At 46.1% G+C, this 57,671-nt stretch carries 49 protein-coding genes (2 of these 49 cut by a window edge); 15 read left to right on the top strand and 34 right to left on the bottom strand.

Going from position 1 to position 57,671, the window contains the following annotated elements; all coding sequences use genetic code 11:
• The 3 genes from acs to CWO27_RS15920 form a co-directional block, all read right to left on the bottom strand.
• Positions 1-1,300 carry the 5' portion of an acetate--CoA ligase gene (gene acs / locus CWO27_RS15930; RefSeq protein WP_009844693.1) on the bottom strand. The gene continues 650 nt to the left of window position 1, outside the view, so only the first 1,300 of its 1,950 coding nucleotides appear in the window; its start codon is at positions 1,298-1,300; its stop codon lies off the left edge, out of view.
• A gap of 218 nt (positions 1,301-1,518) precedes the next feature.
• The gene (locus CWO27_RS15925) at positions 1,519-2,151 is read right to left on the bottom strand and encodes a 3'-5' exonuclease (protein WP_048663023.1); all 633 of its coding nucleotides are present in this window, start codon (positions 2,149-2,151) and stop codon (positions 1,519-1,521) included.
• Positions 2,152-2,162: 11 nt separating this feature from the next.
• Complete coding sequence (locus CWO27_RS15920; RefSeq protein ID WP_107899211.1) at positions 2,163-3,995, bottom strand: DUF294 nucleotidyltransferase-like domain-containing protein; 1,833 nt, start codon at positions 3,993-3,995, stop codon at positions 2,163-2,165.
• Positions 3,996-4,225: 230 nt separating this feature from the next.
• Here CWO27_RS15920 and CWO27_RS15915 point away from each other — a divergent pair, with 230 nt between their 5' ends.
• Together CWO27_RS15915 and CWO27_RS15910 are read left to right on the top strand one after the other, a co-directional pair.
• Positions 4,226-5,416: a 3-phenylpropionate MFS transporter gene (locus tag CWO27_RS15915; protein WP_099165046.1), complete on the top strand. Its 1,191-nt coding sequence runs from the start codon at positions 4,226-4,228 to the stop codon at positions 5,414-5,416.
• Between the two features lie 111 nt (positions 5,417-5,527).
• Complete coding sequence (locus tag CWO27_RS15910; protein WP_107899214.1) at positions 5,528-8,959, top strand: hybrid sensor histidine kinase/response regulator; 3,432 nt, start codon at positions 5,528-5,530, stop codon at positions 8,957-8,959.
• Between the two features lie 93 nt (positions 8,960-9,052).
• Here CWO27_RS15910 and CWO27_RS15905 read toward each other — a convergent pair whose 3' ends face one another.
• From CWO27_RS15905 to CWO27_RS15890, 4 genes are all read right to left on the bottom strand, one after another.
• The gene (locus CWO27_RS15905) at positions 9,053-10,438 is read right to left on the bottom strand and encodes a class II fumarate hydratase (RefSeq protein ID WP_102530071.1); all 1,386 of its coding nucleotides are present in this window, start codon (positions 10,436-10,438) and stop codon (positions 9,053-9,055) included.
• Positions 10,439-10,450: 12 nt separating this feature from the next.
• Positions 10,451-10,834, bottom strand: coding sequence for a hypothetical protein (locus tag CWO27_RS15900; RefSeq protein ID WP_026084247.1), 384 nt, complete (start codon positions 10,832-10,834; stop codon positions 10,451-10,453).
• 192 nt (positions 10,835-11,026) lie between these two features.
• Positions 11,027-12,730 carry a sodium:solute symporter family protein gene (locus CWO27_RS15895; RefSeq protein WP_017062715.1) on the bottom strand — a complete coding sequence of 568 codons (1,704 nt, stop codon included), beginning with the start codon at positions 12,728-12,730 and terminating at the stop codon, positions 11,027-11,029.
• 10 nt (positions 12,731-12,740) lie between these two features.
• A complete protein-coding gene (locus CWO27_RS15890) occupies positions 12,741-13,007 on the bottom strand; it encodes a DUF4212 domain-containing protein (RefSeq protein ID WP_010435433.1) in 267 nt (88 codons plus the stop codon).
• 416 nt (positions 13,008-13,423) lie between these two features.
• On the opposite strand from CWO27_RS15890, the gene CWO27_RS15885 reads away from it, so the two are divergent.
• Positions 13,424-15,175, top strand: coding sequence for a potassium/proton antiporter (locus CWO27_RS15885; protein WP_048659201.1), 1,752 nt, complete (start codon positions 13,424-13,426; stop codon positions 15,173-15,175).
• Here the strand turns inward: CWO27_RS15885 and CWO27_RS15880 are convergent.
• The 11 genes from CWO27_RS15880 to aspA form a co-directional block, all read right to left on the bottom strand.
• Complete coding sequence (locus CWO27_RS15880) at positions 15,172-15,801, bottom strand: response regulator (protein WP_019821543.1); 630 nt, start codon at positions 15,799-15,801, stop codon at positions 15,172-15,174. The two genes, CWO27_RS15885 and CWO27_RS15880, sit on opposite strands and share 4 nt — an antisense overlap.
• A gap of 211 nt (positions 15,802-16,012) precedes the next feature.
• Positions 16,013-17,878 carry a protein-disulfide reductase DsbD gene (locus CWO27_RS15875; protein WP_107899210.1) on the bottom strand — a complete coding sequence of 622 codons (1,866 nt, stop codon included), beginning with the start codon at positions 17,876-17,878 and terminating at the stop codon, positions 16,013-16,015.
• A gap of 175 nt (positions 17,879-18,053) precedes the next feature.
• Positions 18,054-18,542, bottom strand: coding sequence for an arginine repressor (locus CWO27_RS15870; RefSeq protein ID WP_048659199.1), 489 nt, complete (start codon positions 18,540-18,542; stop codon positions 18,054-18,056).
• A 326-nt stretch (positions 18,543-18,868) separates the two neighbouring features.
• Positions 18,869-19,333 carry an aspartate carbamoyltransferase regulatory subunit gene (pyrI, locus tag CWO27_RS15860; RefSeq protein ID WP_004729721.1) on the bottom strand — a complete coding sequence of 155 codons (465 nt, stop codon included), beginning with the start codon at positions 19,331-19,333 and terminating at the stop codon, positions 18,869-18,871.
• A gap of 15 nt (positions 19,334-19,348) precedes the next feature.
• Positions 19,349-20,278, bottom strand: coding sequence for an aspartate carbamoyltransferase (gene pyrB, locus CWO27_RS15855; RefSeq protein WP_017062721.1), 930 nt, complete (start codon positions 20,276-20,278; stop codon positions 19,349-19,351).
• A gap of 473 nt (positions 20,279-20,751) precedes the next feature.
• Entirely contained in the window at positions 20,752-21,762 is a 1,011-nt protein-coding gene (locus tag CWO27_RS15845; protein WP_048663019.1) for an ornithine carbamoyltransferase, read from the bottom strand.
• 132 nt (positions 21,763-21,894) lie between these two features.
• Positions 21,895-22,806 carry a carbamate kinase gene (arcC, locus tag CWO27_RS15840; protein WP_048659197.1) on the bottom strand — a complete coding sequence of 304 codons (912 nt, stop codon included), beginning with the start codon at positions 22,804-22,806 and terminating at the stop codon, positions 21,895-21,897.
• A 72-nt stretch (positions 22,807-22,878) separates the two neighbouring features.
• Positions 22,879-24,102 carry an arginine deiminase gene (gene arcA / locus CWO27_RS15835; protein ID WP_017062724.1) on the bottom strand — a complete coding sequence of 408 codons (1,224 nt, stop codon included), beginning with the start codon at positions 24,100-24,102 and terminating at the stop codon, positions 22,879-22,881.
• 817 nt (positions 24,103-24,919) lie between these two features.
• Positions 24,920-26,368, bottom strand: coding sequence for a YfcC family protein (locus CWO27_RS15825; protein ID WP_048659196.1), 1,449 nt, complete (start codon positions 26,366-26,368; stop codon positions 24,920-24,922).
• A gap of 510 nt (positions 26,369-26,878) precedes the next feature.
• Positions 26,879-28,186: an anaerobic C4-dicarboxylate transporter gene (locus tag CWO27_RS15820; protein WP_048659195.1), complete on the bottom strand. Its 1,308-nt coding sequence runs from the start codon at positions 28,184-28,186 to the stop codon at positions 26,879-26,881.
• Positions 28,187-28,366: 180 nt separating this feature from the next.
• Positions 28,367-29,818, bottom strand: a complete 1,452-nt coding sequence (gene aspA, locus CWO27_RS15815; RefSeq protein ID WP_102433322.1) for an aspartate ammonia-lyase — start codon at positions 29,816-29,818, stop codon at positions 28,367-28,369.
• 284 nt (positions 29,819-30,102) lie between these two features.
• On the opposite strand from aspA, the gene CWO27_RS15810 reads away from it, so the two are divergent.
• Positions 30,103-30,627 (top strand): FxsA family protein, encoded by a 525-nt coding sequence (locus tag CWO27_RS15810; RefSeq protein ID WP_017077583.1) that lies wholly within the window; start codon positions 30,103-30,105, stop codon positions 30,625-30,627.
• A gap of 145 nt (positions 30,628-30,772) precedes the next feature.
• Here CWO27_RS15810 and trmL read toward each other — a convergent pair whose 3' ends face one another.
• The 4 genes from trmL to CWO27_RS15790 form a co-directional block, all read right to left on the bottom strand.
• Complete coding sequence (trmL, locus tag CWO27_RS15805) at positions 30,773-31,252, bottom strand: tRNA (uridine(34)/cytosine(34)/5-carboxymethylaminomethyluridine(34)-2'-O)-methyltransferase TrmL (RefSeq protein ID WP_009844716.1); 480 nt, start codon at positions 31,250-31,252, stop codon at positions 30,773-30,775.
• 77 nt (positions 31,253-31,329) lie between these two features.
• Positions 31,330-31,947, bottom strand: a complete 618-nt coding sequence (locus CWO27_RS15800; RefSeq protein WP_102530070.1) for a superoxide dismutase — start codon at positions 31,945-31,947, stop codon at positions 31,330-31,332.
• A gap of 76 nt (positions 31,948-32,023) precedes the next feature.
• Positions 32,024-33,403 carry an envelope stress sensor histidine kinase CpxA gene (cpxA, locus tag CWO27_RS15795; RefSeq protein ID WP_102530069.1) on the bottom strand — a complete coding sequence of 460 codons (1,380 nt, stop codon included), beginning with the start codon at positions 33,401-33,403 and terminating at the stop codon, positions 32,024-32,026.
• Entirely contained in the window at positions 33,403-34,092 is a 690-nt protein-coding gene (locus tag CWO27_RS15790; RefSeq protein ID WP_048659190.1) for a response regulator, read from the bottom strand. The genes cpxA and CWO27_RS15790 overlap by 1 nt, the downstream gene beginning before the upstream one ends.
• Positions 34,093-34,279: 187 nt before the next feature.
• Between CWO27_RS15790 and CWO27_RS15785 the strand changes: the two genes are divergently transcribed.
• The 3 genes from CWO27_RS15785 to pfkA all read left to right on the top strand — a co-directional run bounded on the left by CWO27_RS15785 (position 34,280) and on the right by pfkA (position 37,142).
• Positions 34,280-34,789: a CpxP family protein gene (locus CWO27_RS15785; RefSeq protein ID WP_048663014.1), complete on the top strand. Its 510-nt coding sequence runs from the start codon at positions 34,280-34,282 to the stop codon at positions 34,787-34,789.
• Positions 34,790-34,953: 164 nt separating this feature from the next.
• The gene (gene fieF, locus CWO27_RS15780) at positions 34,954-35,862 is read left to right on the top strand and encodes a CDF family cation-efflux transporter FieF (protein WP_048659217.1); all 909 of its coding nucleotides are present in this window, start codon (positions 34,954-34,956) and stop codon (positions 35,860-35,862) included.
• A 317-nt stretch (positions 35,863-36,179) separates the two neighbouring features.
• Complete coding sequence (gene pfkA, locus CWO27_RS15775; protein ID WP_017061160.1) at positions 36,180-37,142, top strand: 6-phosphofructokinase; 963 nt, start codon at positions 36,180-36,182, stop codon at positions 37,140-37,142.
• 150 nt (positions 37,143-37,292) lie between these two features.
• Here the strand turns inward: pfkA and tpiA are convergent, their stop codons facing one another.
• The gene (tpiA, locus tag CWO27_RS15770; RefSeq protein WP_017061158.1) at positions 37,293-38,063 is read right to left on the bottom strand and encodes a triose-phosphate isomerase; all 771 of its coding nucleotides are present in this window, start codon (positions 38,061-38,063) and stop codon (positions 37,293-37,295) included.
• A 249-nt stretch (positions 38,064-38,312) separates the two neighbouring features.
• Between tpiA and CWO27_RS15765 the strand changes: the two genes are divergently transcribed.
• Positions 38,313-38,660, top strand: coding sequence for a 5-carboxymethyl-2-hydroxymuconate Delta-isomerase (locus CWO27_RS15765; protein WP_017061157.1), 348 nt, complete (start codon positions 38,313-38,315; stop codon positions 38,658-38,660).
• 45 nt (positions 38,661-38,705) lie between these two features.
• Positions 38,706-39,134, top strand: a complete 429-nt coding sequence (locus CWO27_RS15760) for a DUF805 domain-containing protein (protein WP_048659188.1) — start codon at positions 38,706-38,708, stop codon at positions 39,132-39,134.
• A 54-nt stretch (positions 39,135-39,188) separates the two neighbouring features.
• Here CWO27_RS15760 and CWO27_RS15755 read toward each other — a convergent pair whose 3' ends face one another.
• The 3 genes from CWO27_RS15755 to glpX all read right to left on the bottom strand — a co-directional run bounded on the left by CWO27_RS15755 (position 39,189) and on the right by glpX (position 41,486).
• Positions 39,189-39,536 (bottom strand): DUF3135 domain-containing protein, encoded by a 348-nt coding sequence (locus CWO27_RS15755; RefSeq protein ID WP_102433318.1) that lies wholly within the window; start codon positions 39,534-39,536, stop codon positions 39,189-39,191.
• 122 nt (positions 39,537-39,658) lie between these two features.
• Positions 39,659-40,279 (bottom strand): helix-turn-helix transcriptional regulator, encoded by a 621-nt coding sequence (locus tag CWO27_RS15750; RefSeq protein WP_102433317.1) that lies wholly within the window; start codon positions 40,277-40,279, stop codon positions 39,659-39,661.
• A 199-nt stretch (positions 40,280-40,478) separates the two neighbouring features.
• The gene (gene glpX / locus CWO27_RS15745; protein WP_048659185.1) at positions 40,479-41,486 is read right to left on the bottom strand and encodes a class II fructose-bisphosphatase; all 1,008 of its coding nucleotides are present in this window, start codon (positions 41,484-41,486) and stop codon (positions 40,479-40,481) included.
• 324 nt (positions 41,487-41,810) lie between these two features.
• Between glpX and zapB the strand changes: the two genes are divergently transcribed.
• A complete protein-coding gene (zapB, locus tag CWO27_RS15740) occupies positions 41,811-42,053 on the top strand; it encodes a cell division protein ZapB (RefSeq protein WP_008219652.1) in 243 nt (80 codons plus the stop codon).
• 110 nt (positions 42,054-42,163) lie between these two features.
• Here the strand turns inward: zapB and rraA are convergent, their stop codons facing one another.
• From rraA to priA, 7 genes are all read right to left on the bottom strand, one after another.
• Positions 42,164-42,682 (bottom strand): ribonuclease E activity regulator RraA, encoded by a 519-nt coding sequence (gene rraA, locus CWO27_RS15735; protein ID WP_102433316.1) that lies wholly within the window; start codon positions 42,680-42,682, stop codon positions 42,164-42,166.
• Between the two features lie 73 nt (positions 42,683-42,755).
• Positions 42,756-43,673, bottom strand: coding sequence for a 1,4-dihydroxy-2-naphthoate polyprenyltransferase (locus CWO27_RS15730; protein WP_048659183.1), 918 nt, complete (start codon positions 43,671-43,673; stop codon positions 42,756-42,758).
• A 155-nt stretch (positions 43,674-43,828) separates the two neighbouring features.
• Positions 43,829-45,169 carry an HslU--HslV peptidase ATPase subunit gene (gene hslU / locus CWO27_RS15725; protein WP_048605412.1) on the bottom strand — a complete coding sequence of 447 codons (1,341 nt, stop codon included), beginning with the start codon at positions 45,167-45,169 and terminating at the stop codon, positions 43,829-43,831.
• A gap of 58 nt (positions 45,170-45,227) precedes the next feature.
• Complete coding sequence (gene hslV, locus CWO27_RS15720) at positions 45,228-45,776, bottom strand: ATP-dependent protease subunit HslV (RefSeq protein WP_004729692.1); 549 nt, start codon at positions 45,774-45,776, stop codon at positions 45,228-45,230.
• A gap of 223 nt (positions 45,777-45,999) precedes the next feature.
• Positions 46,000-46,539 carry an SPOR domain-containing protein gene (locus CWO27_RS15715; protein ID WP_029405385.1) on the bottom strand — a complete coding sequence of 180 codons (540 nt, stop codon included), beginning with the start codon at positions 46,537-46,539 and terminating at the stop codon, positions 46,000-46,002.
• Positions 46,540-46,661: 122 nt separating this feature from the next.
• Positions 46,662-47,666, bottom strand: a complete 1,005-nt coding sequence (gene cytR / locus CWO27_RS15710) for a DNA-binding transcriptional regulator CytR (RefSeq protein ID WP_048659182.1) — start codon at positions 47,664-47,666, stop codon at positions 46,662-46,664.
• 240 nt (positions 47,667-47,906) lie between these two features.
• On the bottom strand, positions 47,907-50,108 hold the full coding sequence (gene priA, locus CWO27_RS15705) for a primosomal protein N' (protein ID WP_102530067.1): 2,202 nt from the start codon (positions 50,106-50,108) through the stop codon (positions 47,907-47,909).
• Positions 50,109-50,439: 331 nt separating this feature from the next.
• Here priA and rpmE point away from each other — a divergent pair, with 331 nt between their 5' ends.
• Both rpmE and CWO27_RS15695 read left to right on the top strand, forming a co-directional pair.
• Positions 50,440-50,658 carry a 50S ribosomal protein L31 gene (rpmE, locus tag CWO27_RS15700; RefSeq protein WP_004737142.1) on the top strand — a complete coding sequence of 73 codons (219 nt, stop codon included), beginning with the start codon at positions 50,440-50,442 and terminating at the stop codon, positions 50,656-50,658.
• A 332-nt stretch (positions 50,659-50,990) separates the two neighbouring features.
• Positions 50,991-52,280, top strand: a complete 1,290-nt coding sequence (locus CWO27_RS15695) for a malic enzyme-like NAD(P)-binding protein (protein WP_019821524.1) — start codon at positions 50,991-50,993, stop codon at positions 52,278-52,280.
• A gap of 163 nt (positions 52,281-52,443) precedes the next feature.
• Here the strand turns inward: CWO27_RS15695 and metJ are convergent, their stop codons facing one another.
• Positions 52,444-52,764 carry a met regulon transcriptional regulator MetJ gene (gene metJ / locus CWO27_RS15690; RefSeq protein WP_004415993.1) on the bottom strand — a complete coding sequence of 107 codons (321 nt, stop codon included), beginning with the start codon at positions 52,762-52,764 and terminating at the stop codon, positions 52,444-52,446.
• Between the two features lie 208 nt (positions 52,765-52,972).
• Here metJ and CWO27_RS15685 point away from each other — a divergent pair, with 208 nt between their 5' ends.
• The 3 genes from CWO27_RS15685 to metF all read left to right on the top strand — a co-directional run.
• Positions 52,973-54,154: an O-succinylhomoserine (thiol)-lyase gene (locus CWO27_RS15685; RefSeq protein ID WP_102433313.1), complete on the top strand. Its 1,182-nt coding sequence runs from the start codon at positions 52,973-52,975 to the stop codon at positions 54,152-54,154.
• Positions 54,155-54,156: 2 nt separating this feature from the next.
• Positions 54,157-56,568: a bifunctional aspartate kinase/homoserine dehydrogenase II gene (locus tag CWO27_RS15680; RefSeq protein ID WP_102433312.1), complete on the top strand. Its 2,412-nt coding sequence runs from the start codon at positions 54,157-54,159 to the stop codon at positions 56,566-56,568.
• A 276-nt stretch (positions 56,569-56,844) separates the two neighbouring features.
• A protein-coding gene (metF, locus tag CWO27_RS15675) for a methylenetetrahydrofolate reductase (protein WP_029405383.1) crosses the window boundary here: on the top strand, positions 56,845-57,671 show its 5' portion. 73 nt of this gene lie beyond the right edge of the window; only the first 827 of its 900 coding nucleotides appear in the window; it begins with the start codon at positions 56,845-56,847; its stop codon lies beyond the right edge, outside the window.

The following is a 57,671-nucleotide window of genomic DNA, read 5'->3' as shown; positions in this document are numbered from 1 at the left end:
GTTTTAGATCGGTTGCGCCCGGTAGCGGTGCGATTAAGATGCCCCCCGTTTCTGTTTGCCACCAAGTATCGACAATTGGAGACTGTTCGTTACCAATCGTTTTGTAGTACCACTCCCAAGCTTCAGGGTTAATCGGTTCACCCACTGAGCCCATGATTCTTAGGCTGTCACGAGATGTGCCTTCAACGGCTTCATTGCCTTTCGCCATCAATGCACGAATCGCAGTTGGTGCTGTGTAAAGAATATTCACTTGGTGCTTATCGACCACTTCACTCATACGGCTTGTGTTCGGGTAGTTTGGCACGCCTTCAAACAAAATAGTTTTTGCACCATTAGCTAGTGGCCCGTAAACAAGGTATGTGTGACCCGTAATCCAGCCCACATCGGCTGTACACCAGAAAGTCTCGCCTTCTTGGTAATCGAACACGTATTTGAATGTCATCGCTGCATAAACAAGGTAACCACCTGTGGTGTGCATAACACCTTTAGGTTTACCCGTTGAGCCTGATGTATAAAGGATGAATAGTGGATCTTCTGCGTTCATCTCTTCTGGTGGGCAATCTGCCGATACGTTTGCAATAGCATCATGCCACCACACATCACGGTGTTCATGCCAAGCCACATCACCGCCAGTACGCTTGAATACTACAACCTTCTCGATGTTCTTCACTTCAGGGTTGGTCAGAGCTTCATCGACGTTTTTCTTCAGTGGAACCGCACGGCCGCCACGCACGCCTTCATCGGCAGTGATAACGACTTTAGAGTTTGAATCGATAATACGACCAGACAGTGCTTCTGGTGAAAAACCACCAAATACTACCGTGTGAACCGCACCGATACGGGTACATGCCAGCATTGCTACTGCCGCTTCTGGCACCATTGGCATGTATAAACAAACCACATCACCTTTGCGTACGCCTTGCTCTTTTAGAGCATTCGAAAACAGGCACACTTCTTTGTGCAGTTCATTAAAAGTTAGAGTTTTATCATCTGCCGGGTCATCGCCTTCCCAGATGATAGCGACTTCATCACCGCGTTCAGCAAGGTGGCGGTCGATACAGTTAGCCGAAACGTTAAGCGTGCCATCTTCAAACCAGCGGATGTCGATGTGGCCAGGGTCGAAAGAGGTGTTTTTTACCTGTGTGAAAGGCTTGATCCAATCAACGATTTTTCCGTGTTCACCCCAAAAGCCTTCAGGGTCAGAAACAGATTGCTGGTACATGGCTAGGTAAGTGTCATTATCCGCGTGTGTGGTTGATTTAATATTTTCTTTTACCGGATAAACGTGGGCTTCACTCATTGCATCTCTCCTTGTGCCTACATTCCTAATGAACTGGCAACTTCCTTTGTGTTCAGTTTCTAGGTCTATTACAGAACCATCTTTGTGTTATCACTCTCGGCTAGGACGGCGATTTCCACAATTAGACTTTAGGATGAGACGCTGCTTTTCACTTACAAAATAGCGAGTTAAGTTCATTTTTGAGATGTTGCTCTCTATGTGAAGCGCCAGTGGTTGAATTAAGAATAAGAAGAGTTGAAACGAGGTAGATCACCATGTTTCAGGCGCACAAAGATCAGCGCAGCGGAGATAGCGTCTTGTAATGCATCATGTTTATTGACTGGAATCGGTAAATCGAGCTGGCGACAGATGGCATCCATACTGAGATCGAAATAGGCATTGGGCAGCTGTCTTTCGAGTTTGTCTTGATAGAGTTGGCTTACTTCGACTAATCGGTTAGGCAGTGGAAATCCAAGTTGTTTTAAACAGGCGCGGTCGAGAATTTTTTTATCATAGCGGATGTGATAGCCGACTAAAGGACGATTACCAATGAAGTTCAGTAGCTCAACTAAAGCCTGTTTTTCTTCGATGCCGTGCTTTAGATCTTGATGACGAATGCGGTGGATTTTTATTGAATTGCAATCGAGCGATTGCGGGGCGCGCAATCGGACTTCAAAAGGTTGGCTGGTAATGATTCGGTTACCGATGATCTTGGTCGCGGCAATAGTGACTAATTCCGCCTGATTAGGGTCTAGGCTGGTGGTTTCACAATCGAGCGATACATATTCATGATCAATAGGCGCAGTAAACAGAGGCTGGTAAAGAGAGCCTTTGAGCTTGTGATGCCAGTAATAGCGAACCAACCTATTCATCGTTCAATTGCCTAATCTCGTATCTGATAGTGGTAGCCGAGCCATTGCTTGAATTTCTTCACCACGTGCAGGCTATGACGAAGCAAATCTCTGTCTGCTCGCTCCATCAGTTTGACGTTAATTTTGTTGCTGCTGTGCTGTTGAGAAAGCCTTTGGGCTAAGCGCCACTTAAAGAATTGCTTGAGTGCTTCACTGAGATTATCCGCGGTGCTTTGCTCTAATACCTTCTTGCTGACCAGCTGCTCAATGCGTTCGAAGGTGTTGTTTACGGTGACACCATGCTCAAGACAAAGTGCTCTCACACCATGCACTATAGGGAAAATACCGCCTTGTTTGATATCGAGCCCTGACTTGGATTGCTTCACATTGCCAAATAGAGTGAGGGGTACTGAGAAGTTCAGCGCTGGGCGGCAGAATTCCGTCAAAATCAACTCTTGTCCTAGCATTAAATCACTGAGGTGCTGCTTCACTGGTTTTAGTAGTTCCCTGTTACCCGCTACGGCGTGTGCGTCCGACATGATGGCGATATCCATCACTGTCTCTGGCGTTGCTTTGCTTACCCAGCTGGTGAGGGTTTGCTTCCACTCTTGTTCTGAATGCACCCATTTCGGGTTGTTGACCATCACGTTGCCCGGACATAGTGGGTAACCCAATTGCTGCAATGTATGGGTTAGGTCGTTCATGGCACTTTGGCATTGATGCCACTCCAAACCATCTTGAATAATCAGAGCGTTGTCTTGATCGGTTTTGAGAATTTGCTCTCCGCGACCTTCTGAACCCAACACAATTAGGCAGCAGTGGTTATGCAGTGCAGGAGGGATAATCAACTCAAAAGCCTTCTCTATGATCTGTTCGTTGACCGCAGAAATCAGTTCCATGATAAAGCGTGTGCGAATCCCATTACTGAGTAAGCTCTCGACCAGTTGACGCTGTTTGTTAGAGGCCATAGCCAACTCTTCAACGCTGGAGGCACGAGCAATACGCAAAGTGAGAACGTGAGAGTGTGTGGAAAATGCACTGAGGATCTGTGTCATATCCACCATGCCGACCGCATTTTTACCATCACAAACCATCAACCTTTTCACTCGATTTCTGGTCATGGTAATCATAGCGTTAAATAAGAAATCGCCTTGGTTCACGTGCATCACCGGGAAGGTTGCGATCTCACCGACAGGCGCATCCAATGGGTAATTATCGAGCATCACAGCATGCAATAAATTGGTTCGAGTGACGATTCCATACGGAAAGGTACATGATGATGCAAAAGCTTTTGGATCATCATATTCTAAATGAATTAGAGCCGAGTCCAACCCTTGCTCTTTAAGGGTTTGAGTGACTTGGTTGATTGGTTGGCTGGGTTCCAGTATCAGTGGAGGGTGATAGATCGACTCGTCCACTTTGGTCAGTATGAACTCTGCAAGATTTTGTTGCTGTTGGGCAGCTTCAATTAGCGCTTTTCGTGTCGAAAGGTTGCTATCAAAGTAAGCGGCAAACTGGCCATTGGCGTGGTACAGCTCGAGAAAGGTCTCGGTTGGCAGTAGATAACTTAGCGTATCTTCAAGTGCGATATATTGGTGTTTGGTGTGAGGCTCAAACTGACTTCGTACATCGAAGATATCGTCATTGGCATAATGTGCGTAGATCTCTCCATCGCTGCTCGCGCGCTCCTCTACGGCTCCTTTAATCAGAATATGCAGATGGCGACTAGGGCGGTCTGCCTCCAATATCACCTCGTGTGCTCGGTAATAAACCACATCCAATGAGGAACGCAGCGTTAACTGCTCCGTGTCGGACAGGCTATCGAAAGGCGGGTGCTGCATATTAAATTTATCAGGCATAAGCATCGAAAGAAGTAGGAGTCTCTTTTCAGTCTGACAAATTACCAGCGAAGCTCCAGACGACTTTAGTCTAAATGCGATCGTGGGTGCGGGTGAGCGCCGGATACCTCACTCAAATGGGATATCGATATTCATTGAATACAGGAATACTATCTCTTCAATAATTCCCTTTTTCATCTTTTGTGACCTAGGCATAATTGGCGCTTCCTTGTTCCACACATTTTTATAGGTCGCCTATGTTTAATCCTTCCCCTTATGGCTGGATATCCCAGTATTTTCTTGGTTTCTTTTTTGCCTATGGCGTTTATCTGCCATTTTGGGCGCTGTGGTTTGAAGACCAAGGCGTTTCTGCAGGGGACATTGGCGTATTGATTGGTGTGGGTTTGGCTACGCGTTGTGTTGCCAACTTTGTGATCACCCCACGTATCCATAAAGTTGAGCATTTAATACCAGCATTGCGTTGCCTCAGTTTTGTCGCGCTATTATTTGTTGGTTTCCATTTCTTTACTGGTGGTAGCTTTTTATTGATGTTGCTAGCAACGGTAATGTTCAACCTCTGCTATGGACCGATTATTCCGCTTTCTGATGCAATGGCGAACCATTACAGCCGTCTCAAGATGCTTGATTACGGACGTACACGTTTGTGGGGTTCAGTGGCATTTATTGCTGGTTCAACGGTGGTTGGTTATCTGGTGGCTGAATTTGGCACGGATATGATTTTGTATACTGCGCTGGCAGGAGTTTTGGTTTCTCTGTTGTTCGCGATGAGAAACCCGAACGTAATGCCGGTGACAGAATCAGAGCAAGTCGCTGAAAGACCTAAACTTGGTCAACTATTACGTGAATCGTCGGTAGTGAAGTTTCTTGCATTGATGGCACTGCTTCAAGGAAGCCACGCCGCGTATTACAGCTTTAGTGCGATTTACTGGAAAGAGGCGGGGCACTCTGAGGCGATCATCGGTTATCTGTGGAGCTTGGCTGTGGTTGCTGAGGTGGCTGTATTTGCTCTGAGCAAGCGATTGTTTGCTGGATTATCATTGCGCACTCTGTTTGTGATTGCTGGCATCGGGGTAATGGCTCGTTGGGGTATCACAGCATCAACGATTGCGATTCCAGTATTGATAGTGGCTCAGTTGCTGCACGGGGTGACATTCGCCATGGCACACATCGCGGCGATTCAATACATCCAATCTGAAGAACAGAACAAGATGGTTGCCCTGCAAGCTCTGTACAACGCGATTCCATTAGGTGCCTTTATCGCGTTAATGACGACCTTAAGTGGTTGGGGTTATGAGCTTTGGGGAGCGAATATTTTCTGGGGCATGGCTGCGATGGGTGGATTGGCCTTGTTCATTAAGCTGGATGAAAGAAGTTCAGTGGTTGAAGTCAATCAAACAGCCTCAGCTCAATCTGATGCTCAGAATTAAAGCCCAAAGCACATAATTTAAGCGATGCGATTGAGTTAAACGCACTTCCCTAGTTAAATGAAACCTCTCCCTTATGGAGAGGTTTTTTTATGGATGAAGAAAGGGTTTTCAATGCAAGGATGGGTAGTAATTCCAGTCTCTTTAGCTTACTTGGGCGTGTTATTTCTGATCGCATGGTATGGAGACAGGCAAGTTCGCTGGCTATCACGCTGGCGTCCATGGATCTATAGCCTTTCTATTGCGGTGTATTGTACCTCTTGGACCTTCTACGGAACGGTGGGGCAGGCGAGCAATAACCCTTGGTCTTTTTTACCCATTTATCTCGCCCCGATTCTGGTCTTTACACTAGGGTGGCGGATCTTGGCGCGGTTGATCCTGATTGCGAAGCGAGAACACATCACCTCGATTGCCGACTTTATCGCGGCTCGTTACGGAAAATCTCAGGGCTTAGCGGTAGCTGTGACGGTTATCGCAGTGGTCGGTATTCTTCCTTATATCGCGCTGCAACTGCGCGGTATTACCATGGGGCTCGATATTGTTGCTCCTAGTCTGGCTCAAGATTTTGGCTATCAGGATTATCATGTTTCTTGGTTTGTGGTTGGCGCGCTGGCCATCTTTACGATGTTGTTTGGTACCAGGCATATAGATAACACGGAACATCACCGTGGCATGATGATGGCGGTGGCATTTGAGTCCATCGTTAAGCTGGCGGCATTCCTGATTGTTGGTCTGTTTATCATGTACTTGGCGATGAGCAGCGACAAAATCGATTTGCTTGATGTGGCGGCTTCCACCTACGAATCACCGAATATTCCGACTCTAATCATTCATACCGTTTTAACTATGTTGGCGATTGTTTGTCTGCCACGCCAATTCCATACCATGGTGGTAGAGAACGAACGTCCTCAAGATCTACACACAGCACGTTGGTTATTTCCGCTTTATCTGATTTTGATGGGGCTGTTTGTTCTTCCTATCGCATGGGCGGGGCAAGGGCTGCTTCCAAGCATGCCTGCAGATACGTATGTGATTAGCCTGCCGATGGCTGAAGGCGCCAATCATATTGCCTTGCTTGCGTTCCTTGGTGGTACGTCTGCCGCAAGTGGTATGGTGATCGTATCGACTATCGCATTGGCGATCATGGTTTCGAACGATTTAGTTATGCCATTGCTTCTGCGTCGCATGCGCCTAACTCAAAGAACCCATCGTCATTTTTCGGGGCTGCTACTCGTAATTCGTCGCGGGCTTATTTTATTGCTTCTGCTTGGTGCTTGGTTGTTCTATCAGGCGCTCGACACCATTCACTCCTTGTCTGCGATCGGCTTCCTTTCGTTTGCGGCGATTGCTCAATTTGCTCCGGCACTGATTGGTGGTTTGTACTGGCGTCCGGGTAACCGAAAGGGTGTGTATGTCGGCTTAATGGTCGGTTCAGTGATTTGGCTGATTACCCTGATGAGTCAAACCAGCATGTTGGCAGGCGATAGTGAAAGTAACCTTTTGCTGTGGATGATCACGCCGCCAGAACTGCTCAGTAGCTGGAATATCAGCAGTTCGAACTGGGGCATTGTGCTGAGTATTGTACTTAATACCTTGTGCTATGCCGTGGTTTCGATGTCGACCAGGCCAAGCCTAAGTGAGCGCTTACAATCAGCAGCATTTGTTGGCACGCCGCTGCCTGAAAATGAGAACATTAGCCTTTATCAAAGCCGTGTAACCGTGGCTGAATTAGAGATGTTGGCGTCGCGTTTTGTCGGTCGAAAGCGAGCGAAAAGTGCCTTACACAGCTATTGGCAACAACACGGGCAGCCGTTACTTCCTAATCAACAAGCACCTGCGAGTTTGATTCGACACGCAGAGCGTGTACTCGCCGGTGTATTCGGTGCCTCTTCTGCTAAGTTAGTACTTACTTCCGCTTTACAGGGCAGAAACATGCAGCTTGAAGAAGTAGCGACCATCGTTGATGAAGCCTCTGAACTGTACGATTTCAGCCGTGGTTTATTGCAAGGCGCGATTGAACATATTGGCCAAGGCATTGCTGTAATAGACAAACAAATGAGGCTGGTGGCGTGGAATCAACGTTACTTAGAGCTGTTTGAATTCCCTGCGGGTTTGATTCAGGTTGGACGACCCATTTCAGATGTGATTCGTCATAATGCTGAACAAGGTTTGTGTGGCCCGGGTGACCCAGAAGATCACGTTCGCCGCCGTGTTTATCACCTTGAACAAGGCACTCGACACACCTCTTCTCGTATTCGTCCTGATGGCCGAGTGATTGAGGTGCAAGGTAATCCGATGCCAAGTGGCGGCTTCGTAATGAGCTTCACTGATATCACGGTATTCCGACAAGCAGAGCAAGCGCTAAAAGATGCTAACGAAAGCTTGGAATCAAGAGTGCATGAGCGAACTCAAGAGCTCGAGAAACTGAATCATCGCTTGGTAAAAGCAACTCAGATTTCGGATCAAGAGTCCCAATCAAAGAGTCGTTTTCTCGCCGCGGTAAGCCACGATTTAATGCAGCCGCTCAATGCTGCGCGCTTGTTTGCTTCGTCACTTTCTGAGGTGGCGAAAGAGCAAGAGGTGAAGCAACTGTCATCTCACATCGAGAGTGCGCTTGGTGCTGCTGAAGATCTGATTGGTGACTTACTGGATATCTCTCGACTGGAATCAGGGAAGCTAGAAACCAACATTCATGCGATTGCTGTACACGATGTGCTAACCAACTTAAATGCGGAATTTAGTGCCTTAGCGAGACAACAAAAAATTGAGTTCAAGATGATCCCATCGTCATTGTTCATTCACTCTGATCCTAAGTTATTGAGACGTGTGATTCAGAACTTTTTGACCAACGCCTTTCGCTATAACCCGGAAGGTAAAGTGGTTCTGGGTGCAAGGCGAGTGAACGGGCAAGTGCGAATCGATGTGTGGGATAACGGAACCGGTATCGATGAAGACAAGCAACAAGAGATCTTCGAAGAATTTACTCGTGGCAGCCAAGTGCGTTCTGATCAAGGGTTGGGGTTAGGGTTAGCCATCTCGAAAGGTATTGCTCATGTACTTGGTCATCAAATTTCGATGCGCTCATGGCCGGGTCAAGGTAGTGTCTTTTCCATCACCTTAGCTCGAGCGGAAAAAGTGGCTCCAGTTGTGCAAGCTTCAGCGCCAATGGCGACCAGCGACATCGAACATCTGAAAATATTGTGTGTCGATAATGAGCGCAAAATTTTGGTCGGGATGGAGAACCTGATTGGTCGTTGGGGTTGTGAGGTTAAGACCGCGGTTGATCTGGTTGAAAGCTTGAAGTGTCTCGATGACGACTGGCAGCCGGATGTGATCTTCTCTGATTATCGTCTCGACAATGGTCGAACGGGACTTGAGGTGTTGCAACAGTGTCGACTGCGCCTTGGAGACTCTTTTGAAGGGGTCATCATCAGTGCCGATAGAACAGATGACATGTTGGCAGCGATAAAGGCCAACAGCTTTAGTTTTATTGCCAAGCCTGTGAAGCCGCTAAAACTCAGAGCGGTATTGAATCGCGTGAGTTAATTCAAATCACTATTTTTAATTAACTATTAGAGACTAAAAGGCCTCAGATGAGGCCTTTTTTTGATCCGATAGACTTGCTATGAGTTACTGGTTTTAACCAGCAATACCACCCTGCGTCAGTGTGGTTGGATCAAGCAGTTTGCTGAGTTCTTCTCGGCTGAGATCGGTTTCTCTTTCTGCAACCTCAAGGATTGGCAAACCCTCTTTGTAGGCTTTCTTAGCAATATCCGCAGCTTTCAAGTAACCAATCACAGGGTTGAGTGCCGTGACCAGAATTGGATTCTTTGAAAGTGCTAAATCAAGATTGTCTTGGCGCACAGTAAAGGTCGCAACGGCTTTATCAGCCAATGCGATGGAGCTGTTAGCTAAAAGCTCGATACTTTCTAATACGTTATGAGCAATGACTGGCAGCATCACATTCAGTTGGAAGTTGCCTGATTGGCCTGCCACAGTAATCGTCGTGTCGTTACCAATCACTTGTGCTGCTGCCATCGCTGCGGCTTCTGGAATCACAGGGTTCACTTTGCCCGGCATGATAGAAGAACCCGGCTGTAGCGCCTGCAATTCGATCTCACCTAAACCTGCTAGCGGGCCTGAGTTCATCCAGCGAAGATCGTTTGAGATCTTCATGATCGCAACTGCTGCAGTTTTGAGCTGCCCTGAAAAGGCAACGATCGCATCTTGGCTGCTGAGGTTGAAAAAGAAGTTCTCACTCGAGTTAAAACTGATCTTTGTCGATTGAGATAGGTGACTTGCAAACTTATCGGCAAAGCGTGGGTCGGCATTGATCCCGGTTCCTACCGCTGTTCCACCTTGAGCGAGCGCCTTGATAGCGGGCAGGGTGCTTTCAATGGCTTGCTTGGCGTGTTCAATCTGGAACTTCCAGCCACCAAGCTCTTGAGCAAAGGTAATTGGCATCGCATCCATTAGATGAGTACGACCGGTTTTCACTACCTCAGCAAGCTCTTGCTGTTTAACGGTAAGTGCTTCAGAAAGGTGAGTTAATGCAGGCAGTAGTTTGTTTTCAGCCATAAGAGCGACACTGACTTGAATTGCAGTTGGTACCACATCGTTGCTGCTTTGACCCATATTGACGTGATCATTCGGATTCACGTTACCCTGCAAACTTCTTGAAGCGAGTGTTGCAATCACTTCATTAGCATTCATGTTGGAGCTAGTACCAGAGCCAGTTTGATAAACATCGATCGGGAATTGATCGAGGTATTTACCATCGATGATCTCTTGGCTCGCTTCGGCAATCGCGTTGGCGATATCACCTTCCAATAAACCCAACTGAGCGTTGGTGTCTGCGGCGGCCTGTTTAATGAATGCCAATGCTTGAATGAAGCTGGTTGGCATCTTGTGTGAACTAAAAGCAAAGTTATCTGCAGCACGTTGAGTTTGTGCTTGGTATAGCGCATCAGCAGGGACTTTCACTTCCCCCATGCTGTCTTTCTCAATTCGATATTGTAGGGTCATGTTCTATCCTTGTTAGCCAAGTGGGGCTTGGACTTGTTGTAGTGTTTGGCTGAGATTCAAAAAACGCGCTTGGCCTTGAGGCTGCTGGCAGTAGTGGCGTTTCAAATAAAATAGTGGTGAGTGAATAGAGTCTAGGCAGATATGACGAAAGGCGAAACTGCGCTCAGGAGACTCAATCGCTTCAATCAGATGGAAGAAAACTTGGCGCAGGTACAGCTCGCATAACAAGATGTTTTCTTGGGCGGCGTGCTTTTCATAGTAAGCGGAAAGCGTCAGTGCGCACTCGATGTAGTCTCGAATCACAAATGGCTCATGGCCTTGGACTTGTTCTAATGAAGCAAAGCGATCTTGTGCTTTGTAAAACCTCGAATAGAGACCCTGCTGTTCTTTCATCATCACTTGCATCTCTCTATTGGATCTTAATGATAATTATTATCAAATGAGATTTTAAAAACAACCTTTTGTTTGTCTTTTTATAAAATAAAACGGGAAAAGAAAAAGCCGATACATAACGTATCGGCTTTCTGAGATTCAGTACTTAATCCCTACAATGTAAGTACTGATTCATTTTTTGCTAAACATCTCTGCTTAGTGGTCGTGAGCTTCACCAGCACCTTTCGGGTAACGAATGTTCTCAACCATATCTTGTACATCTTGTGGCACTTCAGCAGTTACCTTGTTTACAGCAATTGATACTACGAAGTTTAGGCACATACCTAGCGTACCGATGCCCTCTGGGCTGATACCAAACCACCAGTTTTCAGGTGTGCTTGCTGCTGGGTTAATGAACTTGAAGTAGATGATGTAGCTTGCTGTGAAGGCAATACCTGACAACATACCTGCAATTGCGCCTTCCTTGTTCATCTTCTTGTAGAAGATACCTAGGATAATCGCTGGGAAGAAGGATGCTGCGGCTAAGCCGAAGGCAAACGCTACTACCTGTGCTACGAAGCCTGGTGGGTTAATACCCAAGTAACCTGCACCGACAATCGCGACCATAGCTGCCAAACGAGCGGCTAACAGCTCCTGTTTGTCGGTCATGTTTGGTCTGAAGCCTTTCTTCAACAAGTCATGTGAAATCGACGTAGAGATTACCAGTAGTAGACCTGCGGCAGTTGATAGTGCGGCTGCTAGGCCACCGGCTGCAAGCAGTGCTACAACCCAGTTTGGTAGTTTCGCTAGCTCTGGAGAAGCCAATACGATGATGTCACGGTTAATCTTCATCTCGTTGCGTTCATCGCCCGAGTAGAACATTTTTCCATCGCCGTTCTTATCTTCCCAACCTACTAGACCTGTGCTTTCCCAGTTTTTGTACCAGCTTGGTGCGTCTGCTGCTGCGACACCTTGCATGTCAGGGCCGTTGATTGTTTCGATCATGTTTACACGAGCGAATGCTGCAACACCTGGTGCTGTTGTGTATAGCAATGAGATGAACAGTAGAGCCCAACCCGCTGAGATACGAGCATCACGTACTTTTGGTACAGTGAAGAAACGAATGATTACGTGTGGAAGACCCGCAGTACCTACCATTAGAGCCGCACAGATGAAGAATACATCCACCATGCTCTTGTTACCTTCGGTATAGGCGGTAAATCCGAGTTCTTCGGTGAGTCCATCCAGTTTATCAAGTAAGTAAACATCTGTGCCTGATAGCGTAGAACCCATACCAACTTGTGGAAGTGGGTTACCTGTCATCATGATTGACGTAAAGATTGCTGGAACAAGGAAGGCGAAAATGAGGACACAGAATTGAGCTACCTGCGTATAAGTGATGCCTTTCATGCCACCAAGCACTGCGTAGAAGAACACAATACCCATACCAATGATGATACCTAGGTTAATGTCGACTTCTAGGAAACGAGAGAATACAACGCCTACACCACGCATCTGACCTGCAACGTACGTAAATGATACGAAGATTGCACAGAATACCGCTACCATACGGGCAGTTTTCGAGTAGTAACGCTCACCGATGAAATCAGGAACCGTAAACTGACCGAACTTACGTAGGTAAGGTGCTAAACATAGCGCAAGTAGTACGTAACCGCCTGTCCAACCCATTAGGTAAACCGCACCGTCGTAACCAACGAATGAGATGATACCTGCCATTGAGATGAATGATGCTGCCGACATCCAGTCAGCGGCGGTCGCCATGCCGTTTGCTACTGGGTGTACACCACCGCCAGCAACGTAGAACTCACTCGTAGACCCTGCACGAGCCCAGATTGCGATGCCGATATATACCGCGAAAGTAATACCGACGAGAATAAACGTCCAAGTTTGAATATCCATGTTCTAGCCTCTAGTCTTCCTGTACGTTGTATTTTTTGTCGAGCGCATTCATGCGAACAACGTAAATAAATATCAGCGCCACGAAGGTGTATATCGAACCTTGCTGAGCGAACCAAAATCCTAGCTTGAACCCGCCAAACTGAACGGTATTGAGGGCATCCACAAATAAGATGCCAGCGCCGTAAGACACTGCAAACCAGACCGCGAGCAGTGTTCCCATAATTCCCAAGTTTTCCTTCCAGTAGGCTTGAGCATGTTCCGTAGATTCGAACGCCATTGCCTTCTCCTTTATTTCGTTTCCGTAGAAACTGTTTCTGTAGAAAATTATCGTGTTAACGTAATGTTACGATTTAGAATGTAGCAAGGATAAGTAAAGGGATCTGTGCAACTTTAGTCGGCACGCGATTAGCGCTAATCCACTGAAATATGGGAGTTGGAAGACATAACCATAGAAAAATGTGATGTTACAATGTTGTTAAATTAGCCTAAGGTCTAACAAAAACGCATGAATTAGGGTGCGAGTCATAAAATTTAACAACTAAATGACCGAGAAACGGTATTTAGTCCTGCATATGACACGAAGCGAAACATAAGTTTGTTATAGTATCAGCGGCACTTTTACCGACCGCGCCTTGCTTAACGGCAGAAGATCAACATGCTTAAAGCTCGGGTTTTATTCTTTGGGGGGACGAATTGGACGCAATAACTATTAACCATTTATTTTTAACTGGTGCGGTGCTCATCGCCATCAGTGTGCTTTTTTCGCAAGTCTCCTCTCGCTTGGGCGTTCCTATTCTTTTGATCTTCCTTTTCGTTGGCATGTTAGCTGGTGAAGATGGGCCCGGTGGCATCAATTTCGATGACTACTCCCTAACTTATTTGGTGAGTAATCTTGCGCTTGCCGTGATCCTGCTTGATGGCGGTATGCGGACCAAGGTTGCAAGCTTCAAGGTCGCTTTCTGGCCGTCACTGTCACTAGCCACAATAGGTGTGGCCTGTACTGCGACCTTAACTGGACTTATGGCTTCTTGGCTGTTCGACCTGTCACTGATGCAGGGCATTTTGGTGGGCGCGATTGTTGGCTCCACCGATGCGGCAGCGGTATTCTCTTTGTTGAAAGGGCAAAGCCTCAATGAGCGTGTTGGCTCAACCTTAGAGATCGAATCGGGTACCAACGACCCAATGGCAGTCTTCCTGACAGTGACCTTAATTGCGCTACTTGGCACCCCTGATGCCGAGATGGGAATGAACTTCCTACTGAAAAGTTTCGCGATGCAGTTTGGTGTCGGCACGCTTATCGGCCTTGGTGGCGGTTGGGTTCTGTGGAGCTTAATCAATCGAGTGCAGCTGGCTGATGGCCTGTATTCGATTCTGGTGCTCAGTGGCGGTGTAGCTCTGTTTGCCTTCTCTAACATGCTTGGCGGCAGCGGTATCTTATCGATTTACTTAGTGGGCTTGTTCATTGGTAATCGTCCGACACGCTCTCGACACTCGATTCTTAATGTCCTTGATGGCATGACGTGGTTAAGCCAAATCGTGATGTTCTTGGTATTGGGTTTACTGGTGACGCCATCGACGCTGATGGACATTGCTCTGCCTGCGTTAGCACTGGCCTTCGGTATGATTTTGTTTGCTCGTCCGCTGTCGGTTTGGTTGGGTTTGCTGCCGTTCAGAAGCTTTACCACCAAGGAACGTTGGTTTGTTTCTTGGGTCGGTTTACGTGGTGCGGTGCCGATCATTCTGGCCGTGTTCCCGATGATGGCGGGCCTGCCCAATGCTCAGCTGTATTTTAATATCGCCTTCTTCGTGGTTATGGTGTCGCTGATTGTTCAAGGCGGCAGCTTGATGAAAGTCGCGAGATTGGCTCAAGTGACTTTACCTCCAACACCGACACCGATTTCTCGTACAGGCATTGAAATCTACCCTGCCAGTGAGTGGGAGATGTTTGTCTACAAGCTGAAAGAAGAGAAATGGTGTGTGGGCGAACCACTGAAGCGTTTGTCTATGCCGGAAGGAACGCGCATTACTGCACTGTTTAGAAAGGATACCTTGCTTCACCCATCGGGCAGTACCGTGCTAGAGGCGAACGATATTCTCTGTGTGCTTGGTCAAGATAAAGACCTAGATAGCCTAAGTGAGCTATTCAGTGAGGCACCTTTAGCCGAAGATGCAGCTCGATTCTTTGGTGATTTCTTCCTTGAGGTTGGGTTATCGATTGCTGCCGTGAGTGACTGCTATGGCATTGAACTTGGCTCGGAAGAAGAGCGCGACATGACGCTAAAACAATTGGCTGAACGCGAACTTGGCGCGCACCCAGTATTGGGCGATAGCTTCGAGTGGCATGACATCACTTGGGTAGTCGCAGAGATAGATGATCATAAAGTCGTCAGGTTGGGTTTATGTTTACCTAAGACGACTTTAGAAGAGGATATGAGCGAAGCCTAATTGTGGACTTCTTGTAGCAAGATAACCGCTTGAGTACGATTTTTCACATCCAGTTTACGGAAGATGGCCGTCATATGTGCCTTGATGGTCGCTTCCGAAACATTCAATTCATAGGCGATTTGCTTGTTCAGCAAGCCGTCAGAAAGCATCCCTAATACCTTGTACTGCTGAGGCGTCAGTGTGGAAATCTTTTCTGCAAGGTCGCTACAGGCAGCATTGTTGGTAATCAGTCCTTCAGGGAAGAACGGGTCGCCATTCAGCACTTGATTCAGTGCACTCACCAATTCACGCATATCACTCGACTTAGGAATGAAGCCAAACGCACCGTGGCTCTTCACTTGAGTCACTACGCTGGCATCTTCACTGGCAGAAATCACCACAATCGGTAGATCTGGGTATTCAGCGCGCAGTTGAATTAAGCCTGACATGCCATTGGCACCCGGCATTTTCAGGTCGAGCAGCAGCAGGTCGGGTTCATCTTCTTTCTTAAGCAGAGTCAGTAAGGCGTCGAGAGAATCAGCCTCAAGCAGGTTCGCACCGCTGATCGCCATATGAACTGACTGAAACAGGGCGTTGCGGAAGAGAGGGTGGTCATCAGCAATGATGATGGTATAGGTCGAGTCCATGACGTTCATACTTTTAACAATTTAGTTAATATTTATTATCATCCTGATTGAGTATGTGGACAATATCTATGCATTAAAAGTCTGAACCATATCGACTTTTATCCCTGTTCTTGGAAAGCGTTTCCTATAATCACAAAAAAGCCGCACTGCCATCTCGTTATGAGGAGCAGTGCGGCTTGCGTTAGAGCTTATATTTAGACGAATGTCGTCGTTATAGCTGGTGGTCTTGCATGTGTTTTAAGAATACATCGGCAGGCATAAAACCAGTGACACGAGCATTTGGAACATGGTTACCCTCGCCATCCCAGAACTCAATCGTTGGTAAGCCGAGAACCTGTAATTGTTTAAGCAGTTCAATATCCTGAGGCATGTTTCTTGTTACGTCAGCCTGAAGCAGAACGAAGTCAGAAAGTTTGTTCTCAACATCAGCTTGATGGAAGGTGTACTTCTCGAACTCTTTACACGCCACACACCAATCTGCGTAGAAATCGAGCATCACTGGTTTACCCAGCTTTTTCGCTTCGATGAGCTGGATTTCTAGCTCTTCAACGGTATTGATGCGTGCAAATTGGATATGCTGTTGTTCTACCGTTACGCTCTTCTCCGCAAACCAATAGTTCAATGCAGGCTGTGCGGAAGCAAACAAGCCAAGCATTGCGATGATACCGACCGCACTTTGCTTCCAGTCGCCGAATGGCAGTGCATTCTTGCTGTGGTACAGCCAACCGAAGGCGATGAAGCCAAGGCCAGACCAAAGTACGGTTGCCCATAACTCAGGGATAATACGCTCTAGCAGGAAGATTGGTGCTGCCAGCAAGATAAAGCCGAATACGATTTTTACCTTGTCCATCCAGCTGCCCGCTTTCGGTAGTAGCTTATTACCAAATACCGCAACTAAGATCAGCGGGATACCCATACCCATCGCCAATGCGTATAGAGCGATCGCGCCAGTAAACAGGTCACCACTTTGAGCCACATACAACAGCGCACCCGATAGTGGCGCTGTGGTACAAGGCGAACACACCAAGCCAGAGATAGCACCCATCGCGAACACGCCCAAGGTATTGCCACCTTGTTGCTTGTTACTTTGGTTGTTGAGCCAAGTTTGAATGCTGCTTGGCAGTTGCAGGTTATAAACGCCAAACATCGACATGGCTAACGCCACGAATAGAACGCTCAACGCAATCAATACGTAAGGGTGTTGCATCGCCGCTTGGAACTGCATACCTGCAGAGGCAACCACTAAACCTAACAGGGTGTAGGTTAGCGCCATACCTTGCACATAGATGAACGACAACATCAGCGCACGACCTTGGCTGAGCTTGCCGCCACCTAAAACGATACCCGTTAGAATTGGGTACATCGGCAGAACACACGGTGTAAAGGCTAAGCCAACACCAAGTGCTAAGAATAATAATGGCGTCCACCAACTGTCACCGAGCTTATCGGCTAGGCTCGCTTCTTTTGAAACGGGTGCACTTGATTGTGGAGTGGTGTTAGTTGCAACGTCTGCTTTTAGAGAAGCTTGTTGCGTTGAAACATCGGTTTCATTGTTTGCAGCCGATGACTCTTGCGATACCGCATTAGCTTGAGAGTCGCCTGAACCAGAACCAAAATCTGTAGCCGCAAATGGTTCAATGTCGATGATTCGAGTTTCGGGTGGATAGCAGAAACCCGCATCCGCACAGCCTTGATATTTAACGATCAGCTGTGAGCCATCTTGGTAACTCTGTAGGGGAACTTGAACGAATAACGGCTGGGTATAAATGCTCACCTCACCAAAGAATTCATCTTGGTGTGGCTTACCATCTTCTAATTCAACGTTACCGATCGCGAGATTTTGCCCAGTGAAAGAGAGGCTATGTTGGTAGAGGTAGTAGCCTTCTTTTACTTGCCAGTCGAGAAGCACCTTGCCGTCTTGCTGGTAGTAATTGAAAGGGAAAGCTTGGTCTACAGGGACAAAACCGTTGTTATTGCCTCCGAAGCTTGGCTCGGCGTTGTCATTTCCAAAAAGCGCCCACGCAGGCTGGGTGAACAGGGAAACACAAACAAAAAGTAATGTGGCAAGTCGTCGCATACTATTTAGTCATCAAATTGGAGTTGAAGGTATCTTAACTCAATCAGACCGTAATAGTTTGTGATTAGTTTCATCGGCCAGCAAATATCCGCTAGGGCGGGTGAGCCACTTTGCTAGGCAGTCGAGAGAGGGTTAGCTGCGCAACTGCAGTGAACAGCCCTTGCCAGTAAGACATTTAGGCAACACCTAAGCGTGCTCTTACTACTTGTTCGCAAGCATCAATGTTCATCGTATCTTTTGGAATAATGAGCACAGTGTCATTGCCGCCGACAGTACCGATAATCTCTGTATGTGGGTCGATATCGACTAACCTTGCGACCAACTGCGCACAACCAGGGTTTGTTTTGACGATCACCATCGCTTGGTTGTGAGTAATTAATTCGATTTGCGATGAGATGGAGGCATCGACACGCACAGGCGCACTTTCAACTGTAATGCAGTAAACCTTTTTACCACAGGCATTCTGAATTTTGACAACGCCAAGCTGTGACAAAATGCGAGAGACAGTCGATTGGCTAATGCCTGTATAACCGATCTCGACCAGTTTCTCGCGCAGTTGATTTTGGGTCGAGAAGCTTTGTTGTTGTAGTAAGCGTTTGCACGCCGCAGTCAGTGTTTTATCTTCAGCTGAATACAAGCAACCGTGCTCAGTGATTTCGTTCATGAACAACTCCTTAAGGTCAACGTGTGGATATCGCTTGTCCATAGCGCAGAACGCACTCCCAAAGCCGTAGAGTACGATTATTAATTAGGCTTACCGATGAATCCCGAAGTAGAGAAGGAAGGGTATGCGAGATGTATGATCATCTATTCATTGAGTCTACCACTAAAGGATAGTTATCTTTTTGAAGGCGATCACCAAATAATATTCTGGTTTATTGCTTTTATTTTGGGGTTTTATTCTTTGGCTAATGGATATTTATTCCGGCTTGGGAATAAATATCCATGTTACTTTAGTGGTTTTTGTTGCGAAGGTAATACCGCTAAGGGTTAGCGAATTTCACTCATGATCTCGCGAGAGAATACTTTTTCACAATAGTGACATTTTAACTGTACGTTTTCGTGTTTTAGCTGCACTTTAAAGCTACTTTCGACAGGTTCACCGTGTGAAATACAGTTGCTATTTGGGCAGGCGAACACACTGTTGATTTGTTCTGGCAGCACAAGGGTTAGCTTGTTGACCACTTTGTACTCTTCAATCTGATTCACTGTCGCTTGTGGAGCGTACAGAGCCAATTGGTTGGCTTGTTCCTTGGTCAGAAAGATGTTCTCAATTTTGATTAGGTCTTTGTTGCCGAGCGCTGATGATGGCAGGTTTAAGCCCATCGTGATGCGTTGTTCTGTTTTATGCAGCTTGAACAGTTTGAGAATTTTAATCCCAAGATGAGCAGGGATGTGGTCAATCACGCTGCCATTACGGATCGCTTCTACTTGTAGCTGAGTTTGTTTAACCATGACTGTATCTCCTGCTTATAAAGTGTCGTTTAGAACTAGGGCTAATAAAGCTTCACGTGCGTACACACCGTTTTCAGCCTGTTCGAAGTAGTAAGCGTGTGGCGTTTTATCGACGTCGGTGGTGATTTCGTCGACGCGTGGTAGTGGGTGAAGGACCTTCATATTTTGACGAGCGTCTTTCAATGTATCGGCGGTTAGGATGTAAGCCGATTTCATGTGTGCGTATTCCGACGCATCAAAGCGCTCTTTCTGTACGCGAGTCATGTATAAAACATCCAGTTCTGGCACGACTTCTTCAATGCTGCTGTGAGTGCTGTATTGGATCCCCATCTCTTCTAGCTCTTCACAGATGTAATCTGGCATCTCTAATACTTCTGGTGCGATAAAGAAGAAACGTACGTTATTGAATTTTGATAGCGCTTGGGTTAGTGAGTGCACAGTACGGCCATATTTTAGGTCGCCGACGAATGCGACATTGAGGTTATCAAGCGTGCCCTGCGTTTCGTAAATCGAGAACAGATCCAGCAAGGTCTGAGTTGGGTGTTGGTTGGCACCATCGCCGCCATTTACCACCGGAACACCGTTAGAGAATTCAGACGCTAAACGTGCTGCGCCTTCTTGTGGGTGACGCATCACAAAGGCATCCACGTAAGATGAAATAACCTGCACTGAGTCGGCAAGCGTTTCGCCTTTTTTCGCCAGTGATGTGTTACCGCCATTATCAAAGCCGATGACCGTGCCACCAAGGCGTTGAACGGCGGTTTCAAATGAAAGACGAGTTCGAGTTGAAGGCTCAAAGAAGCAGCTCGCAACGACTTTATTTTTCAGCAACTCTGGGTTTGGCTCGGCCTTGAGTCTTGCTGCTGTGTCGACGATAAGCTCTAGTTCATTACGAGTGAGCTCAGGTATGGAGATGATGTGCTTGTTAAATAACGAATGCGCCATAACGGGTCTTCCTTCTATGCATACAGTCAAATTGCGGACAAAAAAAAGCCCCCTAAAAATAGGAGGCTTCGAAACGATCAATAGAGCAAAATAAAAATGACACCAACGCCACTCTTTGGCGTGTGGTTTGACAATTATGTGCGACAGAATTGCGGTTCATTTTTTGCTCTCTTTAGACAAATTGCGGAGGATTATACTCAGATAAAAAGACCATGCAATACTTTCTGTAAAGTATTCATTTAATGGATTTTTATGCGAAATTGCGTCCGTTTTTAGCTTTCATTTAAGCCTTTGTCGGAACTGCGAATCTCAGGTTTTTTCAGGTAATAATCCTTTCTAGTACATGAAAAAAAATGCGGGTTTTATCCAAGGTCAAAATCCCAAGAACGCCACCCGCATTTCCCTGTTATTGCACTTAACTTGTCAACGTCTTGCGAACAAGTGAGTGCTTAACTTATTAACTTATTAACTTATTAGCTGCCTAGTGTCGCAACCATTACTGCTTTGATGGTGTGCATGCGGTTTTCAGCTTCGTCGAACACGATAGAGTATTCAGACTCAACCACTTCATCTGTCACTTCAACGCCGTCTTTTAGTTGTGGATATTCAGCAGCAAGTTGTTTGCCTACGGTGGTATCTTCGCCGTGGAAAGCCGGTAGGCAGTGCATGAATTTCACATGTGGGTTGCCAGTCGCTTTGATCATGTCCATGTTGACTTGGTAAGGCATCATTAGGTTGATGCGCTCAGCCCACGCTTCTTTTGCTTCGCCCATCGATACCCAAACATCGGTGTATAGGAAGTCACAACCTTGCACGCCTTCTTGAACATCTTCTGTTAGCGTGATTTTGCCGCCTGTGTGTTCAGCAATTTCACGACATTCAGCTAATAGTTCTTCTTGTGGCCAGAATTGTTTTGGAGCAACAAGGCGAATGTCCATGCCCATTTTCGCAGCGCCAACCATTAGAGAGTTACCCATGTTGTTACGAGCATCACCTAGGTAAGCAAAGCTGATTTCATGCAGTTGTTTACCACGGCCGTATTCCGTCATAGTTAGGAAGTCAGCCAGGATTTGTGTTGGGTGGAATTCGTCAGTCAGGCCATTCCATACTGGTACGCCAGCGTAAGCGCCTAGCTCTTCAACGATCTCTTGACCGAAGCCGCGGTATTCAATGCCATCGTACATACGGCCAAGAACGCGAGCGGTATCTTTCATTGATTCTTTGTGGCCAATTTGAGAGCCAGATGGGCCTAAGTAAGAAACTCGAGCACCTTGGTCGAATGCAGCAACTTCAAATGCACAGCGAGTACGAGTTGAGGTTTTCTCAAAGATAAGTGCGATGTTTTTGCCAGTCAGTGTTGGCTGTTCGTAACCGTTGTACTTCGCTTTTTTTAGCTCCATAGAAAGATCTAACAAGTGTTGAATTTCGCGTGGAGTGAAATCTAGTAGTTTTAGGAAGTTACGATTGCGTAGGTTAAAAGCCATGATGTATTCCTTCTTAGATTTAGGCGCTTTCCTGTTACAGGGAAAGAAAATTCAAGAAAGCGCGATTCAATTTTTAGTTAAATTTGTTCGTTTGATTCTGTGTTTACAAGGACATAGAAACTTATTTGTGCGTTAACCTTTGGTGATATTGGTACCCGCTTGGCCTTGCAGGATTTGCAAGCCATCTTCGAGTGCGCCGATACCCACAACCTTGCCGCCTTGCTGAATGAATTCGCACGACGCTTCAATTTTTGGCCCCATAGAGCCTGCATCGAATTCGAACATTGCTAACTCGCTTGGGGTGGTACTGCGCAATGCGTGTTGAGTCGGTTTGCCCCAATCAAGGTAAACAGCGTCCGCGTCGGTCAAAATAAGCAGTGCATCCGCATCCAGTTGTTTCGCCAAGAAAGCCGCTGACATGTCTTTGTCGATAACCGCTTCAACACCCACTAATTTGCCGTTTTCTTTTTTTACTGGGATGCCACCGCCGCCTGTACAAATTACGAGGTGGCCTGCATCGATAAGTTGCGTAATCGCTTCGTGCTCAACAATGCCAGTAGGGCGTGGGCTTGGCACAACGCGACGGAAGTGTTGTCCGTCTGGTTTGACGATCCAGTGGAATTTCTCCGCTAATTCACGCGCTTCAGCTTCTTCGTAGATTGGGCCAATCGGTTTGGTTGGATCCGCAAATGCAGGATCATTTGGATCAACCGTCATTTGGGTCAACATGCAAGAGATGTTGCGGTTAGGCAGGTAGTTCTTAAACTCTTGCATCAACATATAGCCGATCATGCCTTGAGTTTCGCTGCCCAATACATCTAGCGGGTATGGATTTACTTTCTTGTATTCCAAACCTTGCAGAGCAAGTAAGCCAACTTGTGGGCCATTACCGTGCACTAACACCACGTTGTACACTTTTGCGATTTCAGAGATGGTTTTCACAGCCGTTTCAATATTGCGGCGTTGAACATCGGCTTCTAACGGCTCACCGCGACGAAGTAGGGCATTACCACCGAGTGCGACAACAACAGTTTGCTTAGTCATAATTGTGTTCTCTCATTTTGGCCAAGCTGAGATGATTTAAGATCGTTCAACTTGGCCGTTTCGTCTTAGTGATTAGATACCATCACGCTCAATTGGGCAGCTCATGCAGCGTGCGCCACCGCGACCGCGGCCAAGTTCATCGCCTGGAATCGGAAGAACTGTGATGCCTGCTTTGTCGTATTTTTCATTGGTGTATGTGTTGCCTTCGTAGCCAATCACGACGCCAGGTTTAACCGTTAGAACGTTGTTTGCATCGTTCCACTGCTCACGTTCTGCATGGAAGTTGTCACCACCAGTCGTGATTAGGTTTAACTTGTCTACGCCCAATGCTTTTTCGATAGCCGTTACGAAGTAGCCTTCCTCTTTCACTTTTACCGCACCAGACTCATCGCCAGTTAAGTTCCAGCACTGAACGTCTTTACTCACCACTTCAGGGTAAACAGAGAACGTATCTTCGTTCATGTGCGTCATAACGGTGTCTAAGTGCATGCAAGAGCGGTGTTTTGGTAGCTGCATTGCGATAACTTGTTTCGCTTGACCGTGTTTGAATAGGCTAGATGCTAAGTGCTCAACACCTTGTGCTGTTGTACGCTCAGACATACCGATAAGCACTGTGCCACGACCGATAACAAGAACGTCACCGCCTTCAATCGTTGAGTTGTCGTAGCTGATGTTTTCTTCATCGCCGAAGTATTTGATGAAGTCTTGGCCTGCGAATGTTGGGTGCCAGCGGTAAATAGCGCGAACGTGGTTGGTTTCACGTTGACGAGCAGGTTTCGCCATTGGGTTGATTGATACACCGCCATATACCCAACAAGATGTGTCACGAGTAAATAGGTGGTTTGGTAGAGGTTCGATAATGAAGTCAGTTGGTGCGTGCATGCCTTGCATCATTGAAGATGATTTCATTGGCATCTCAGCGTAAGACAGGCCGCCCGTTAGGATTTTTGCTAGCTCTAGGTTTGGTAAGTCGCCCAAGTAGCAGCGCACGTCGTTAGCAAAAGTTTTGCCTAAGCGGTAATCAGAAACTTGATGATTCAAAAGCCAATCTTTCGCTTCTGGCACGGCTAGCGTGTCCGCTAGTAAGTCAGTAAGAAGAAGAACTTCAACACCTTGATCACGTAGCGTTTGAGTAAATGCGTCATGCTCTTTACCTGCACGCTCAACAGCCAGTACGTCATCAAATAGTAAATCGTGACAGTTAGAGGGTGTTAGGTGAGTCAGTGCGCGTCTTGGACGGTGAACTAGAACGCGGCGTAATTGACCTATTTCAGAACCTACATAGAACTTACTCATGATCGTCTCTCTCTTATATATTTGAATTACTTTTATCGCTAAGAGTAATTATTTATTTTCAGTTGAGAAGAATGAATTATTTATTCATATCTCTTGTCTGGAATTAATATTACGCCTGCTAGTCAGGTATTCTTAGAGATCTATCACAAATCGTTTTTTATCCCTCAGCCCTTTAAAATTAAGGGTTTTAACAAACTTTATGCACTTTTAACTATTGGCTATCCCTTCTAAATAGTTAACTCTTTGGGAACATTATGCATACTTTTTTCACTCGTATTACTAGAGTGGGAATTACAGGGGTTTATATGCAAAATAATTTTATTGATAAGAATGAGCTTAAGGTGGAAGTATGCAATGTTAGTATTTATATATTTAATTTTGAATATGAAATTAATTATTCTTTAACAATTTAAATGCGAATAAAGCTATTGCGGTCACACTTTACAATCGAGTGTTTTAATCCGATTTTCTATGAAAATAGCTAATGTTTGTCCTTTGGTTATTACAGATTAATTTACTTTGAATATAATTAACTCTAATAAGTGACTAAGTATTTATCTAAATATAGTAGCGATGAATATTTGATTTTTAATTAACCTTAGTATCGATATTTAAAGGTTATCTTTGCTTTCTAGCAAGTGTCTCAGCTCGTTTAGGCTTTGCGGCTTTGATAGGTAGATAGATTAATAGAGTGGCTTTAAATGATGCGTGTGCAGCTTGTGAGGGTGTTTCGATGGAAGGGTTTTGTTGGTCATCGATAGTGACAAAAAAAGCCGCTAGAAAGCGGCTTTGAGTGAGAAAGTGAGGTGTGTAGGTTTTAGATAAGCGCACCAATACTCAGAACAATGATGCAGAACACCATCAAGATACCGACTAGTGGCATTACCCATTTAACCCAGCGTACATAAGGGACGCGAGCAATCGCCAAGCCACCCATCACCACCGCGGAGGTTGGCGTAATTAGGTTCACCAAGCCAGATGCTGATTGGTACGCAGTGATAACCAGGTCACGACCTACGCCAGCAAAGTCAGCCAGTGGTGCCATGATTGGCATGGTAAGTACCGCCAAGCCAGAGGTCGATGGAACTAAGAACGACAGTAGAATCTCTAAGAAGAACATCACGTTAATGAAGATAACCGAAGAAAGCCCCGTTACCATTTGTTCTGCAGAGAACAGAATGGTATCGGTGATCATACCGCGGTCCATCACCACTACGATACCACGTGCAATACCTATGATAAGCGCAACACCAAGTAGGTCACGGGCACCATCAATAAAGCTGGTGGTAAACTCTTCTTCGCTCATACGAGCCACAATACCGACGATGATGGTTGCTGCTAAGAACATTGCAGAGATCTCTGCCATCCACCACCCAGCAACGGATACACCGTAAATCATTACCGCGAATGAACCACCAAAAATGGTCAGAATCAGTTTACGAGTTGCGGTGAATTCCAGTTTTTCGCCACTTGCGTTGCCAAGGAAGTGCGCTTTGTTCTCTTCGTATTTGTCGTACACAATGGATTTGCTTGGATCGGCTTGAACCATTCTTGCGTAGCGCATCACGTAGGCGACACAGATACCCCAACCAATAATCAACATCGCAATACGCAACACGATACCGTCGGTAAATGGAATGCCAGAGGCGTTGGCAGCGATCACGGTTGCGAATGGGTTAATGGTTGAACCTAGCACCCCAATCCCTGCGCCAAGTAGTACCGTCGCAGCAGCCACCAGAGGGTCAAAGCGAGCAGCCATCATTACAGGCACCAACAATGTATAGAATGGTAGTGATTCTTCCGCCATGCCGTAGACAGTACCGCCTGCGGCGAACAGTGCCATCAGTATTGGTATCATCAACTCTTCTCGCCCTTCTAATCGGGCGGTAACGCGTTCGATACCGGCATCAATCGCCCCCGTCTTAGTTACTAGTCCTAAGAAGCCACCAATGATTAGGATGAACAGCGAAACGTCGATTGCCGCAGCTTCATAGCTATTGTGGTCGTAGAAGCCGTCAATAGGCGCTAGCAGTACGTCAATCACGCCTTGAGGGTTACCTTCTACCGCTTGATAGGTTCCGGTTACGGGTACTTCTCGGCCTAGCTCTTCATTCATTGCTCGGTCGTATTGGCCTGCTGGAACAATCCAGGTAAGCAGAGCGACGAACGCTATCAGAATAAATAGAATGGTGTAGGCAGAAGGGAATTTAAAGTTGGCAAAGAAGCCGCCCTTTTTTTTCTCGCTTGGTATCGTTTGAGTTGTCATGGCTATCTCCTTACATCATCTTAAATAGAAGTGATGTGAATTAGCGACTAATGATTTATAGATTGTAAATACACGGACACTTATAAAGCACTCAACGATATAAAGTTGCTGACTTTAAATTAAGTTTGTTTTTATATTTACTAATCCAAATGAAGTTAGATTTAATTTAGCTGCGGTTATTTTATTCCTTACGTCAGTATTTAAGTTTGGTGCTGTTCACAAAAATAATCGCTAATGAATGGTCTGAAAAATGGCAGAAAAACGGCAAGGTTTTTTGGTTAGTTAGCTTGGATTAATATTCGCTATGGATTAAAGGAAAGCGAGGGGGGATTGATTTGATAGGTGTTGTTTCTAGTTGGGTTGAATAATCTTGGAATTTTATTCAAACTTTATTTTTAGGCGGTTTTTAAAGTTTATAATGGTTATTTGATGTGTATCAAACAACACGTTGAGTAGAAAATAAAAAAGGAAGCCGAAGCTTCCTTTTAAATGTTCAATCATCAGCGAATATTAGATAAACAGACCGCCGAACGCGAAGCCTAGTGCTACCGCTGTACTGATTGTTACCACACCTGGAATGAAGAATGGGTGGTTGAAAACGTAGTTACCGATACGCGTTGAGCCTGTGTCATCCATCTCAACCGCTGCTAGTAGCGTAGGGTAAGTTGGAAGTACGAACAGCGCACTTACCGCAGCAAAAGAAGCAACGGCTGTTAGTGGTGCTACGCCAATCGCTAGTGCTGCAGGCATCAGTGCAACCGTTGTTGCGCCTTGAGAGTAAAGCAGCATCGAAGCGAAGAACAGAACAAGAGCCAGCATCCATGGGTAGTCAGCCAGTAGAGCGCCTGCTACGTCTTTGATTTCAGCAACGTGTGCGTTTACAAATGTTGAACCTAACCAAGCCACACCAAGTACACATACACATGCCGTCATACCAGAGCGGAATGTTGGCGCTGAAGAAATCTTAGCTGCATCAATCTTAGTGAACAGAACGATAGCCGCAGCTGCTGCCAGCATCACAGACATGATCGCTTCGTTACGACCTAGCGCAGGGTTTTCAATTAGACCAACAGAGCTAGAGATAGCTGCTGCGTAGCACACCACGAAACCAATCGCTGCTAGGAAGATGTACGTTGCTTTCTTCGCTGTTGGCAGAATTTCGCGTTTCTCTTCTGTTGCTAGTTTGATTAGACCTTTCTCTAGACGCTCTTGGTAAACAGGATCGTCTTTCAGCTCGCTACCCATGTAGTTAGCGACAACCGCGCCAACCATACAAGCGATGAAGGTTGTTGGGATACAAACCATCAGTAGCGTTAGATAATCAACACCGAACGGTGCCAGCATTGCCGCGAAAGCCACAACCGCTGCCGAGATTGGCGAAGCCGTGATAGCGATTTGAGAAGCGACAACTGCGATAGACAGTGGACGAGAAGGACGAACGCCTTGGCCTTTCGCTACTTCTGCGATAACAGGAAGTGTTGAGAATGCTGTGTGACCAGTACCCGCCATTAGCGTCATTACAAAGGTCACGATTGGCGCATAAAAGGTGATGCGTTCAGGGTGCTTACGCAAAAAGTTTTCTGCAATTTGCACCAACCAGTCCATACCGCCAGCAACCTGCATTGCAGCAATTGCGGTGATAACAGACATGATGATCAAGATTACGTCGATCGGGATGAAAGATTGGCTTGTTGGAACGCCAAGAATAAGTGAAAGGGCAATAACACCAGCACCACCGGCAAAACCGATACCGATACCGCCAATTCTGGCCCCCAAAAAGATAAAGAGCAGGACGACAAATAGTTCTACTGCAATCATAAGTAACACCTCATTTAGATTTTATTATGTGAACATTCGCCGCTGGAATGTTCACATAATAGTTCTATGGTTTAGGTTCAATTAAGCAAAAGTGCAACATACAGAAATCCACAAAATAAACATGGTTAACCGTATTGGAGCCTAAAAAAGGGCTCCGTTTGGAGCCCTTTCTCGCTAACTTTATTCGTAGCGCTTCGCTTTATACTGAGGATGCATCAAATTTTCAACAGAGAAAATGTCATCAAGCTCTTCTTCGCTCAATAAACCGCGCTCTAGAACCACATCACGCACGCTCTTACCTGTTTCTGCACAGATCTTACCAACAATGTCACCTTCGTGGTGGCCAATGTATGGGTTTAGGTAAGTTACGATACCGATAGAGTTAAATACGTGAGATTCACACACTTCTTTGTTCACAGTAATGCCGTCTACACACTTGTCGCGTAGGTTCACACATGCGTTTGTTAGGATGTCTAAAGACTCAAACATGCTTTGTGCGATAACAGGTTCCATTACGTTCAATTGAAGCTGACCGCCTTCTGCTGCGAAAGAAACCGTGTTGTCATTACCTAGAACTTTAAAGCAAACTTGGTTTACTACTTCAGGTACAACTGGGTTTACTTTAGCAGGCATGATTGAAGAGCCAGCTTGTAGTTCAGGTAGGTTCAGTTCGTTCAGGCCAGTACGTGGGCCAGAAGAAAGTAGACGTAAATCGTTACAGATCTTAGATAGCTTAACGGCTAGACGCTTAAGTGCGCCGTGCGTCATTACGTATGCGCCACAGTCAGACGTTGCTTCGATAAGATCTTCAGCCGCTACACACTCAAGGCCCGTTACTTCTGCTAGGTGTTTCACTGCTAGGCCTTGGTAGCCAGGAGCTGCATTCAGACCAGTACCGATAGCTGTTGCGCCTAGGTTAACTTCAAGCAGTAGCTTTGAGGTGTATTCTAGGTTTTTGATTTCTTCATTGATGGTTACAGCCCAAGCGTGAAACTCTTGGCCAACCGTCATTGGAACTGCATCTTGAAGTTGAGTACGACCCATCTTCAAAATGGTGTTGAATTCTTGGCTCTTAAGCTCGAATGCACCTTTTAGGTATTCAATCGCGTCGATCAGTTTTAGTACGCTGTTGTAAACAGAGATACGGAAGCCAGTTGGGTAAGCACAGTTTGTAGATTGGCTACGGTTTACATGGTCGTTCGGGTTGATGAACTCGTATTGGCCTTTTTCTTTGCCCATAAGCTCAAGTGCCACGTTCGCAACCACTTCGTTCGCGTTCATGTTTACAGAAGTACCAGCACCACCTTGGAAAACGTCTGATGGGAACTGATCCATGCACTTACCCGTGTCTAGAATTAGGTCACAAGCTTGGATGATGTATTTAGCCACTTCGCTAGGAATTACACCTAACTCTTTGTTTGCTAAAGCCGCAGCTTTCTTTGTCATCACCATACCGCGAACGAATTCAGGTACATCTGAGATCGTTACATTTGAGATGTTGAAGTTTTCAACTGCGCGTAGAGTGTGGATGCCGTAGTAAGCATCAGCCGGAACATGACGTTGACCTAAAAGATCTTCTTCGAGACGAGTAGCTTGAGGAGCATCAACTTGTGCTTCTGATAGAGTAGCCATAACAGGATCCTTAGAGAATTATTCTGATTATATAGTTAGTTATTAGCCTATTCTGTGTGCAAATACTCCGTTCGCTAGAATATTGGGCTGATAAATCCGTCCTGACTTATGTGGCACATGATACTGTACTTAGCGCATAAAAATATTAAGTTGATCACCTTTTTCGGTTTTGTTTCGTCAATATTTTGCAAAGTTATTCTCGGTCAATAAACACGCTTATTTACAGGATAAATTTGAGATTGATAGGGCTTTCAGCGTAAACTGAATGCAACAAAGGAGGGCGTGTGTTTCCTATCTTATTATTACTATTTATCTTCGTACCCATCATTGAGATTGGGCTATTTATTCAAGTTGGTGGCTTCTTAGGATTGTGGCCAACTATTGCGTTAGTGTTGATTACTGCATTTGTTGGTGCCTCACTGGTTCGTAGCCAAGGCATTCAGACACTAATGTCTGTACAAGGCCGTTTGCAACAAGGCGAAATGCCAGCACAGCAGATTCTTGAAGGCGTGATGCTTGCGGTTGCAGGTGTATTGCTGCTGACTCCGGGTTTTATGACGGACGCACTTGGTATGTTGGTATTGCTGCCAGCACCAAGAGCGATGATTGCTAAGAAAATGATGGAAAAAATGGTGGTTAGCAATATGTCTGGCGGTTTCCATGCGGGTGGACAGGCTGGTTTTGGTCAGAGTCCATTTGGACAAGACCCATTCAATCGCGATCCCTCTGACCAATCAAAAGATGGCAACACCTTTGAGGGTGAGTTTGAGAAGAAAGACGACGACAACGATCGTAACCGCTTGAACTAATCCGTTTTCCCTCTTCTTTATATAGAGGGAAAAACAGAAAAGGCTCTTACCATTATCCTTCGCAAGCAAGTGATAATGGTAAGAGCCTTTTTTATTGCGTGTTAGCGATCATTGGTAGCAGATAACCGCCCTAGTAAGCGATCGGTTATACCGCGCCTTCAAACCCCATTTGTCGCCACGCTTCAAAAGCAATAATCGCAACCGCGTTAGACAGGTTTAGGCTGCGTGCGTCTGGCATCATTGGAATGCGAATGCGTTGTTCCATTGGCATGCTTTCGATGAACTCAGCAGGCAGGCCGCGTGTCTCTGGGCCAAACATCAACACATCACCTTGTTGGAATTTTGCATCCACGTGGTGACCTGTGGTTTTCGTTGTGCAAGCAAAAATACGGAAGTCACCTTCGCGTTCATTTTCTAGATACTCAAGGAAGGCTTCTAGGTTCTTGTGACGCTTCACTCGCGCAAGGTCGTGGTAATCCAAGCCAGCACGACGAACTTTCTTCTCTTCAAAATCAAAGCCAAGCGGTTCAATCAGGTGCAGGTTTGCGCCGCAGTTAGCACATAGGCGGATGATGTTACCCGTATTGGGCGCAATTTCTGGTTCGTATAGAGCGATATCAAACATGTTGTTTCACAAGAATAATCAAAGATAGCCCGAGTATACGGTGGCAAGCTGAGTGAGTACAGTTCACCACCATTCGCTTACGCTTTATTCGTAAGTGCTTGTGCGTAGTTTTCAGATACGGCATTCCAATTCACCACATTCCACCATGCGTTGATGTAATCAGGGCGACGGTTTTGGTAGCTGATGTAGTAAGCGTGTTCCCAAACATCCAGCGCAAGAATTGGCTCACCATTGCTGGCGATGGTATCCATCCACGGGTTGTCTTGGTTTGAGGTTGAGATGATTTTCAGTTGTCCTTGTTCTACCACCAACCACGCAAAGCCTGAGCCGAAGGTATTGATTGCTGCTTGAGCGAACTGATCTTGGAACGTCTTGAAATCTCCGAATGTGCTCTTGATAGCATCACCAAGTTCGCCTGTCGGTTCTCCACCGCCGTCTTGCGACATACAATTCCAATACAAGATATGGTTGTAGTAGCCGCCACCATTGTTACGCACGGCAGGGCTGTGCTGCGAGATGTTAGCGAAGATTTCGGTCAGAGATTGCTGTTCTAGTTCGCTGCCAGACACCGCCGCAACAAACTTATCGTAGTAGGTTCTATGGTGCTTGCTGTAATGCACTTCCATCGTTTTAGCATCAATGTAAGGTTCTAGGGCATCGTAAGCGTAGGGCAGTTCAGGGAAAGTGTGCGACATGGTAAATCCTCCATAATTAGAGGATTTACCATAGTGATAATAACAATCATTATCAACTGCGATCTTTGTGGGGGTATTACACCGGTAAGATAGGTAGGGTGATTTCGAGTTGTAATCCACCTAACTGGCTTCGGCTTGCCGTGATGGTGCCGCTGTGTTGGCGAATCGCACTCTCAGTAATGGTTAACCCAAGCCCAGTACCTCCGGTATTACGATCACGGGCAGTTGAGACACGGTAGAAAGGCCTGAAGATAGAATCTAATTCATCCTCCGGTACACCATCACCATTATCATTGACGCAAATTGTTAGCTGATCTTGCACCACGTGGAACTGCACATCGACTTGGTCTTTGCCGTAGTAGATGGCATTACGCGTAATATTGTCTAGCGCACTCATCAGCAGCTTAGGGTTACCCGAAATAGAACGCTCGGGGATCTCCGAGAACGTCAGCTGTTTACCCATCTGCTCGGCTTCAAACTGTGCGTCTTTCAAGATCTCTTCCCACAGGCTCGAGATAGGTTGAACCTCACGAGTAATGTGGCTGTCGACCTGCATACGAGATAGCGTCAGTAGCTCACTGATCATCTGTTCCAAACGTTGTGCTTCGGTGTCAATGCGTTCTAACTCTTGGCTCTCGCCTTGTTTACGAATCGCTAGTGCATTGGCCATACGAAGACGTGTCAGTGGGGAGCGGAGCTCGTGTGAAATATCAGAGAGCAGTCGCTGTTGCCCCGAAATCATTTGGTTCACCGCTTCTACCATCTGGTTAAAGCTTTCACCTGCTTGTCTAAACTCTGAAGTGCCTTTTTCAAGTGTTGGATCGACTTCAAATTGACCTTTCGCTACGCGCTGGGCTGCGCGTTCGAGCCTGCGAGCAGGTTGGCTCAATGCCCAAGCTAACCATAATAATAGCGGGGTACTGGCTAACATCACGGCAAGCAAAAGCTGCAGAGGTTTATCAAACAGGCGTAACAAGAATGGCGGTGGTTGATTCCATTTCACTCCGGCGTACATCAACAGTTCTTCACCTGCGAGTTTGATCGGTACTGGACCTGCGACCATGTAGTGCCCGTATAGCTTCTGCTTCGGCACTTCAGGGTTCTCAATTGAGGTCACAAAGTTTCGAATTGCCTTCAACTTGTAGTCTGAATGTCTCTTAGAGGTAAGGACTGCTCCTTCAAGGTCGGTTAAGTAGATGCGGGCGCGAGAATCCTTGCGGCTACGTGGTGCCTCAAGTTGGAACACAATTTTGCCCAGATTCGGTTCTTTGGCGTAGCGTTTCTCTGTGAATTTAGCGATACGCTCTAACTTATTGAGATGATCCGCGGGCACATCACGTGCTACACGTGGATCTAAATGGGGAAGTGACAGCACCGACAAAAGCACCAGTAACATGGTGAACCAAAAGATAGCAAAGATACGTCCATATAAGCTGGTGATTTTAGGGATACGCATTAATCTTCCTCTACCAATAAGTAACCACGGCCTCGTAAGGTTTTGATGCGAGATTTGCCGTCGCTACGCTCAGGAATCTTTTTACGCAGATTGGAGATGTGCATATCAATTGCGCGGTCAAACGCCGCAAGCCTTTTACCTAACACATCTAGGCTCAATGCTTCTTTGGTGATCACTTGCCCTGGATTTTGGATAAGGTGACTCAGTAGTGCGAACTCGGTTGTGGTGAGGTCGATGAGCTGACCATTGCAGTAGGCTTCTTGTTTACCAGGGAAGACTTCGATGTCTTGATATTGAACCTTGTCACTGACCGCTTTAGGTGCAGTGGTGGTTTGAGTCCGACGCAAAATGGCACGAATACGCGCTAACAACTCTCTGTCACTGAAAGGCTTAGGTAGATAATCGTCTGCGCCAAGTTCAAGGCCAATTACACGGTCGATCTCTTCGCCTTTTGCGGTCAGCATCAGCACGGGCGTTTCCCAATTTTCTCTCAGTTTCTTTAGTGTCTCCATGCCATTAAGACGCGGCATCATCACATCCAAAAGAATCAGGTCAATCTCATCATTGATAGCTTCAAGTCCCGCATAGCCATCATTGGCTTCGGAAACAGTGAAGCCCTCAAAGCTCAGAATGTCTTTGAGTAAGCTGGTTAACTCGGTGTCGTCATCAATAAGAAGAATGTTCGCCATTGGGAAGCCTTAATCGGTTATCTGCTATTTACAGGTTAATAATACTGCTAATTATTCGTCAACTTTCACTCTTTACGATTCTTTACGCTTTCTAAACGTCACTTTACGAGGGAAAGACTAATCTATATTCAAGCGCTGAGAAACAGACGCAACACATGACTTATTATACCGAATTGAGGCAACAATTATGAAAATGACTAAGAAACTTGTACTAGCAGCTGCGGCACTTCCACTTATTTTTGGTACAGCAAGCGCATATGCTTACGGTGGTGGTGATAAAGGCGACCACAAAGGCATGCACGGTAAATGTGGCGGCTTCGATAAGAAAGTGATGCGTCAGCTAGACCTGACTGATGCTCAAAAAGCAGAACTAAAAGAGATGCGTGAAGCGAACCGCGCTGAGATGAAAGCAAAACACTCAGGCAATAAAGCTGACAAGATGGCGAAAATGAAAGCGCATCAAGAGAAAGTTCAAGCATTGGTACTGGCTGACAACTTCGATGAAGCAGCAGCAAACGACCTAGCAAGCCAAATGGTTGAGAAGCAAACTGAGCGTCGCGTAGCAATGCTTAAGAAACAACATCAAATGATGAGCGTACTAACACCTGAGCAAAAGACTCAACTGAAAGAAATCCAACAAGAGCGCATGACTAAGTGTGCTGACAAAATGGAAAAACGCATGAACAAAGACAAGTAATTCATTGCTTGAGAAATCAGCGTTGCATGAAAGTGTTTAGAAAGAAGCGGCCGTGTGCCGCTTTTTTTGATCCTTAAAAATGAATGTTTTACATCATGGCTGTCATATTCAATTGGTTGTTTGCGGGTTATACTTTGTGCTATCAGTCACTTTATAGCCAAGTTATGAAACAAGAATACGCACGTTTAGTTACGCTCGCCGCTTGGGCAGCCACAACCATCGCCACTATTTTATTGATAGTGAAAGTCGCAGCGTGGTGGGTGACAGGTTCTGTGAGTCTGTTGGCTTCCGTCGTGGACTCCATGCTTGATATCGCAGCCTCTGTCGTTAACCTTATCGTGGTTCGCTACTCTCTGCAGCCTGCCGACAAAGAGCACACCTTTGGTCATGGTAAGGCCGAATCCCTTGCTGCATTAGCGCAAGCGATGTTTATTTCAGGCTCAGCATGTTTCCTTATTCTCAATGGTATTGAGCGATTCTTCCGACCTCATGAACTGAACTCTCCAGAAATTGGTATCTACGTCAGCCTGTTCGCGATAGTGATGACCTTTGGTCTGGTTCGCTTCCAAAAACATGTGGTCAACAAAACGGGTAGCCAAGCTATTGCAGCCGATTCATTGCACTATCAATCAGACCTTTATATGAACGCCGCAATTATGCTGGCACTGGCATTGAGTTGGTTTGGACTTGGCCAAGCGGACTCTGTATTTGCGGTGGGTATTGGTATCTACATTCTGTACAGCGCTTATCAAATGGCGATGGAAGCGGTTCAATCTCTGCTTGATCATAAGCTACCTGATGAAGAACTAAAGCAGATAAAAGAGACATCATTGAGCGTGGAAGGCGTGTTAGGTGTGCATCAATTACGAACGCGTCGTTCGGGGCCAATTCGCTTCATTCAACTGCATCTAGAATTAGAAGATAATATCCCACTTATTGAAGCGCATCGCATTTCAGACGAAGTAGAGGCTAAGCTTATCTCGGTGTTCCCTGATGCTGATGTATTAATTCACCAAGACCCGTATTCGGTCGTATTTGGACCAGAGAAGCAGCAGAAATTCCACTCGTGGTAATGCGTGCTAAAAATTAGCTGGCAAATGGTAAGTGGGTGGCTTTTGAACTAAAGTGAGTAAAAATTACTAACTCTTTGGTGATTCAAAAACCACCTTAGTAACAATTAATGTTGATTCTGATGTGAATCAACAAAGTTACTGAGTAAAACTGTAATACTCTTACAGAAGTAGAAATGTTACATAAATTTACGCGATTTAAGTGCTATTCCCTTTGAGGAAATGTAACATAAAGCACAAATACAGATTTAAAATCTTGTTGATATACAATCAGCAAGTAAAAGAATTGAATAATAGATTCCCAAAAATCGAGGGTGAGCATGATTAAGAAGATCGGTGTTTTGACCAGTGGTGGTGACGCTCCAGGTATGAACGCAGCAGTTCGCGGCGTTGTTCGTACTGCGTTATCAGTTGGCATTGAAGTTTACGGCATTTACGACGGCTACCAAGGCCTTGTTGAAGACCGTATCGAAAAGCTTGACCGTTCAAGCGTATCTGACGTGATCAACCGTGGTGGTACTTTCTTAGGTTCTGCACGTTTCCCTGAGTTCAAAGACGTTGCTGTTCGTGAGAAAGGCATTGAGAACCTTAAGAAGCACGGCATCGAAGCACTTGTTGTTATCGGTGGTGACGGTTCTTACATGGGTGCTAAGAAACTGACTGAAATGGGTTACCCATGTATCGGTCTTCCAGGCACAATCGACAACGATATCGCGGGTACTGACTACACAATCGGCTACCTAACAGCGCTTAACACTGTTATTGATTCAATTGACCGTCTACGTGACACGTCTTCTTCTCACCAACGTATTTCTATTGTTGAAATCATGGGCCGTCACTGTGGTGACCTTACGCTTATGTCAGCAATCGCGGGTGGTTGTGAGTACATCATTACTCCAGAGACTGGCCTAGATAAAGAACAGCTTATCAGCAACATCCAAGATGGTATTGCTAAAGGTAAGAAGCACGCAATCATCGCTCTAACTGAGCTAATGATGGATGCGAACGAACTGGCTAAAGAGATCGAATCTTCAACTGGTCGTGAAACTCGTGCAACGGTTCTTGGTCACATCCAACGTGGTGGTCGTCCTACTGCATTTGACCGTGTACTGGCTTCTCGCATGGGTAACTACGCTGTTCACCTTCTTCAAGAAGGTCACGGTGGTCGTTGTGTTGGTATCGAGAAAGAAGAACTTGTTCACCACGACATCATCGACTGTATCGAGAACATGCAGAACCCAGACCGTTCTGAGCTGTTCCGCGTTGCAGAAGAGTTGTTCTAAGCCACGCCTAGCGTTCGCTTAAAGAATTTAAAAACCGCTGATTGTTCAGCGGTTTTTTTGTGCCTGCCGTTTGAGGTTTCTGGAATGACAGGCAACAAAAAAGGCCAACCTAAGTTGACCTTTCATCTAATCTAAACGGTGACGTTTAAATTAAGCTTTTGCTTCAGCTGCTGCTTTAGCGATAGCTGCGAAGCTTTTCGCGTCTAGCGCTGCGCCGCCAACTAGAGCACCGTCGATGTCTGGTTGTGCGAAGTAAGCTGCTGCGTTTTCTGGCTTAACAGAACCGCCGTATTGGATAACAACTTTCTTAGCAACTTCTTCAGATTTCTCTGCGATGTGTGCACGGATTTGAGCGTGGATGCGTTGTGCATCTTCAGCTGTAGCTGCTTTACCAGTACCGATAGCCCAGATTGGTTCGTAAGCGATGATAGCGCCTTCAAGAGCTTCAACACCTTGAGTGTTGATAACAGCGTCAAGTTGACGAGCACATACAGCAACAGTTTCGCCTGCTTCGTTTTGTGCTTCAGATTCACCGATACAAAGAACTGGAGTTAGGCCGTTCTCTTTTAGGAATGCGAATTTCTTAGCTACGAACTCATCTGATTCGTTGTGGTATTCACGACGCTCAGAGTGACCGATGATGATGTGAGATGCGCCGAACTCTTTAAGCATTGCTGGAGACATGTCGCCAGTGAATGCACCGCTGTTGTTTAGGTCAGAGTTTTGAGCACCTAGGATGATCGCGCTGCCAGCTTCAGTAAGCGTACGCTCAGCAAGATCAACGAAAAGTGCTGGTGGAGCAACTGCTACGTCTACGCCTGTTACGCCTTCAAGTTCAGCGTTAAGACCGTTTAGTAGATCAACAACCATTTCTTTGCTGCCGTTTAGTTTCCAGTTACCCATAACTACAGGATGACGCATAGGAATATCTCCAAAGTATTTAAATAAATCGAATGTAAAAAAGTAAACTTTATTACGAAATAATATAACAGATTAATATCAACAGATCATGACTGTGGTCATGACTTTCTTGGATCTTACTCAATGGTCAGAGTAGATTTTGAGCATATATCAGTGATCCGGCAGACAGAATAATAGCTAACTTCTCGGATTTTTCATCGTTAGTTGTTATTAAGGGACAAACGATTGCGTTAACAACAGGAAGTAACAATGCCGAATCTAGTTCTAGAGTACTCCAATTCAGTGGATGAGCGAGTGAATATCCAAGGCTTACTGGAAGATCTCCACCAAGTCGCTCTCACATGTGGCTTGTTTGATGTGCCATCAGTGAAGTCTCGTTCACTGCGTTGCCATAATTGGTTGGTCGGTGATGAGGAAGATAGTGTAGACTTTATTCATATCAGCTTTGAGTTACTTTCGGGACGAACGGAAGAGCAAAAGCGAGAATTGTCACGATCGTTAATGCAGATCCTGCAAGAGCAAGCGAGTCATGTAAGAAGCTTAACGGTGAACATTCGTGATATGGATAAAAGTTGCTTTCAAAAAGTAATAAACTAACCATTGCTGCTGACTTTTAGCGGCGTATAAATTTGAGTATTTAAGATGTCGATGAAAGATTTACTGCTCTCTTTCAAGGGGAGAATTGGTCGTAAGACTTACTGGATTTGGAATATTTTCTACTACATAGCGATTACTGGTTTTGCTTCTGGTATCTCTGTGTTGTTCCCTGCTTATTCGTATATCCTGCTACCAATCTTCCTATTGATGCTTGTGATCCCAGATCTTGCGGTCACCGCTAAGCGCTGGCACGACCGCAATAAGTCGAATTACTGGCTATTGCTAAATGTGCCGCTAGTACTGGGTCGTTTAGCTTCGCCAATGGCTGCGACTACGACAGAGCCGGTATCGCCAATTCATATGGCGGCAACCGTCGCGGCATTAGTGTGTGGCTTATGGATTCTGATTGAGTGTGGCTTGTTGAAGGGCACTGAAGGCCGTAATGACTACGGCGAAGACCCATGTAAATATTGATAGATAAGAAGGGAGCATTAGGCTCCCTTTTTTCTTTTTAATGCCTTGCTACTTTCAGTACATTTTAGGTTCGGTATTCGGCTTAAAAGGCACGACATTTTCAGGCAGAGATTCTTTAAAGCCGCTGCGCCCTTCGAGTGCATCTTGGAACTTACAGACCTGACAGCGCAACTCTTGCATGAGCACGACATTGGCATGGTGTGGGTTTTTACAGCGACTAACCACTAAGTCGATGTGACTTTGTTGAGCGCGAAGCCTACCTTGCATGGTCTCTGAAGCCGAACAAATCATCTGTTCGCACATCTCGTGTTTGAATTGGTTGAATGCTTTAGGATCGCTTTTCGCGAGTTGGACAAGTTCGTCAAAGGGTGGCAATTTTTGAGCGGGTTGAGGATGCGCCATCATTCCTTCCTTAGCATTAAGCGTGTTTCATATGCTATAAGCTTAAGAAAGAAATCTGTACAAATTTTAATCTATTTGTGTTTTCTCAATATTGAGACAGTATCAACCGTTTACCGTTACGATCAAAGTGCGGGTGTTAATGTGTAAGTACAGCGTCTCTCGCCAGCAATTATGTGCTCTGTACGGCTCACGTGACACTCACCTTTTAGTAACTCAGTAAACACATTGAGCTCAGATTGGCACAGGCTAGGGCAGCGAGTTGCAGCCTTGCAGATAGGGCAGTGGTTCTCAATCAAGATGTAGTGATCGTCATGCTCTTGAAGCTCTGCCATGTAGCCTTCGTCTTCACGAAGCTGAGTGAGTTTTTTAAGCTTGCTGATGAGTGAATCACAGTCAGACAGCGCAGTTTGATACTGCTTGAGTGTGTGTTGTTCACGCTCGGCCGCAACCTTAGCCAGCCCTTCTTTACCAAATAGATTCTCCACAGCATCAATCACTTGAATAGTGAGTTCACCATGTCGGTCTGTAAATTGGCTGTGGCCTTGTTGAGTCAGTGACCAGTGGCGAGTCGGGCGACCCACTTTCACTTTCACATCATGAAACGCAAGAATACCGTCATCTTCCAGGCTTTGCAGATGTTGCCTTGCACCCATTGTCGTCATGCCAAATTCTTCTGACAGTTGTTTCGCGGTTACCGCGCCTTGACGCTTAATGGTCTGTAAGATTTTGTCGCTTGTTTTCATACTATCCCTACCTCATGAACCTTACTATTATGAGGCAAGGTGTTTATAAAGCAAACCATTTACTATATTGATGATGATTTACTCTATAGCTCGCGTTTTACTCTATCGGCAGCCATGGTGAGATTCTGGTGCGCCAATAAAAACAAAAGGCTGATACTTGGTATCAGCCTTCGAATATTCTGTTTCACCGAGTTTAGGCTTACAGGATATGACCTACTACTTCTGGATCTTTACGCTCTAGGTAGTGGATAGATTTGATACGGCGAATCGTACGGCAGCGGCCACGGATAAGCAGAGTTTCTGTTGTTGCGATATTACCCTGACGAGTAATGCCTTCTAGCAAATCACCCTTAGTGATGCCCGTTGCTGAGAATACAACGTTGTCGCTGCGAGCCATGTCTTCCATCTTCAACACGATACCCGCTGTTACGCCCATTTCAGCACAACGCTCAAGCTCAAGTTCACCGTGTTTACGGTTCTCTGCTGTGTCGCCTTTCACTTCGTGGCGAGGCAGTAGACGACCGTGCATATCACCATCAAGTGCGCGAATTACCGCGGCAGAAACCACACCTTCAGGTGCGCCGCCGATGCAGTACATGACGTCCACTTCGCTGTCTGGCATACACGTTAAGATAGAAGCCGCAACATCACCGTCTGGCACAGCGAATACACGAACGCCCATAGCTTGCATGTCGGCGATGACTTGATCATGACGAGGCTTAGCCAGTGTGGTTACGACTAGAGTATCGAGTGTTTTACCTAACGCTTTAGCGATGTTTTCTAGGTTTTCTGTTAATGGTAGTTCTAGGTCAATCACACCTTTAGCACCTGGGCCTACAACCAACTTCTCCATGTACATATCAGGTGCTTTAAGGAAGCTGCCTTTTTCGCCTGCAGCCAATACAGCCAATGCATTTGATTGGCCCATTGCTGTCATGCGTGTCCCTTCAATTGGGTCAACTGCGATGTCGACAGCATCGCCGCCCACACCTACGTTTTCGCCGATGTACAGCATAGGTGCATCATCGATTTCACCTTCGCCGATAACGATCTCACCGCTAATTTCAGTTTTGTTTAATAGGCTACGCATTACTTCTACAGCAGCGCCATCTGCAGCGTTTTTATCGCCACGGCCAAGCCACTTGTAACCAGCTAGTGCTGCACCTTCTGTGACACGAGAGAATGACATTGCTAAATCGCGTTTCATGCGGACTCCAAAATTTTCAAAGGGGGAATAGAAATTTCGCGGCGAATTTTACCATATCCAAAAGGAAACGTTTGCCTTTTTGTTTTTTGGAGATTGCTCTCGATCAATTCGCAGTGGAAAACAGTTATTATTCATCAAAATAATCGGTTTGCCGTTGTGGCGCTAATCGTTCACGTCAATATTCGGTAAAAAGCGCTGTTTTTTTCATCGAATGGCGCAAAATATCGAATATATTGAGTGTTTATCCTTGCTCTGCTGAGTAGAATGGGGAAATAAGTGGAGTGAACCTTCACCATCAAATGGATAACTTAAAGGTAGGCCAGAATGTCTTTTGAAGTACTAGAGCAGCTAGAAGCAAAAATTCAAACAGCAGTAGATACAATTGCACTTCTTCAAATGGAAGTGGAAGAGCTTAAAGAAGAGAAACAAGCACTAGCAACAGAAGCTGGTGAGCTTAAAGCAAGCCGTCACGAACTAGAGCAAAAAACTCAGCAAATGCAGGAAGAGCATTCAGCATGGCAAGATCGCATCCGTAACCTTCTTGGTAAAATGGATGAAGTAGAGTAATCGACTCTTCAGATTTAAAAAAACGCCCGCTACTCAGTAGCGGGCGTTTTTGTTTGCGTTCTAATACTTCGTATTCTTATGCTTTGTTTTAGTATTCAAAGCCGAGTGAGTTACTCGACCTCTTCTTGCTCAACATCCAGATCGAGTTCTACATCTAGAGGTTCGGCTGAAAGAATGATACCGGTGTTGTCGGCGTAGAGGTAATCTTCTGGTAAGAAGGTCACGCTACCAAAGTTCACTGGAACGTCTAACTCACCGACACCCTCTTGGCTCGCACCAACGGGAATAGAAGCCAAGGCTTGGATGCCTAAGTTCATGTCTTCAAGCTCATCGACTTCACGAACACAGCCGTAAACCACAATACCTTCCCACTCATTGTCTTCGGCAAGTAGGGCAATCTCAGCATCAATCAGCGCTTTACGCAGCGAGCCACCACCGTCGATTAACAACACACGCCCCAGACCATCTTGCTCTAGTACAGAGCGAATCAAAGCGTTGTCTTCAAAACACTTTAATGTCGTGATCTGTCCTGCGAAGGATGCACGTCCACCGAAGTTGCTGAACATTGGTTCCACGACATCAACTTGATCCAAATATATGTCGCACAGTGCTGAAGTGTTGTATTCCATTCGTATACCTTTTGAACAATGAGCTTACTTTGAGTATATCGGTGCTTGATCCCTTTGCAATGATTAGTCTCATTTAACTCAATAGAGTTTGAGCTACGACAACCCCTGCAAACAATAGGTTAGTGACCAGTGAGCATTTCACAATCACTGGCATCATTGGTGCAATCTGCGCGGGTTTTTCGGTTTCCCAAACAGCTTTGCCATGTTTATAAACAATAATAATACTCAGTAAAAACGGCAGGCTGATCCAGGCTGGCTTTTCTTGAATCAGTAGGTAAATAGCGAAAGACGCAAGGGCGAGACCAAGCAAGGCGAAATGATAGTGCTTAGCTTTGCGCTGTCCTAGGCGAACTGCCATGGTACGTTTACCGCATTCGCTGTCGTTTTCGATATCACGCATGTTGTTGATATTGAGTACCGCAACCGCCATCAGTCCGCAGCCCAGTGCGGGGAGAAACAGGCTTGGTTCAACATGGCCAGTGTGCAAGAAGTAAGTCCCCGATACACCTAACAAACCGAAGAAGATAAACACCGATAAGTCGCCAAGGCCGATATAGCCATAAGGTTTATTACCGACGGTGTAAGCGATGGCTGCAACAATGGCTAATACGCCTAATGCAATGAAAGATAAGATACTTTCAATCGAGGTTAAGGCGTGAAAAATAAGAATCAGCCCAGCGACCATGGTAAACACGATGTTGAGAATGATCGCTTGCTTCATGGTTTTCGCTGTTACCGCGCCAGATTGCATGGCGCGTGTTGGTCCCAGGCGATTTTCGTTGTCTGTGCCCTTTACTGCGTCGCCATAGTCATTGGCTAGGTTCGACAGAATCTGTAATAGGGTGGCGGTTAGAAAAGCCAGTAGTGCTATCGATAAAGAAAACTGACCGCCGGCGAACGCTAAACTACTTCCTGTAAGAATAGAGACAAGTGCAAGAGGCAGAGTTTTTGGTCGTGCGGCATCAAGCCAAATCAGTAGAGATTGTTTCATCGTAGGTCTATTTCTTTGTAAGTCTTCGTTTCAAACTGTGATTTGAGTATACGCCCATTTTTCGGGTAATAAAAAGCCCACTCGAAAGTGGGCCTTGAATTCGCTTATTAGCTGCTATTTCTTTGAGATAGAGCAATAAGTTGGAGTTTGGTGTGCTACAGGATGAAGCGACTTAAGTCTTCGTCTTCTACGAACTCACCAAGTTTCGACGTTACGTAAGCTTCATCAATAACAAGCTTGCTGCCAGCTTTGTCTGTTGCTTCGAATGAAATTTCATCCATTAGACGCTCCATTACTGTGTGTAGACGACGCGCACCGATGTTCTCAGTGGTTTCGTTTACGCGCCATGCTGCGTCCGCAATCTGGTTGATGCCATCTTCAGTAAACTCAATGCTCACATCTTCTGTTTTCATTAGGGCAATGTATTGCTCTGTTAGAGATGCTTTTGGTTCAGTCAGGATGCGTTTGAAGTCATGTGCTGATAGTGCTTCAAGTTCTACGCGGATTGGTAGACGACCTTGTAGTTCAGGGATCAGGTCAGATGGCTTAGCCACTTGGAATGCGCCTGATGTGATAAACAAGATGTGGTCAGTTTTAACCATGCCGTGCTTGGTTGATACTGTGCTGCCTTCGATAAGAGGCAGTAGGTCACGCTGAACACCTTCGCGAGATACGTCTGGGCCTGAGCTGTCGCCACGCTTACAGATTTTGTCGATCTCATCGATGAATACGATGCCGTTGTTTTCAGCGTTGAAGATCGCGTTCTCTTTTAGCTCTTCTTGGTTCACAAGCTTTGAAGCTTCTTCTTCCGTCAGTGCTTTGAATGCGTCTTTGATTTTCATCTTACGCTTTTTCTTGGTGTCGCCTGCTAGGTTTTGGAACATGCCTTGCAGCTGGTTTGTCATCTCTTCCATGCCTGGAGGTGACATGATTTCAACACCCATTTGCGGCGCGGCTACATCAACTTCGATCTCTTTGTCGTCTAGCTTACCTTCACGCAGTTTCTTGCGGAAAATCTGGCGAGTGTTTGAAGAGGTGGTGTCTTCTGTTGATTGCTCGTTCTGACCCCAAGCATCACGTGCTGGTGGTAGAAGGGCATCAAGAATGCGTTCTTCAGCTTGTTCTTCAGCGCGGTACTGTACTTTCTCCATCGCTTGTTGGTGTGTCATCTTGATTGCAACGTCCGTTAGATCACGGATGATGGTCTCAACTTCTTTACCAACGTAGCCAACTTCGGTGAACTTAGTCGCTTCTACCTTGATGAAAGGCGCGTTTGCTAATTTCGCTAGGCGGCGAGCAATTTCAGTTTTACCGACACCTGTTGGGCCAATCATTAGGATGTTCTTTGGTGATACTTCAACACGCAGGCTTTCTTCAAGCTGCATACGACGCCAGCGGTTACGCAGAGCGATAGCTACTGAACGCTTAGCGTTGTCTTGGCCGATAATGTGGCGATTGAGTTCGTGAACAATTTCGCGAGGAGTCATCTCAGACATGGTTTTTCCTTAATTCTTTAATCACTGTTGAATACAACGTTATTGATGGAAGCGGTCGTTACTCTGGCTTTGGCAGCTCAACGGTGCTTTCTAGTTCTTCAATAGTGTGGTGATGGTTGGTGAAGACACAGATGTCGCCCGCAATGTTCAGCGACTTTTCTGCGATTTCACGCGCATCTAAATCAGTATTTTCTAATAGTGCAGTAGCTGCTGCTTGAGCGAAGTTACCGCCCGAACCGATCGCAATCAGGTCGTTCTCAGGTTGAACGACGTCACCGTTACCTGTGATGATCAGTGAAGCGGTCTCATCCGCTACTGCTAACAGTGCTTCTAACTTACGTAGAGCACGGTCGCTACGCCAATCCTTCGCCAGCTCAACGGCAGCTTTGGTTAGGTGACCTTGGTGCATTTGCAGCTTGCTTTCAAATTTTTCGAATAGCGTGAAAGCATCAGCGGTACCGCCAGCAAAACCTGCCAGTACTTTGTTGTTGTATAGGCGACGTACTTTACGGGCATTGCCCTTCATTACAGTGTTGCCTAGAGATACTTGTCCATCACCCGCGATGACGACTTTATTATTACGACGTACAGATACAATGGTAGTCACGAGTAGGGCCTCTTAATATTTCTTATCTTTGGGTATAAAAAGTATATGAGGATGGCGCTCGGATAATTCAAGGAAGGGTGAGTGATGTCGTGCAAACTTATCGGCGGAAGTTGTAAGGAAATTTGGTTAAAGGGGAGGGGATAAAAGAAAACCTCCACAGTGGGAGGCTTTCGGTGTTTGGTTTTCGGCTTTTACTAAGACCGAGACTGCCGCTGAATCTAAATTACTCGGTGTCTTTCCAAATAGCACAAGGTTCGATTTTCGCTCGTTGCAGCTTATGGCGATCTCGCTCTGCGTCACGCTTCAACTTGTATGGACCTAGAACCACACGGTACCAGCTACTGCCATCTTTCTTGCGGATCTCACTCGAGATACCTTGGAAGGCTATATCCAACTTACGAGCTTCTGCCTGCGACGAGGTTTTGTAAGCGCCACACTGCATGATGTAAGGGATCTTCGAGATCTCTTGCTCTTTGGCTTTCACTTCGATTTCGCGGCTTGGCAGCGTTTCAACGTAGTCCCATTTCTCTTCAGGAGGCGGCGGAATCACTTTCGCTGGTTTTGGCTTAGGTTTTGGTTTGGTTACCACAGGAGCAGGTGCTGGCGGCTCAGGATCATTACTCAATAGGTAAAGTCCGTAACCAAAACCACCGGCAAGGAGGATCGCCAAAAGACCACTGCGCCAAGGTTTACGGCGAGGGGCTTGTTTTTTGGTCGGCTTTTTCGTACCACGACCGCGCTTTACATAATCTCTATTAGCCACAAGACATTTCAATAGTTGCTGATTCTGCCCTCATGGTAATCCAGATTGCGCGAGGATAATAGTGCAGAAATGGAAGCGGCACATCAAAATGTGCCGCAGATTTGTAAGGGTATTTTTGAAGGTTACATACGAGGTGGTGCTGTACTGCCTCGAACCACTAATTTAGCTTCAAGTAGACGCGAACCTGCTTGCACATCGTTGCCTTTCAGTAGATCAAGCATCATCAACATCGCTTGGCGTCCAATCTCATAACGAGGTTGAGAAATGGTGGTTAGCGGAGGATCGCAGTATTGAGCGAATTGGATGTCATCAAAGCCGACAATCGATAGGTCTTGAGGAACGCGTAAGCCCAGCTTCTTCGCTTCTTGAATCGCGCCAATGGCCATCGCGTCGTTATGACAGAAGATAGCTGTAGGCTGTTCAGGAAGTGCCAACAATTGACGAACCGCTTGAGCACCGGCTTCAAAAGTAAAGTCGCCGACGGTGCTATAGGCAGGGTTCATTGATACTCCAGCGCGACGCAGCGCTTGTTGATAGCCTTGTTGGCGGAACTTACACAGCGTTGCCGATACTGGCCCTGATATTTGAGCGATACGCTTATGACCTAACTGAGCTAAGTAGTTCACCGCTTCAAATGCAGAGGTCAGGTTATCGATGTGTACGGTAGGCAGTTCAAGCTCAGGGGCAAACTCACACGCCATCACCATTGGTGGTAAATTCTTTTGTTCAGATTTACTGACATCAAATGGATGGTCAGTGCCAAGCAATAGCATACCGTCAGCTTGTTTGGTGAAAACTAAGTTAACAAATGAAGACTCACGCTTCTTTTGTTGGCCGCTATCACCCAGTAAGACAAGGTAGTCATTTTCTACTGCGGCATCTTCGATACCACGAATGATCTCGGCGAAATAAGGGTCACAGATATCAGGAACGATAGTGATGATGGTTTTTGATTCGTTGCGACGTAAGTTTCTAGCTAATGTATTGGGTGAGTATCCAGCTTCAAGTACTGCTGTTTCCACTCGTTTACGAGTCGAAACTGAGACTTTCTCAGGGTTCATCAATGCACGTGATACCGTGGCTGTTGAGACGCCTGCTAGCTGGGCAACATCCTTCATTGTCGCCATAAATTAAACCCTCTTTTAAGTTCCTTTGTCGCCTAAGTATCTAAGGCGTGAATAATAAATGTAATCGAATAGATATTATGAAAGTGTTGCTAACACTTTTTTTATTGCAATATTTTATTCGTTTAATCCGTGTAAAGTTACGGCTAGATTAACAAAAATCACATGACTCGTGTGAACTTGCTCACGAGAAATATGAAATATTTGTGAACAAACTTATCATTAGTTTTAACCCGAAGGGGTTTAGCTCAGATCTTGCGGCTCTATGTCGAGTGACCAACGAACTTTTTTCGCGGCGGGTAACATATTAATTGCCGGCTTAGCGCTCATTAATAGCTTCTGCATTAACGAGCGAGTTTGAGTCTGTAAGATTAACTGCCAGCGCGATTTGCCTGCTCGTTTTGCTAATGGGGCTGGGGTTGGTCCTAGCACCATGCAATATTGATCAAACAGCGGGTGCGATTCCAATGTGTGACGAACCTGACGCAAGAACTCTTCCACCAAGCGAGTGTCATTGGCTTCTGCTCTAAACAGAGTCATAAAGGTATAAGGCGGTAACATTGCCTGCTTACGTTCTGCCAGCGCCGTCTGAGCAAAGTGGTTGTAGTCTTTATGCAGCAAAGCTTGCAGCAACCCATGTTCTGGGTGGTGAGTCTGTAAGATCACCTCACCGGGTTTGCTTGCTCGTCCTGCGCGTCCCGCTACTTGGATGAATAGCTGGGCAAGACGTTCAGACGCTCGGAAGTCACTGCTGTATAAAGAGCCATCGACATCCAATAACGCCACAAGTGTCACATCAGGGAAATGATGACCCTTAGCAAGCATCTGAGTGCCGATAAGAATTTGGAATTCACCCTTACGAATCGACTCGAGTGCGCTTTCTAAGCTGCCTTTACGGCGGGTGCTGTCGCGGTCAATACGAATGGTTTTGTATTCAGGGAATAGTTGGCCAAGCTGAGCCTCTAACTGCTCGGTACCGACACCCACTGTCACTAAGTTCGCAGACCCACAACCTTGGCAATTGTGCACGATATGCTGCTGAGAACCACAGTGGTGGCAGCGCATCTCATTACTGTATTGGTGATAGGTATAGTAAGCATCACAGCGTTTACATTCAGCTGTCCAACCACAGTCGTGACACATCAATGCCGGAGAGAACCCACGGCGATTGAGAAACAGCATCACTTGGTTACCTGCTTTGAGATGTCTTTGCATCTCTGCAATTAACGACGCAGACAAACCACTTTCCAGATATTCGCCTTTCACATCCAATACTTTATTGGTGGTCGGCAAAGCTACACCCGCACGTGAAGTAAGGGTGAGATAACTGTATTTGCCTATCTGAGCATTATGCAGCGTTTCAAAAGCGGGTGTTGCTGAACCTAACACAACCGGGATCTGCGCTTTATGAGCACGCATTATCGCCACATCACGAGCGTGGTAGCGCAGGCTGTCTTGCTGTTTATAAGAAGCATCGTGCTCTTCGTCGACAATGATAATACCCAGATCCGCAAACGGCGTGAACAGAGCCGAACGGGTACCAATTACGATACCTGCTATTTTATCGCGCGCTGATAACCAAGCATTCAGTCGCTCAGAATCGTTTAAACCCGAGTGGATAACCTCAACAGGCACATTAAAGCGTCGCTTAAAGCGGTTAATCGTTTGAGGGGTGAGGCCAATCTCAGGCACGAGTACTAACGCTTGTTTACCTTGATCGAGAATCGGCTTAATCATATTCAGGTAAACCTCGGTCTTACCTGAGCCAGTGACGCCTTCTAACAGGAAACAACCAAAGTCGGTTTGGCTATTTACGGTCGCAATCGCGATGGCTTGTTCGGCATTGAGCTTAGGTTTGTCTTGGTCGTTCTCAAGTTCAACTGGCCACGGTTGACGCTTCGGCTTTTTCTCTACCGATTCAATCCAGCCTTTCTCTTCTAGCGTTTTGAGTACGGCGCTGCCAACTTCTTCATCAATGAACTCTTGATGAGGAACCGGGCCGTGCTCAAGCATGTGCATCACTTTGGCTTGCTTGACCGCGCGACCAAAACCTTGCATCAGTTGGTCTTTGCCTGATGGCGTTAACTGCCATTCAACCAGCGTCGCGAAGTCGGCGGCTTTGCCTTTTCTTAGAGCGCTCGGAAGGGCGTTAGCAAAGGTTTCGCCAAGAGGGTACTGATAAAAATGACTACACCACATTAACAGTGAATAGACAGATTCCGGCCAAACGGGCTGATTGTCTAATAAGGCTTTAATGGGTTTGAGCTTATCGAGCTCGAATTCAGATTCGTTAACCAGAGCCGTTACAACACCGGTTAAGGTTTGTCGTCCAAAAGGCACAGAGACTCGTCCACCAATAATCGGAAATAGGTGGTTTGGAATCTTGTAATCGAACTGCTTGTCGAGTGGAACAGGCAGCGCCACACGGGCAATCATTGGACGCATAAAGGGACGGCTTTATCTGAGTTGACGAGAGCGAACAGTCTAAAGGATAAGGCGCTTAAATTCGAGAAGCAGTTTGGTTGAAGGCGGCGAGTTAGCGTATACAGACAACGACAGCCCGAAATCTCAGGCCGATAAAGGAAATAAAGAGAGAATTGGTGAAAAATGTATCAAATCAGTTGATCCTACCTTATAGATTCATTACTATACTGCGCCTTAAAGGTATGGCTTCATCACTCTTTTGTGTCGATGCGGTGTCTTTATTTCTTTTTTAAACTACGTGTGGTGTGCGGCTTAGAATCGTATAGCGACACGGCCTACTTGAGGTTATCCCATGAAAGCTGGAATCCACCCAGAATACAAAGCAGTTACTGCAACTTGTTCTTGCGGCAACACATTTGAGTTCAACTCAACTCTTGCAAAAGAATCTATCCACCTAGACGTATGTGACAAATGTCACCCGTTCTACACTGGTAAGCAACGTATCGTAGATACTGGCGGCCGTGTTGATCGCTTCAACAAGCGTTTCGGTGCTCTTTCTAGCAAGAAGTAATTCTCGCTATTTAGACATAAAAAGGACACTTCGGTGTCCTTTTTTGTTGCCTGAAATTTAAGAAAACGCTGAATCTTATTCAGCCATCAACTTCTCGAAAACGATAGGCAACCCGCTTGAGTTTTGTTTCATAACTTACACCCCACACTCCATTCTCGAAATCCGCTCGAAAGTTCAACAAGCGATAGTAATTTCAACTGCTCACTGGTCTTATTAGTAGTGAAATCTCGTTTTTTAATGAGACAGAGGCTCCAACCACCTAGGAACTTTGAAGTACATCCATTAACATGAACAAGATCCCCCAAATAATAATATCCTAGGAACCTACACCTATGTCTGAAGACAGCAGCCAAGCTCAATCCTCTCAAGAATTATCGCCTCAAGAACAATTCCGTCAGCAAGCTCTTGATTATCATGAGTTCCCGATTCCAGGCAAAATTGCCGTAGAACTGACGAAGCCTGCAAACTCTGCAGAAGACCTAGCACTTGCATACAGCCCAGGCGTGGCTGAGCCTGTTCGCGAGATCGCACAGAACGTTGATAACGTCTATAAGTACACAGGTAAGGGCAACATGGTTGCTGTTATCTCTAACGGTACAGCGATTCTTGGCCTAGGTAACCTTGGTCCTATTGCTTCTAAACCTGTAATGGAAGGTAAAGCGCTACTGTTTAAGCGTTTTGCTGGTTTAGATTCTATCGATATTGAAGTAAAACACCGCACAATCGATGAGTTCGTTGATACGGTTGCGAATATCGCAGATACATTCGGCGGTATTAACCTGGAAGACATCAAAGCACCAGACTGTTTTGAGATTGAACGTCGCCTGATTGAGCGTTGTGATGTACCGGTATTCCACGATGACCAACACGGTACTGCGATTGTAACGGCAGCGGGTATGCTGAACGCGATCGAACTTCAAGGTAAGAAACTTGAAGAGTGTAAGATCGTTTGTTTAGGTGCTGGCGCAGCAGCGGTTGCATGTATGGAACTACTGATTAAGTGTGGCGCTCAGCGTGAGAAGATTTACATGCTTGACCGTAAAGGCGTGATTCACACTCGTCGTGATGATCTGAACGAATACAAAGAGCTATTCGCAAACAACACGGATAAGCGCACACTTGAAGATGTTATCGAAGGCGCTGACCTGTTCTTAGGTGTATCGGGTCCTAACCTACTGCCTGCTGAAGCACTAACGTTGATGGCTGATAAGCCAGTTGTGTTTGCATGTTCAAACCCAGATCCAGAGATCAAACCTGAGCTTGCACACGAAGTTCGTTCTGACCTTATCATGGGTACAGGCCGTAGTGATTACCCTAACCAAGTAAACAACGTACTTTGTTTCCCATTCATTTTCCGTGGTGCATTAGATGTGCGTGCAAGCGAAATCAATGACGAAATGAAGCTAGCGGCGGTTAAAGCGATTCGTGAACTGGCGAAAGAAGCAGTTCCAGCTGAAGTACTAGCAGCGGCGGGTGAGACCGCACTGGAATTTGGTAAAGGCTACATCATTCCTAAGCCAATGGACCCACGTCTACTTCCTCGCGTAGCACGAGCAGTTGCGGAAGCGGCTGTTGAATCTGGCGTAGCTCGTATCGAGATGCCTGCTAACTACATGGCGTAGTAGCTGCTGCTCTATTGAGAGAAAAGGATAATAAAAAACCGACTCATCTGGAGTCGGTTTTTTTATGTCTATCATTCGCAGCGTAGTCATAAAAACGCAATGCATAATGTGATAGATGGGTCAGCTATAGCGAATCAATAATGAAGGCAGCGACTGAGTTGTTTTATTCTTCGTCAAACGCTTCGAACTCGATACCCATTTCTGTCATCAGTTTTTTAACTTCAGCAGGGATATCGTCAGGACGATCTTTACGAAGGTCTTCATCCGTTGGTAGTGGTTGGCCTGTGTACGCATGTAGAAAGGCTTCGCACAGTAGCTCACTGTTTGTTGCATGGCGTAGGTTATTAATCTGGCGGCGAGTACGCTCGTCAGTAAGAACCTTTAACACTTTTAGAGGGATAGAAACTGTAATTTTCTTTACTTGTTCGCTTTTCTTTCCATGCTCAGCATATGGGCTTATGTATTCACCATTCCAGTCGGCCATTGCGTACCTTCATCACTTTAGTTGTTAGAATAAATTAATAGTGGTGATTTTAGCGGGATTTACTGCCATAAGCAAAGACATATAGACGTCTAGAAGTGTTGACGTCTCACGTTTATGAAAGTAAAGTGAATAACATATATCTAACACAGCCGCAAAATGCCGACAAGCAGCTGTGATTCTCAGACGCAAAACTTGTAAGGAAGCACCTATGAGCAGCCGGAAGCCAGCAACCATCGCAGTACGTACTGGTATCGAGTCAGACACGCAACACCATGCTGTTGTCCCACCTATTTATCTTTCGACTAACTATGGGTTTCCCGCTTTTGGTGAAGTGCCAAAGTATGATTACACCCGTTCTGGTAACCCAAACCGCGGTTTACTAGAAACTGCACTGTTTGAGCTTGAATCGGGCAAAGGCGCGGTGGTCACTAACTGTGGTACTTCGGCGCTTAACTTATGGGTTTCTGCTTTCTTAGGTGGCGATGATCTTATTATTGCACCACACGACTGCTACGGCGGTACTTACCGTCTGTTTAACACTCGCTCACTGAAAGGTGACTTCAAAGTTCTGTTCGTTGATCAATCGGATCAAGCTGCGCTAGATGCGGCGATCGCGCTTAAGCCAAAGTTGATCTTAATCGAAACCCCATCGAATCCACTGGTTCGTGTGGTTGATATTGCAGAAACTTGCCGCAAAGCGAAAGAGGTTGGTGCTCTGGTTGCTGTCGACAACACGTTTTTGACACCTGTGTTCCAAAAGCCTTTAGAGCTGGGTGCGGATTTTGTTATCCACTCAACCACTAAGTACATCAATGGACACTCAGATGTGATTGGTGGCGTTGTGGTCACTAAGACAGAAGAGCACGCTGAAGAGCTAGCCTGGTGGGGCAACTGTATTGGTGCGACCGGCACACCATTTGATAGCTACATGACTTTACGTGGTATTCGTACGCTAGGTGCGCGTATGCGAGTTCACGAAGAAAGCTCACGTGAAATTCTGGCGTCTCTGCAGCAGCAAGATCTCGTTGGCACTATTTATCACCCAAGCCTCCCTGAACATCCAGGTCATGATATTGCGAAGAAACAGCAGTCTGGCTTTGGTTCAATGTTGAGCTTTGAGTTTGCGGGTTCATTCGAAGCGCTTAAGTACTTTGTCGATAAATTAGAGCTGTTCTCTTTGGCTGAATCACTGGGTGGTGTGGAAAGCTTGATTTGTCACCCTGCGTCGATGACTCACCGTGCGATGGGCGAAGAAGCACTGGCAGAGGCGGGTGTTTCTCAACAGTTACTGCGTCTTTCTGTTGGCCTTGAAGATGCTGATGACTTGATTGACGACCTCAAGCAAGCGTTTGAAAAGACACAAGGCTTTATCGCTGAAGGGGAGGGTTAATAATGGCAACCTTTCGCCAGCTACATAAATTTGGTGGCAGCAGTTTAGCGAATCCTGAGTGTTATCAGCGCGTGGTCAACATTCTTAGAGAATACTCAACAGCAACTGATTTGGTGGTGGTATCAGCAGCGGGCAAAACAACCAACCGCTTAATTGAATTTGTTGAAGCGCTCGACAAAGATGGTCGTATTGCTCATGAATGCCTACAGGCACTTCGTCAGTTCCAGCTTGAACTGATTGAAACACTGCTTGAAGGTGAGTCTTCGGCTCAGCTAACGGCAACCATTCAACAAGAATTTACCGCTTTGGGGGAGCTAACGGCTCCTTTAAGTGAAGCACAAAAAGCAAAAGTGCTTGGACACGGTGAGGTTTGGTCTTCACGTCTACTCGCTGCTTTGTTATGCCAGCATGACTTACAAGCAGTTGCTCAAGATGCACGTGCCTTTTTACGTGCAGAAGCGGGTGCTCAACCTGAAGTTGACCGCGCACGTTCTTATCCTCTGATCAAAGAAGCCTTAGCGCAGCATGCACATTGCCGCGTGGTGATTACGGGCTTTATGGCTCAGAACTTCGAGGGTGAAACGGTATTACTTGGTCGTAACGGTTCGGATTACTCAGCAACCGTGATTGGTGCTTTGGCTGAAGTTGAACGCGTGACGATTTGGAGTGATGTGGCGGGCGTTTACAGCGCTGACCCTCGTTTGGTTTCAGATGCGTGTCTACTGCCTCTACTTCGCCTTGATGAAGCCAGTGAATTGGCTCGTCTTGCCGCTCCAGTGCTTCATAGCCGAACGCTACAGCCTGTGGCTCAAAGTGCTATGGATCTCAGCTTACGCTGCAGCTACCAGCCGGAGGCGGGCTCTACACAGATTGAGCGCGTACTGGCATCGGGTCGTGGCGCCAAAATCATTACCTCTCTGGATGAAGTGCTTATCGTGCAACTGACCTTTGGGCACGGCCATGATTTCGACCGTCTCGAGAGTGAAGTCCTTGAAGGGCTTAAGCGTGCTCAACTGGAGCCGCTTGCCTATGAGCTTGAACCGGATCAACACTGCTTGCGTCTTGCCTACACGGAAGAGATAGCTGGTGGTGCATTAGAATATCTTCAAGACCACGCGATTGAAGCTGAGATTAAGCTTAAAGAAGGTTTTTCTCTGATTGCTGCTGTGGGTGCGGGTGTGACTAAGAACCCGAACCATTGCTACGGTTTCTACCAACAACTTAAGAGCTCGCCGGTTGAGTTCATCTCAGAAGCGAACTCAGGCTTAAGCTTAGTGGCAGTCATTCGTAAGAGTGAAACATCAAGCCTAGTGAAAGGCATTCACTCTCAACTGTTCCAAGCGCAGAAGCGTGTTGCGATTGCTTTGTGTGGTAAGGGCAACATTGGTTCAAGTTGGTTAAGCCTGTTTGCAGAGCAAAAAGCGGAACTTGAAAAGCGCCGTGGAATGAACTTCGAATTGGTAGCCGTGGTTGATAGCCAAACCTATTGGTTCGACGATCAAGGCATTGATGCGACCTCAGTGAGTAAGTGTTTTGACGATGAAGCCATTGCCAATAATGGTAACGACTGGTTAGAGCGTTTAGGTTCTATTCAGGGCTACGATGAAGCGGTTGTGTTAGATGTTACGGCAAGCCCAGTGCTTGCAGCAAAATATCTGCAAGTCGCACAACAAGGTATTCACCTGATCTCGGCTAACAAGGTGGCTGGTTCTGCATCGAGCGAGTATTACCATCAAGTACAGGATGCTTTCGCTAAGATCAGCCGTCACTGGTTGTACAACGCGACCGTTGGTGCAGGCCTGCCGATTAACCACACAGTCAGAGACTTGCGTGAAAGTGGCGATGACATTATTGCGCTGTCAGGTATCTTTTCAGGCACGCTGTCTTGGTTGTTCCAACAGTTTGATGGCACCGTGCCATTCAGCGAGTTGGTTGACTTAGCGTGGCAACAAGGCCTGACTGAACCTGACCCTCGTGCTGACCTAGATGGTTCAGACGTGATGCGTAAGCTGGTGATTCTGGCGCGTGAATCGGGTTTAGATATCGAGCCTGAAAACGTCAAAGTGGAATCACTGGTCCCTGAAGAGTTGCAAGATCTGTCGGTAGATGACTTCTTTGATAAGGCTTCGGTGCTAAGCGAAGAGTTGGCCGAGCGTTTAGAGAAAGCGCACTCTCAACAGAAAGTTCTACGTTACGTAGCGCGTTTAGAGAAGAACGGTAAGGCAACCGTAGGTGTTGAAGCCCTATCTAAAGAGCACGCTCTGGCGAACTTGCTGCCTTGCGACAATATCTTTGCGATCGAGAGTAAATGGTACAAAGATAATCCATTGGTTATTCGTGGCCCGGGTGCTGGACGTGAAGTGACGGCTGGTGCAATTCAGTCTGATTTGAACCGAATGTCGAGCCTGTTCTAATACTCAGATCATTTGCTATGACACTTAAATAGCATACTATTCACTAAGATAAATAAGGCTGAAAGCACGATGTGTTTCTCAGCCTTTTTTCTTCCTTATTTCTGCTTTGCGACCCATCTAACGACTTGAGTTTTACTCACGATCTACTTGAAAAAAATTCATAATGGATCTGTTGACATTAAATCGTATTCAATACATTCTACAGACATATAGACGTCTAAACGTCGTTTAAGGATTTGAGTTTTTAGTGGTTGCTTTTGCCACAGGGAGAGTAAGATGGGATACACACACGCTAGTCATATCGACGCTTTAAATCAGAATATCGCTGAGCTTTCTGACAACATCAATGTGTCATTTGAGTTTTTTCCACCAAGCAATGAGAAGATGGAAGAGACCCTGTGGAATTCTGTTCACCGTCTTAAAACACTTCAACCAAAGTTTGTATCGGTAACTTACGGTGCAAACTCGGGCGAACGTGACCGTACCCACTCAATCATTAAAGAGATTAAGAACCAAACAGGCTTAGTTGCAGCACCGCACCTAACGTGTATTGATGCGAGTCGCGAAGAGCTGATTCAAATTGCCGACGATTACTGGGCGAATGGTATCGAGAGTATTGTTGCGTTGCGTGGTGATATTCCAGCAGGCGGCGGCGCGCCAGATATGTACGCATCTGACCTAGTCGAGCTACTTAAATCTCGCCACGATTTTGATATCTCAGTAGCGGCATTCCCTGAGGTTCACCCTGAAGCAAAAAGCGCTCAATCGGATCTTATTAACCTTAAGCGTAAAGTCGATGCGGGAGCTAACCGTGCTATCACTCAGTTCTTCTTCGATGTTGAAAGCTACCTACGTTTCCGAGACCGCTGTGTGGCGGCTGGTGTAGATGTTGAAATTGTTCCGGGCATCCTACCGGTTTCTAACTTCAAGCAAGCGTCTCGCTTTGCTGCGATGAACAACGTAAAAGTACCGGGTTGGATGGCGAAGCAGTTTGAAGGTTTGGATGATGATCCAACGACTCGTCAGCTTGTTGGTGCTAGCCAAGCAATTGATATGGTTCGTACACTGAGCCGTGAAGGTGTGAAAGACTTCCACTTCTACAC

Source organism: Vibrio sp. 10N.286.51.C3 (assembly GCF_003050065.1).
GTDB lineage: Bacteria > Pseudomonadota > Gammaproteobacteria > Enterobacterales > Vibrionaceae > Vibrio > Vibrio crassostreae.
The sequence above is the reverse complement of the archived record's forward strand: the minus strand, read 5'-3'. Positions and strand labels throughout refer to the sequence as shown.

Coding starts and splice junctions, on each gene's coding strand:
- CWO27_RS15925 (WP_048663023.1), bottom strand. CDS start 2,151: ATGAATAGGTTGGTTCGCTATTACTGGCATCACAAGCTCAAAGGCTCT.
- CWO27_RS15920 (WP_107899211.1), bottom strand. CDS start 3,995: ATGCTTATGCCTGATAAATTTAATATGCAGCACCCGCCTTTCGATAGC.
- CWO27_RS15915 (WP_099165046.1), top strand. CDS start 4,226: ATGTTTAATCCTTCCCCTTATGGCTGGATATCCCAGTATTTTCTTGGT.
- CWO27_RS15910 (WP_107899214.1), top strand. CDS start 5,528: ATGCAAGGATGGGTAGTAATTCCAGTCTCTTTAGCTTACTTGGGCGTG.
- CWO27_RS15905 (WP_102530071.1), bottom strand. CDS start 10,438: ATGACCCTACAATATCGAATTGAGAAAGACAGCATGGGGGAAGTGAAA.
- CWO27_RS15900 (WP_026084247.1), bottom strand. CDS start 10,834: ATGATGAAAGAACAGCAGGGTCTCTATTCGAGGTTTTACAAAGCACAA.
- CWO27_RS15895 (WP_017062715.1), bottom strand. CDS start 12,730: ATGGATATTCAAACTTGGACGTTTATTCTCGTCGGTATTACTTTCGCG.
- CWO27_RS15890 (WP_010435433.1), bottom strand. CDS start 13,007: ATGGCGTTCGAATCTACGGAACATGCTCAAGCCTACTGGAAGGAAAAC.
- CWO27_RS15880 (WP_019821543.1), bottom strand. CDS start 15,801: ATGGACTCGACCTATACCATCATCATTGCTGATGACCACCCTCTCTTC.
- CWO27_RS15875 (WP_107899210.1), bottom strand. CDS start 17,878: ATGCGACGACTTGCCACATTACTTTTTGTTTGTGTTTCCCTGTTCACC.
- CWO27_RS15870 (WP_048659199.1), bottom strand. CDS start 18,542: ATGAACGAAATCACTGAGCACGGTTGCTTGTATTCAGCTGAAGATAAA.
- pyrI (WP_004729721.1), bottom strand. CDS start 19,333: ATGGTTAAACAAACTCAGCTACAAGTAGAAGCGATCCGTAATGGCAGC.
- pyrB (WP_017062721.1), bottom strand. CDS start 20,278: ATGGCGCATTCGTTATTTAACAAGCACATCATCTCCATACCTGAGCTC.
- CWO27_RS15845 (WP_048663019.1), bottom strand. CDS start 21,762: ATGGCTTTTAACCTACGCAATCGTAACTTCCTAAAACTACTAGATTTC.
- arcC (WP_048659197.1), bottom strand. CDS start 22,806: ATGACTAAGCAAACTGTTGTTGTCGCACTCGGTGGTAATGCCCTACTT.
- arcA (WP_017062724.1), bottom strand. CDS start 24,102: ATGAGTAAGTTCTATGTAGGTTCTGAAATAGGTCAATTACGCCGCGTT.
- CWO27_RS15825 (WP_048659196.1), bottom strand. CDS start 26,368: ATGACAACTCAAACGATACCAAGCGAGAAAAAAAAGGGCGGCTTCTTT.
- CWO27_RS15820 (WP_048659195.1), bottom strand. CDS start 28,186: ATGATTGCAGTAGAACTATTTGTCGTCCTGCTCTTTATCTTTTTGGGG.
- aspA (WP_102433322.1), bottom strand. CDS start 29,818: ATGGCTACTCTATCAGAAGCACAAGTTGATGCTCCTCAAGCTACTCGT.
- trmL (WP_009844716.1), bottom strand. CDS start 31,252: ATGTTTGATATCGCTCTATACGAACCAGAAATTGCGCCCAATACGGGT.
- CWO27_RS15800 (WP_102530070.1), bottom strand. CDS start 31,947: ATGTCGCACACTTTCCCTGAACTGCCCTACGCTTACGATGCCCTAGAA.
- cpxA (WP_102530069.1), bottom strand. CDS start 33,403: ATGCGTATCCCTAAAATCACCAGCTTATATGGACGTATCTTTGCTATC.
- CWO27_RS15790 (WP_048659190.1), bottom strand. CDS start 34,092: ATGGCGAACATTCTTCTTATTGATGACGACACCGAGTTAACCAGCTTA.
- CWO27_RS15785 (WP_048663014.1), top strand. CDS start 34,280: ATGAAAATGACTAAGAAACTTGTACTAGCAGCTGCGGCACTTCCACTT.
- fieF (WP_048659217.1), top strand. CDS start 34,954: ATGAAACAAGAATACGCACGTTTAGTTACGCTCGCCGCTTGGGCAGCC.
- pfkA (WP_017061160.1), top strand. CDS start 36,180: ATGATTAAGAAGATCGGTGTTTTGACCAGTGGTGGTGACGCTCCAGGT.
- tpiA (WP_017061158.1), bottom strand. CDS start 38,063: ATGCGTCATCCTGTAGTTATGGGTAACTGGAAACTAAACGGCAGCAAA.
- CWO27_RS15765 (WP_017061157.1), top strand. CDS start 38,313: ATGCCGAATCTAGTTCTAGAGTACTCCAATTCAGTGGATGAGCGAGTG.
- CWO27_RS15760 (WP_048659188.1), top strand. CDS start 38,706: ATGTCGATGAAAGATTTACTGCTCTCTTTCAAGGGGAGAATTGGTCGT.
- CWO27_RS15755 (WP_102433318.1), bottom strand. CDS start 39,536: ATGGCGCATCCTCAACCCGCTCAAAAATTGCCACCCTTTGACGAACTT.
- CWO27_RS15750 (WP_102433317.1), bottom strand. CDS start 40,279: ATGAAAACAAGCGACAAAATCTTACAGACCATTAAGCGTCAAGGCGCG.
- glpX (WP_048659185.1), bottom strand. CDS start 41,486: ATGAAACGCGATTTAGCAATGTCATTCTCTCGTGTCACAGAAGGTGCA.
- zapB (WP_008219652.1), top strand. CDS start 41,811: ATGTCTTTTGAAGTACTAGAGCAGCTAGAAGCAAAAATTCAAACAGCA.
- rraA (WP_102433316.1), bottom strand. CDS start 42,682: ATGGAATACAACACTTCAGCACTGTGCGACATATATTTGGATCAAGTT.
- CWO27_RS15730 (WP_048659183.1), bottom strand. CDS start 43,673: ATGAAACAATCTCTACTGATTTGGCTTGATGCCGCACGACCAAAAACT.
- hslU (WP_048605412.1), bottom strand. CDS start 45,169: ATGTCTGAGATGACTCCTCGCGAAATTGTTCACGAACTCAATCGCCAC.
- cytR (WP_048659182.1), bottom strand. CDS start 47,666: ATGGCGACAATGAAGGATGTTGCCCAGCTAGCAGGCGTCTCAACAGCC.
- priA (WP_102530067.1), bottom strand. CDS start 50,108: ATGCGTCCAATGATTGCCCGTGTGGCGCTGCCTGTTCCACTCGACAAG.
- rpmE (WP_004737142.1), top strand. CDS start 50,440: ATGAAAGCTGGAATCCACCCAGAATACAAAGCAGTTACTGCAACTTGT.
- CWO27_RS15695 (WP_019821524.1), top strand. CDS start 50,991: ATGTCTGAAGACAGCAGCCAAGCTCAATCCTCTCAAGAATTATCGCCT.
- metJ (WP_004415993.1), bottom strand. CDS start 52,764: ATGGCCGACTGGAATGGTGAATACATAAGCCCATATGCTGAGCATGGA.
- CWO27_RS15685 (WP_102433313.1), top strand. CDS start 52,973: ATGAGCAGCCGGAAGCCAGCAACCATCGCAGTACGTACTGGTATCGAG.
- CWO27_RS15680 (WP_102433312.1), top strand. CDS start 54,157: ATGGCAACCTTTCGCCAGCTACATAAATTTGGTGGCAGCAGTTTAGCG.